Origin of the sequence: Halorubrum sp. T3 (assembly GCF_000296615.1) — an archaeon.
In the GTDB taxonomy this organism is placed as follows: Archaea; Halobacteriota; Halobacteria; order Halobacteriales; family Haloferacaceae; genus Halorubrum; species Halorubrum ruber.
This window is the reverse complement of record NZ_JH815330.1, coordinates 305106-360160: the sequence shown is the minus strand read 5'-3', so window position 1 is coordinate 360160 and position 55055 is coordinate 305106. Positions and strand designations below refer to the sequence as shown.

General features: G+C 69.6%; 56 protein-coding genes, 1 tRNA gene and 1 other RNA gene. 17 read left to right on the top strand and 41 right to left on the bottom strand.

The window, feature by feature from the left end; all coding sequences use genetic code 11:
* Positions 1-127: 127 nt before the first annotated feature.
* On the bottom strand, positions 128-1411 hold the full coding sequence (locus B378_RS0110795; protein ID WP_017343805.1) for a PQQ-dependent sugar dehydrogenase: 1284 nt from the start codon (positions 1409-1411) through the stop codon (positions 128-130).
* A 107-nt stretch (positions 1412-1518) separates the two neighbouring features.
* On the opposite strand from B378_RS0110795, the gene B378_RS0110790 reads away from it, so the two are divergent.
* Positions 1519-1589: transfer RNA gene (locus tag B378_RS0110790), tRNA-Gly, on the top strand.
* 520 nt (positions 1590-2109) lie between these two features.
* The gene (locus B378_RS0110785; protein ID WP_017343804.1) at positions 2110-2952 is read left to right on the top strand and encodes an aldo/keto reductase; all 843 of its coding nucleotides are present in this window, start codon (positions 2110-2112) and stop codon (positions 2950-2952) included.
* A gap of 36 nt (positions 2953-2988) precedes the next feature.
* Here the strand turns inward: B378_RS0110785 and gfo6 are convergent, their stop codons facing one another.
* The gene (gene gfo6 / locus B378_RS0110780) at positions 2989-4083 is read right to left on the bottom strand and encodes a D-xylose 1-dehydrogenase Gfo6 (RefSeq protein WP_017343803.1); all 1095 of its coding nucleotides are present in this window, start codon (positions 4081-4083) and stop codon (positions 2989-2991) included.
* A gap of 88 nt (positions 4084-4171) precedes the next feature.
* Positions 4172-4705 (bottom strand): redoxin domain-containing protein, encoded by a 534-nt coding sequence (locus B378_RS0110775; RefSeq protein WP_017343802.1) that lies wholly within the window; start codon positions 4703-4705, stop codon positions 4172-4174.
* A gap of 161 nt (positions 4706-4866) precedes the next feature.
* Here B378_RS0110775 and B378_RS0110770 point away from each other — a divergent pair, with 161 nt between their 5' ends.
* Positions 4867-5415 carry a DedA family protein gene (locus tag B378_RS0110770; RefSeq protein ID WP_017343801.1) on the top strand — a complete coding sequence of 183 codons (549 nt, stop codon included), beginning with the start codon at positions 4867-4869 and terminating at the stop codon, positions 5413-5415.
* Between the two features lie 7 nt (positions 5416-5422).
* Here B378_RS0110770 and B378_RS0110765 read toward each other — a convergent pair whose 3' ends face one another.
* Positions 5423-7249, bottom strand: a complete 1827-nt coding sequence (locus B378_RS0110765) for an acyl-CoA carboxylase subunit beta (RefSeq protein WP_017343800.1) — start codon at positions 7247-7249, stop codon at positions 5423-5425.
* An 80-nt stretch (positions 7250-7329) separates the two neighbouring features.
* Here B378_RS0110765 and B378_RS16815 point away from each other — a divergent pair, with 80 nt between their 5' ends.
* The gene (locus tag B378_RS16815; RefSeq protein WP_155118212.1) at positions 7330-7758 is read left to right on the top strand and encodes a hypothetical protein; all 429 of its coding nucleotides are present in this window, start codon (positions 7330-7332) and stop codon (positions 7756-7758) included.
* 275 nt (positions 7759-8033) lie between these two features.
* Here the strand turns inward: B378_RS16815 and B378_RS0110760 are convergent, their stop codons facing one another.
* On the bottom strand, positions 8034-8954 hold the full coding sequence (locus B378_RS0110760; protein ID WP_017343799.1) for a class 1 fructose-bisphosphatase: 921 nt from the start codon (positions 8952-8954) through the stop codon (positions 8034-8036).
* A complete protein-coding gene (locus B378_RS0110755) occupies positions 8954-9757 on the bottom strand; it encodes a class I fructose-bisphosphate aldolase (protein WP_017343798.1) in 804 nt (267 codons plus the stop codon). The genes B378_RS0110760 and B378_RS0110755 overlap by 1 nt, the downstream gene beginning before the upstream one ends.
* 213 nt (positions 9758-9970) lie before the next feature.
* Here B378_RS0110755 and B378_RS0110750 point away from each other — a divergent pair, with 213 nt between their 5' ends.
* The gene (locus B378_RS0110750) at positions 9971-10828 is read left to right on the top strand and encodes a 3-hydroxyacyl-CoA dehydrogenase family protein (RefSeq protein WP_017343797.1); all 858 of its coding nucleotides are present in this window, start codon (positions 9971-9973) and stop codon (positions 10826-10828) included.
* A gap of 22 nt (positions 10829-10850) precedes the next feature.
* On the opposite strand, the gene B378_RS0110745 is transcribed toward B378_RS0110750, so the two are convergent.
* The 4 genes from B378_RS0110745 to B378_RS0110730 form a co-directional block, all read right to left on the bottom strand.
* Complete coding sequence (locus B378_RS0110745; protein WP_017343796.1) at positions 10851-11537, bottom strand: hypothetical protein; 687 nt, start codon at positions 11535-11537, stop codon at positions 10851-10853.
* Between the two features lie 78 nt (positions 11538-11615).
* Complete coding sequence (locus B378_RS0110740) at positions 11616-11894, bottom strand: hypothetical protein (protein WP_017343795.1); 279 nt, start codon at positions 11892-11894, stop codon at positions 11616-11618.
* Between the two features lie 882 nt (positions 11895-12776).
* The gene (locus B378_RS0110735) at positions 12777-14093 is read right to left on the bottom strand and encodes an MFS transporter (RefSeq protein ID WP_017343794.1); all 1317 of its coding nucleotides are present in this window, start codon (positions 14091-14093) and stop codon (positions 12777-12779) included.
* 123 nt (positions 14094-14216) lie between these two features.
* Entirely contained in the window at positions 14217-16007 is a 1791-nt protein-coding gene (locus B378_RS0110730; protein ID WP_017343793.1) for a PAS domain S-box protein, read from the bottom strand.
* A gap of 144 nt (positions 16008-16151) precedes the next feature.
* On the opposite strand from B378_RS0110730, the gene B378_RS0110725 reads away from it, so the two are divergent.
* The 5 genes from B378_RS0110725 to B378_RS0110705 all read left to right on the top strand — a co-directional run bounded on the left by B378_RS0110725 (position 16152) and on the right by B378_RS0110705 (position 20026).
* Complete coding sequence (locus B378_RS0110725; RefSeq protein WP_017343792.1) at positions 16152-17594, top strand: DNA polymerase IV; 1443 nt, start codon at positions 16152-16154, stop codon at positions 17592-17594.
* Between the two features lie 49 nt (positions 17595-17643).
* A complete protein-coding gene (locus tag B378_RS0110720; protein ID WP_017343791.1) occupies positions 17644-18099 on the top strand; it encodes a hypothetical protein in 456 nt (151 codons plus the stop codon).
* Between the two features lie 79 nt (positions 18100-18178).
* Entirely contained in the window at positions 18179-18757 is a 579-nt protein-coding gene (locus B378_RS0110715; RefSeq protein WP_017343790.1) for an NUDIX hydrolase, read from the top strand.
* 85 nt (positions 18758-18842) lie between these two features.
* Complete coding sequence (locus B378_RS0110710) at positions 18843-19709, top strand: CPBP family intramembrane glutamic endopeptidase (protein ID WP_017343789.1); 867 nt, start codon at positions 18843-18845, stop codon at positions 19707-19709.
* Between the two features lie 89 nt (positions 19710-19798).
* A complete protein-coding gene (locus B378_RS0110705; RefSeq protein WP_007996091.1) occupies positions 19799-20026 on the top strand; it encodes a hypothetical protein in 228 nt (75 codons plus the stop codon).
* Positions 20027-20135: 109 nt separating this feature from the next.
* Here the strand turns inward: B378_RS0110705 and panB are convergent, their stop codons facing one another.
* A complete protein-coding gene (gene panB, locus B378_RS0110700; RefSeq protein ID WP_017343788.1) occupies positions 20136-20942 on the bottom strand; it encodes a 3-methyl-2-oxobutanoate hydroxymethyltransferase in 807 nt (268 codons plus the stop codon).
* A 150-nt stretch (positions 20943-21092) separates the two neighbouring features.
* Between panB and B378_RS0110690 the strand changes: the two genes are divergently transcribed.
* Positions 21093-21461, top strand: a complete 369-nt coding sequence (locus B378_RS0110690) for a DUF5822 domain-containing protein (RefSeq protein WP_017343786.1) — start codon at positions 21093-21095, stop codon at positions 21459-21461.
* Between the two features lie 26 nt (positions 21462-21487).
* Here the strand turns inward: B378_RS0110690 and B378_RS0110685 are convergent, their stop codons facing one another.
* From B378_RS0110685 to B378_RS0110610, 16 genes are all read right to left on the bottom strand, one after another.
* Entirely contained in the window at positions 21488-22090 is a 603-nt protein-coding gene (locus B378_RS0110685; RefSeq protein WP_017343785.1) for an HAD family hydrolase, read from the bottom strand.
* Positions 22087-23271: an acyl-CoA dehydrogenase family protein gene (locus tag B378_RS0110680; RefSeq protein ID WP_017343784.1), complete on the bottom strand. Its 1185-nt coding sequence runs from the start codon at positions 23269-23271 to the stop codon at positions 22087-22089. The genes B378_RS0110685 and B378_RS0110680 overlap by 4 nt, the downstream gene beginning before the upstream one ends.
* 55 nt (positions 23272-23326) lie before the next feature.
* Positions 23327-24352 carry an AIR synthase family protein gene (locus B378_RS0110675; protein ID WP_026046258.1) on the bottom strand — a complete coding sequence of 342 codons (1026 nt, stop codon included), beginning with the start codon at positions 24350-24352 and terminating at the stop codon, positions 23327-23329.
* Positions 24349-25593 (bottom strand): alanine--tRNA ligase-related protein, encoded by a 1245-nt coding sequence (locus tag B378_RS0110670; protein ID WP_017343782.1) that lies wholly within the window; start codon positions 25591-25593, stop codon positions 24349-24351. Before B378_RS0110670 ends, B378_RS0110675 begins: the two co-directional genes overlap by 4 nt.
* 421 nt (positions 25594-26014) lie before the next feature.
* Positions 26015-26215, bottom strand: coding sequence for a dodecin (locus tag B378_RS0110665; RefSeq protein ID WP_004597524.1), 201 nt, complete (start codon positions 26213-26215; stop codon positions 26015-26017).
* Positions 26216-26396: 181 nt separating this feature from the next.
* Positions 26397-26831 (bottom strand): pyridoxamine 5'-phosphate oxidase family protein, encoded by a 435-nt coding sequence (locus tag B378_RS0110660; RefSeq protein ID WP_017343781.1) that lies wholly within the window; start codon positions 26829-26831, stop codon positions 26397-26399.
* A gap of 136 nt (positions 26832-26967) precedes the next feature.
* The gene (locus B378_RS0110655) at positions 26968-27306 is read right to left on the bottom strand and encodes a hypothetical protein (protein ID WP_004597526.1); all 339 of its coding nucleotides are present in this window, start codon (positions 27304-27306) and stop codon (positions 26968-26970) included.
* A 102-nt stretch (positions 27307-27408) separates the two neighbouring features.
* Positions 27409-27654: a DUF5816 domain-containing protein gene (locus tag B378_RS0110650; protein WP_017343780.1), complete on the bottom strand. Its 246-nt coding sequence runs from the start codon at positions 27652-27654 to the stop codon at positions 27409-27411.
* 88 nt (positions 27655-27742) lie between these two features.
* Complete coding sequence (locus B378_RS0110645) at positions 27743-28117, bottom strand: iron-sulfur cluster assembly accessory protein (protein ID WP_017343779.1); 375 nt, start codon at positions 28115-28117, stop codon at positions 27743-27745.
* Positions 28118-28242: 125 nt separating this feature from the next.
* Positions 28243-29421 carry a mechanosensitive ion channel family protein gene (locus B378_RS0110640; protein ID WP_017343778.1) on the bottom strand — a complete coding sequence of 393 codons (1179 nt, stop codon included), beginning with the start codon at positions 29419-29421 and terminating at the stop codon, positions 28243-28245.
* A gap of 84 nt (positions 29422-29505) precedes the next feature.
* Positions 29506-30783, bottom strand: coding sequence for a histidinol dehydrogenase (hisD, locus tag B378_RS0110635; RefSeq protein WP_017343777.1), 1278 nt, complete (start codon positions 30781-30783; stop codon positions 29506-29508).
* 73 nt (positions 30784-30856) lie between these two features.
* The gene (locus B378_RS0110630) at positions 30857-31066 is read right to left on the bottom strand and encodes a hypothetical protein (RefSeq protein WP_017343776.1); all 210 of its coding nucleotides are present in this window, start codon (positions 31064-31066) and stop codon (positions 30857-30859) included.
* Positions 31067-31074: 8 nt separating this feature from the next.
* On the bottom strand, positions 31075-32040 hold the full coding sequence (locus tag B378_RS0110625; protein WP_017343775.1) for a phytoene/squalene synthase family protein: 966 nt from the start codon (positions 32038-32040) through the stop codon (positions 31075-31077).
* A gap of 160 nt (positions 32041-32200) precedes the next feature.
* Positions 32201-32332, bottom strand: coding sequence for an HVO_2523 family zinc finger protein (locus B378_RS17425; protein ID WP_017343774.1), 132 nt, complete (start codon positions 32330-32332; stop codon positions 32201-32203).
* Positions 32333-32458: 126 nt separating this feature from the next.
* Positions 32459-33010, bottom strand: a complete 552-nt coding sequence (locus B378_RS0110615) for a hypothetical protein (RefSeq protein WP_017343773.1) — start codon at positions 33008-33010, stop codon at positions 32459-32461.
* A gap of 129 nt (positions 33011-33139) precedes the next feature.
* Entirely contained in the window at positions 33140-33712 is a 573-nt protein-coding gene (locus B378_RS0110610; RefSeq protein WP_017343772.1) for a cysteine hydrolase family protein, read from the bottom strand.
* A gap of 158 nt (positions 33713-33870) precedes the next feature.
* Here B378_RS0110610 and B378_RS0110605 point away from each other — a divergent pair, with 158 nt between their 5' ends.
* Together B378_RS0110605 and B378_RS0110600 are read left to right on the top strand one after the other, a co-directional pair.
* On the top strand, positions 33871-35649 hold the full coding sequence (locus B378_RS0110605) for an Hvo_1808 family surface protein (protein ID WP_017343771.1): 1779 nt from the start codon (positions 33871-33873) through the stop codon (positions 35647-35649).
* Between the two features lie 95 nt (positions 35650-35744).
* On the top strand, positions 35745-36905 hold the full coding sequence (locus B378_RS0110600; protein ID WP_017343770.1) for a nicotinate phosphoribosyltransferase: 1161 nt from the start codon (positions 35745-35747) through the stop codon (positions 36903-36905).
* A 21-nt stretch (positions 36906-36926) separates the two neighbouring features.
* Here the strand turns inward: B378_RS0110600 and B378_RS0110595 are convergent, their stop codons facing one another.
* Positions 36927-37529, bottom strand: coding sequence for a TIGR00296 family protein (locus B378_RS0110595; RefSeq protein ID WP_004597545.1), 603 nt, complete (start codon positions 37527-37529; stop codon positions 36927-36929).
* A gap of 176 nt (positions 37530-37705) precedes the next feature.
* On the opposite strand from B378_RS0110595, the gene rnpB reads away from it, so the two are divergent.
* Positions 37706-38018, top strand: an RNA gene (gene rnpB / locus B378_RS16020) — RNase P RNA component.
* A 310-nt stretch (positions 38019-38328) separates the two neighbouring features.
* Positions 38329-39108, top strand: a complete 780-nt coding sequence (locus tag B378_RS17100) for a hypothetical protein (RefSeq protein ID WP_192812440.1) — start codon at positions 38329-38331, stop codon at positions 39106-39108.
* Positions 39109-39137: 29 nt separating this feature from the next.
* On the opposite strand, the gene htpX is transcribed toward B378_RS17100, so the two are convergent.
* Positions 39138-40010 carry a zinc metalloprotease HtpX gene (gene htpX, locus B378_RS0110585; RefSeq protein ID WP_017343768.1) on the bottom strand — a complete coding sequence of 291 codons (873 nt, stop codon included), beginning with the start codon at positions 40008-40010 and terminating at the stop codon, positions 39138-39140.
* A gap of 140 nt (positions 40011-40150) precedes the next feature.
* Between htpX and B378_RS0110580 the strand changes: the two genes are divergently transcribed.
* Complete coding sequence (locus B378_RS0110580; protein ID WP_017343767.1) at positions 40151-41089, top strand: NAD(P)-dependent oxidoreductase; 939 nt, start codon at positions 40151-40153, stop codon at positions 41087-41089.
* 66 nt (positions 41090-41155) lie between these two features.
* Here the strand turns inward: B378_RS0110580 and B378_RS0110575 are convergent, their stop codons facing one another.
* The 11 genes from B378_RS0110575 to B378_RS0110525 all read right to left on the bottom strand — a co-directional run bounded on the left by B378_RS0110575 (position 41156) and on the right by B378_RS0110525 (position 53542).
* Positions 41156-41533 carry a helix-turn-helix domain-containing protein gene (locus B378_RS0110575; RefSeq protein ID WP_007345478.1) on the bottom strand — a complete coding sequence of 126 codons (378 nt, stop codon included), beginning with the start codon at positions 41531-41533 and terminating at the stop codon, positions 41156-41158.
* A gap of 114 nt (positions 41534-41647) precedes the next feature.
* A complete protein-coding gene (gene flaJ / locus B378_RS0110570) occupies positions 41648-43384 on the bottom strand; it encodes an archaellar assembly protein FlaJ (protein WP_017343766.1) in 1737 nt (578 codons plus the stop codon).
* 23 nt (positions 43385-43407) lie between these two features.
* On the bottom strand, positions 43408-45081 hold the full coding sequence (locus B378_RS0110565) for a type II/IV secretion system ATPase subunit (protein ID WP_017343765.1): 1674 nt from the start codon (positions 45079-45081) through the stop codon (positions 43408-43410).
* 92 nt (positions 45082-45173) lie between these two features.
* Positions 45174-45923, bottom strand: coding sequence for an ATPase domain-containing protein (locus tag B378_RS0110560; RefSeq protein WP_017343764.1), 750 nt, complete (start codon positions 45921-45923; stop codon positions 45174-45176).
* A gap of 1 nt (position 45924) precedes the next feature.
* Positions 45925-46422 carry a flagellar protein G gene (locus tag B378_RS0110555; protein WP_026046257.1) on the bottom strand — a complete coding sequence of 166 codons (498 nt, stop codon included), beginning with the start codon at positions 46420-46422 and terminating at the stop codon, positions 45925-45927.
* Positions 46423-46896 (bottom strand): hypothetical protein, encoded by a 474-nt coding sequence (locus B378_RS0110550; RefSeq protein WP_017343762.1) that lies wholly within the window; start codon positions 46894-46896, stop codon positions 46423-46425.
* The gene (locus B378_RS0110545) at positions 46886-48799 is read right to left on the bottom strand and encodes a FlaD/FlaE family flagellar protein (RefSeq protein WP_017343761.1); all 1914 of its coding nucleotides are present in this window, start codon (positions 48797-48799) and stop codon (positions 46886-46888) included. Before B378_RS0110545 ends, B378_RS0110550 begins: the two co-directional genes overlap by 11 nt.
* A gap of 169 nt (positions 48800-48968) precedes the next feature.
* Positions 48969-49556: a chemotaxis protein CheD gene (locus tag B378_RS0110540; RefSeq protein WP_017343760.1), complete on the bottom strand. Its 588-nt coding sequence runs from the start codon at positions 49554-49556 to the stop codon at positions 48969-48971.
* Entirely contained in the window at positions 49553-50743 is a 1191-nt protein-coding gene (locus B378_RS0110535) for a chemotaxis protein CheC (RefSeq protein WP_017343759.1), read from the bottom strand. The genes B378_RS0110540 and B378_RS0110535 overlap by 4 nt, the downstream gene beginning before the upstream one ends.
* On the bottom strand, positions 50743-51099 hold the full coding sequence (gene cheY / locus B378_RS0110530; RefSeq protein WP_004597560.1) for a chemotaxis protein CheY: 357 nt from the start codon (positions 51097-51099) through the stop codon (positions 50743-50745). The genes B378_RS0110535 and cheY overlap by 1 nt, the downstream gene beginning before the upstream one ends.
* Positions 51100-51196: 97 nt before the next feature.
* Positions 51197-53542 (bottom strand): BGTF surface domain-containing protein, encoded by a 2346-nt coding sequence (locus tag B378_RS0110525; RefSeq protein ID WP_017343758.1) that lies wholly within the window; start codon positions 53540-53542, stop codon positions 51197-51199.
* A gap of 226 nt (positions 53543-53768) precedes the next feature.
* On the opposite strand from B378_RS0110525, the gene B378_RS0110520 reads away from it, so the two are divergent.
* Entirely contained in the window at positions 53769-54200 is a 432-nt protein-coding gene (locus tag B378_RS0110520) for a zinc ribbon domain-containing protein (RefSeq protein ID WP_017343757.1), read from the top strand.
* A 17-nt stretch (positions 54201-54217) separates the two neighbouring features.
* Here the strand turns inward: B378_RS0110520 and B378_RS0110515 are convergent, their stop codons facing one another.
* The gene (locus tag B378_RS0110515) at positions 54218-55039 is read right to left on the bottom strand and encodes a hypothetical protein (protein WP_017343756.1); all 822 of its coding nucleotides are present in this window, start codon (positions 55037-55039) and stop codon (positions 54218-54220) included.
* Positions 55040-55055: the final 16 nt, after the last annotated feature.

The following is a 55055-nucleotide window of genomic DNA, read 5'->3' as shown; positions in this document are numbered from 1 at the left end:
AGCGGTCCCGATTTCGGGCTGTGGCGCGTTCACACGGGGTCTGGCGGCCGAATCGCCCCGCCGATCCGAGCGAACCGTTCTCACGGGTCGCGATCCGAAAGCCGTCCCCGCGAAGCGGGATCCGAGCTCACGCCGGAACGATCCGCGCCACGGGCGCGTCGCCCGCGTCGACCGCGACGTAGAGGTGACCGGTGGTCGGCTCGACCGCGACCGCGCGCATGCGCCACTCCCGGTCGTCGAGCAGCGGGTCGCGCTCGGTCACCGTCGCGTCGAGCCCGTCGCCGTCCACCGTGAACCGCCCGAGGTACCGCGCCGCGAGCGTGCCCGCAAACAGGTCGCCGCGCCACTCCGGGAACGCGTCGCCGTCGTAGAAGACTGCCCCGCTCGGCGGGAAGCCCCCGGAGCCGCAGGGCCAGTAGTGGACCGGCGCGACCACGCCGTCGCGCTCGTCGTGGCCCGGCGCGACGGGGTCGTCCGTCCCGTAGCGACACGCCTCGCTGGCGATCGGCCAGCCGTAGTTGCCGCCGCGCTCGACGACGTTGATCTCGTCGCCGTCGCGCTCGCCGTGTTCGCACTGCCAGATCCGACCCGTCTCCGGGCGCACGGCCATCGCCTGCGGATTGCGGTGGCCGTAGCTGTAGACCGCGTCGGCCGCGTCCGAGTCGTCGACGAACGGGTTGTCCGGGTGGGCGTCGCCGTCCGGGGTCAGGCGGAGGGTCGCGCCCAGCTCGTTCGACCGGTCCTGCGAGACGTGGTCCGGGCCGAAGTCGGTGTCGCGCCGGTCGCCGACCGTGACGAACAGCGCGCCGTCCGGCCCGAACGTCGCCCGCGACCCGAAGTGGAGGTCCGTGTCGCGGAACGGCTCGGCGACGAAGATCGGCTCGAAGCCGTCGAGCGCGGGCGCATCGCCGCCGTCGAGCGACAGCCGGCCGACGCCGACGTGGGTCGTCGCGCCGTCCGCACCGTCGCCGGCCGGGCTGTCCGCGGCGCTCGCGGAGTACGTCAGGTACACGCGCGGGTCGTCCGGGTAGTCGGGGTGGACCGCGACGTCGAGCAGCCCGCCCTGTCCCTCGGCGAACACTTCGGGTGCGCCCGCGACGTCCTCGACGCTCCCGTCCGCGGGGTCGACAAGCGAGAGTCGGCCGGCCCGTTCGGTGACCAGCAGGCGGCCGTCGTCGGGCAGGAACGCGAGCCCCCAGGGATTCTCGAACCCCTCGGCGACGGTCTCGACGTCGTACGCGACGTCGGCGCCGTCGTCGGGCGGGGGGTTCTCGTCGGATCCGTCGGGGTCACCCTCGTCTCCGCTACCGCCGAGGCAGCCGGAAAGCGCGGGAAGGGCGGTCAGTCCGGCGAGGCCGCCGGCCGCGCGGAGGGCGGTGCGTCTGTCGATGCGCTCGGGGAGATCGGTCATCGTTCGGGTACGGATCCGTGTGGGGACGCGGCACCGATGACCCTTCCGCCGACCGTCGTTCGGAACCCTTATATCTCCGACCCGGGCTACGATCGAATGCGAAGCACGCACCGGTAGTGTAGTGGTATCACGCAACCTTGCCATGGTTGCAACCCGAGTTCAAATCTCGGCCGGTGCATTTTGCGAACGAAGTGAGCAAAATCACCGAGAGAGATTTGAACGCTATCGGTGATTTATAAATGGACGGCAGATCGGCGGCGAACACTTCTAAGGCCCCAGCCGCTCGCTTATAAGTTGTTGATACTGACCCGGCGACAAACACCTCCAAAGCCCCAGCCGGGAGGACTCGCGCGACTCGCTGCGGTCCTCACTCGGTCGCTACCGCTCCCTCGTTCCGGTCCTTGCGTCGTCGTGCTTCGTCCTCCCGGCTGCCCCTTTGAGTCCCGCCCCGCACCGCGCCGCACAGCACCTCACACCTCCCCAGCCTCGTCGGCCTCCCTACGGTCGGCCGACTCCCTCGCGCGTGCTGGCTCGCGGCCTGTCGGCCGCTCGCAGGCACGCGCCACCGCCTGTCATTTATAAGCTGTCGAGCAACTCGGCTTGCGGCTTAAATGCCGCTACGCGGCTGCCGAGAACCGCGACCGTGGCGGGTTCCCCGACCGGTAGTTTCAATCGGTGATCCCCCGAACGCGTGTCGTGTGACCGTACCAACGAAGACGCTCCCGAGCGGCGCGGAGCTGCCGGCGCTCGGACTGGGCACGTACGACCTCAACGACGGCGAGACGGCCGACAGCGTGCGCGCGGCGCTCGACGCCGGCTACGCGCACATCGACACGGCGGAGGGGTATAAAAACGAACGAGCGATCGGCGACGCGCTCGCGGCGAGCGACGTCGACCGCGACGACGTGTTCCTCACCTCGAAGGTGCTCGCGAAGAACCTCAACTACGAGTCCGTGATCGACTCGTGCGAGGCGTCGCTCGACCGGCTCGGCACTGACTACCTCGACCTGTATCTGATCCACTGGCCGAATCCCGCCATCTCGCTGCGCGAGACGCTCCGCGCGATGGCGGAGCTTCGCGAGCGCGGGCTCGTCCGCGACGTCGGCGTCTCGAACTTCAGCGCGTACCAGCTTAGCTGCGCGCATCACATTTCGGACGTGCCGATCGCCGTCAACCAGATCGAGTTCCATCCGTGGCTCCAGCGTCCCGACCTCGTCGACTACTGCCGCGAGACCGACACCGTGGTCGAGGCCGCGGCGCCGCTCGCGCGGACGGACGTGTTCGGCGACGAGGTCGTCGCCGAGCTGGCGGAGAAGTACGACAAGCACCCGGCGCAGGTCGTGATCCGGTGGGCGGTCGACCGCGGCGTGGTCCCGCTCCCGCGCTCGTCGACCCCCGACCACGTCCGGGCCAACGCCGAAATGGACTGGGAGCTCGACGACGCCGACCGGCGCCGGCTCGACGAGCGCGACCGCGACGCGCCGGTGTACGACACCCCCGCGCGCGACTGGACGAGCGATGTGTACGGGATCGAGCAGTAGCGGGCTCGCGGCCGCGGGCGCGGCGCAGGCCGTGTCTCAGTCGCCGCCGAGGTCGACCGGCGCCCCGGTCTCGGCGGACTCGTAGACGCCGGCGAGCGCCTCCATGTCCGTCAGGGCGTGCTCGCCGTCGGCGTAGAACGGCTCGCCCGCGAGCAGCTGGTGGCCGAAGTACGCGAACTCCTCTTCGATCTGGTGGACCTGGTCGAACTCGACGTCGACCCGCGTGCCGTCGCGGACGGCGGCGAACCCGCGGTCCTCGCGCTCGTAGAACGCCGGGTCCAGGATTAGCCGCGCGTCCGTGCCGGTGACCTCCAGCCGGCTCGCGTGCTGTGCGTTCTGGCTCACCGTACAGAAGGCGTCGACGTCGCCGGGGAACTCCAGCCGGAACGAGGCGTGTTCGTCGACGTCGGCGAACGCCTCGTGCTCCGAGCGCGTCCGCCCGGAGACGCGGACCGGGTCCTCACCGAGCGCGAACCGCGTCGTGTTGAGCGGGTAGACGCCGAGGTCCATGACCGCGCAGCCGCCGGAGAGCTCGGGGTCGAGCCGCCACTGGTCCGTGTCGCCGCCGAGCTCGCCCAGCATCGTCTGCGACATCGTCGCGTGGACGTGGGTCACCTCGCCCGCGACGCCCGCGTCGAGAAGGTCGCGGAGCCGCCGGACGGCGGGATCCGTCTGCATCCGGTAGCCGACCATCAGCGGGACGTTGGCGTCGCGGCACGCGCTCACGAGCCGACGAGCGCGGTCCGGCGTCACCTCCAGCGGCTTCTCGCAGAGAACCGCCTTCCCCTGCGCCGCAGCGGCCTCGACGTACTCCAGGTGGGTCGCGTTCGGCGTGGCGATATAGACCGCGTCGTACTCGTCGGCGACGGCGCCCGACCGGAACTCCTCGGGGGTAACGCCGGTCAGATCGCGCCCGGCCGCGACCGACTCGACCGCGGCGGCGTCGACGTCGGTGACCACGGTCGCATCGGTGTACGCCGACCGCTCGATGCCGGGCAGCGCCCACTCGCGCGCGAACCAGCCGAGGCCGACGACCGCGACCCGGACGGGGTCGGCGACGGCGTCCGGTTCGAGGGTCTCCCAGTCCCGGCGCGTGAACTCGTCGAGGTACTCCGCGAAGGCGGCATCCATATCGGCCCCTCTGTCCGGGGGCGTCAAATAACCCCGCAGGTGCCCGCGGCCGGGCGGCGGCCCGAACGGACCGGCGGCCGCGACGAACTCACCGCTCCCAATCCGCGTCGTAGTCGACCCGCGGCCGCTCGACGTCGACGCCGACCTCGCGGAGCGCCTCGGTCGCGCGCTCGACGGGGGCCGACTCGGCGCGGTCGAGCGCGTCGTGAGTCGCCGCGGCGAACCGGACCGTCCAGTCGCCGTCGACGACGACGGTCGCGCGGCGCGGAATGTCCGAGTGCCCCTCCCACGACTCGGCGAGCAGGTCGTACGACTCCGCGACGCCGCCGTGGAAGTCGGCGACGACGGGGAAGGAGAGGTCAAACCGGTCGGCGTACGCGAACGCCGCGTACAGCGAGTCGCCCGTGAGCGCGGCGACGGCGAGGTCGTCGCGCTCGCTCCAGCCGGCGTCGCGGACCGCGGCGAGCTCAGCCGTACACGCGGGCACGAACGTCGCGGGCGCGAAACAGCAGACGACAGCGTCGTGCCCGCGAACGAGCCGGAACAGCTCCAGTTCGATCGCGGTCCCGCCGCTGACCGCGGGCGCGATGAAGTCCGGGGCCGTGTCGCCGACGCCGATCATGTGGTTCGGTGCGCGCGTACGAGGTAAATAGCCACTCCCGAGCCGAGACGGAGCGGAACGAGCCGAAAGTGTCGCCCCCGCGACGCACGGGAATCGGCGCGTTGACGGGTGCTACCGCCTCTCTCGGTGGGCGTTTTACGCGTCGCCGCCGAAGACGAGCCGTGTATGGACCCCACGTGGAGACGCTGCTCGCCCTCGTCGGTACCTACGGGGCCGTCGCGGTCTTCGCCGTCTTCGCCCTCGAAGGGGCCCTCGTAGGGAAGGTGTTGCCGGCGCGGACGCTGTTCGTCGCGGCGGTGGTCGCCGCGGGCGTCGAGGCGCTCGCGGTGCTCCCGGTGTTCGCCGCGGCGGTGACCGGCGCGACGGTCGGCCAGTCCCTCCTCTTCGTCGGCGTCCGCCGGTTCGACGCGGACCCGACGTCGCTCCCCATCGTCCCGGTTGGCGAGGCGCGGCTCGACGGCGCGGGCCGCTGGTTCGACCGGTGGGGGCTCCCCGCGGTGGCGGCCTCGAACGCGGTCCCGGGGACGCGCGGCTGGCTCGCCGTGCCGACCGCGAACGCCTCGACCGTCTCCGCGCCGCGGTTCGCCGCCGCGTCACTGGTCGGGTCCGCCGCCTACGCCGGCGCGCTGCTCGCGGTCGGGCTGGCCGTCGGCTTCGGGCTGGACGGCGCCGTCGGGGCGTACGGCAGCGAGCTGGTCGCGGCGCTGTAGCCGGGAACTAGAGGACCGTCCCGTGTTTCTTGTCGGGCAGATCCTTCTGAACGTCCTCGTAGAAGTCGAACCGCGCGGCCAGCTCCGCGCGGAGGTCGGATGGCGGGACGATCTCGTCGATGACGACCTCGCTGGCCATCCGGTGGACGTCGATCCCCTCGCGGTACTCCTCGCGCAGGCGCTCCTCCTCGGCCGCGCGCTCCTCCGGGTCGTCGATCTCGGCGAGCTTGCGGGCGTAGACCGCGTTGATCGCGGCCTCCGGGCCCATAATCCCGATCTCGCCCGAGGGGAGCCCGATGACGCTCTCGGGGTCGTAGGCGGGCCCGCCCATCGCGTAGATGCCCGCGCCGTACGCCTTCCGCACGACGACGGTCTGCTTCGGGACCGTCGCCGAGGAGGTGGCGTAGATCATCTTCTTCCCCTTCTCGAGGATGGCGTCCTTCTCCACCTGCGAGCCGGCCATGAAGCCGGGCGTGTCACAGAGGTACAACAGGGGGATCTCGTAGGCGTCGCAGGTCCAGATGAACTCCGCGGCCTTCTCCGCCGCATCCGGGAAAATGGCGCCGGAGCGCTCCGTTGGCTGGTTGGCGACGACGCCGACGGGCCGCCCGTCGATCCGGCAGAACGCCGTGACGATCTCCGGGCCGTACCCCTCCTTCAGCTCGAAGACGGACTCGGCGTCTGCGATCCGGTCGATGAGGTCGTGAACGTCGTACGGGCGGTTCGGCGCCTCCGGGATCAGCTCGTCGATCCCGTCGGGCGAGAACTTCGGCGGCTTCGTCTCGCGTTTCGGGGGCTTCTCGCCGGCCCGATCCGGGAGGTAGCCGATCAGGTCCGCGACCAGCTCGCGGGCGTGCTCCTCGTCGCGCGCGATCAGGTCGGCGGAGCCGGACTCCTCGGCGTGGACGCGCGGGCCGCCCAGTTCCTCTAAGTCGATCTCCTCGCCGGTGACCATCTCCACCATCCGGGGCGAGGCGATCGCCATCGCGGACATGTCCTCGACCATCACGGTGAAGTCGGCGAAGACGGGCGTGTAGGCGGCACCGGCGATACAGGGACCGTAGAGGACGCAGATCTGCGGCACGGCGCCCGACAGCATCGAGTGGTTGTAGTAGTACTTCCCGATCCCCTCGCGGTTGGCGAAGAAGCCGGTCTGCTGGTCGATCCGGCCGCCCGAGGAGTCCATCAGGTAGAGGACCGGGTTCCCCGTCTTCAGCGCGCGCTGTTGCATTCGGAGGAACTTCTCGACGCCCTTCGACGCCATCGACCCCGCCTTCACGGTGAAGTCGTTGGCCATGAAGTGGACGTCGCGCCCCTCGAACTCGGCGGCGCCGGTAAGGAGGCCGTCGCCCGGGAGGCGGTCGCCGTCGCCCGCATCGTCCTCCCCGTCCTCGTCCGCGTCATCGCCGCGTCCGGGCGCGTCGGGGTGCCAGTCGTCGAACGCGGCGAACTTCCCGTCCTCGAACTTCACGCCCGCGGGGTCGCCGTCGGCCGCGCTCGCGTCGCCCGCACCCCTCGTCCCGCCCTCGCCGCCGAACCAGAGGTCGAGGCGGTCGCGGACGAACAGCTTCCCCTGCTCGGAGAGCCGGTCGCGGTACTTCTCCGGGCCGCCCTCGCGGATGTCGGCGATCTCGGCGCGGAGGTCGCGCTCGCGCTCCGTGGGCCCGAGGTCGTCGTCGAGCGGGTAGCTCGGTTCGGACGGCTCGGCGCTCGCGAGCGGCGTCTCCTCGCCCTCGATGTGGACGTCGACGTCGACGCCGAGGTGTTCCGCGAGCGACTTCGCGATCGCCTCGGCCTCCTCGGGGGTCGCCGCCGCGCCGACGTGGACTTTCATGGACGCAAGATTTGCGGAGAGTCCTAAACAGTTTTCCATGTAATTTTATCAGACTACTGTTAGAGGAATTTGATAGGAATATGGATGATGAGATATTAATTGGGTATCAGTTAGAAAGATATCATCACATTCAGAACCAAGCAGCGAAGATACTAGGTCTCATATTAACTTCACTTAGCACACTCATCGCACTAATTGGCGCAGTTGTTTTGGAAGTTATTGAGATACCTACCTCGTTCTCAAACCTTTTATCAAATATTCTAGGAGAAGAACTAATAAACGTTACATTGGGCCTGAATTCACTTATGATGTTTTTTATATCATCAGCGATGTTTTTTCAAACATTTGTGCTATACGCTCTAATTGTATCTGACTCTGGTATATCACCAGATATTCGCAGTGCGAGTGAAATTAAACCGGGCGACAAATCCGTTCACGCCACTATAGTAAATAATAAAATAAGTATTAATAACTGGAAAGATTGTGGAAAAAGTCATCATTCCACATGACTGTTGCAATTGCTGCTCTGTTTTTCGGCTTCATTTTACTCACGTACGGAACTGTTCCTGAGCGATTAGCAGCGCTTGCCATACATTCAGCCATCGTTTTGATACCAATCATAATCTTAGTAGGATTGTATTTTACACGAAATGCGAGAGAATATCTGTTTGACCTTATATTATATCCGAAAGGCGCAGCTGTGTATATTGTCGTTATATTTTCATATGGTATTTCGTGGGTGATTAGTTTGACATCTATCTTTTCAATAATGTAGATGTGATTTTTAGTCCAGCGCCGCCTGTAGCCGTTCAACCAGCGCCTCGTTGCCGACGTACAGCGGGACGCGCTGGTGGACCGCCTCGGGCTCGACGTCAAGGATCGAGCCGGTCCCGTCCGAGGAGGCGCCGCCGGCGCGCTCGATGATATAGGCGATGGGGTTCGCCTCGAACTGGAGGCGGAGCTTCCCCTCGGGTGCGCTCCGGAGCGCGGGGTACGCGAACACCCCGCCGTAGGTGAGCACCTGGTTCACGTCGCCGACCATCGCGCCGCCGTAGCGGAGCTTCAGCTCGTCCTCGATCGAGCGGGCGTACGCCCGGAAGTCGGCGGGCCAGTCGGGGACGCGGCCGCCGAAGCCGTAGACGGTCGGGGTCTCCGGGAGCCGCAGGTCAGCCTCGACGACCGAGCGCTCGACCCCGCCGCCGTCGGGCGCGCGCTCGACGACCTCCTCGCGGACGCCGGCGTCGTCGGCGACAACCATCGTCGTGATCGGGCCGTAGAGGACGTACCCGGCGGCGACGAGGTCGCGGCCGCTCGCGGGCAGCGGCGCGTCGTAGATCCCGACGACGGTCCCCATCGCGTTGTTCGACCGGAGGTTCGAGGAGCCGTCGAGGGGGTCGATCGCCACCGCGTAGGCGTCGTCGGGTCCGCTCCCCACGGCGCCGCCGGCGTCGACCGCGTCCTCGCGCTCCTCGCTGACGAACGAGCCGACCCCGTCGACCGCCGTGATCGCCTCGCCGAGCAGTTCGTCGGCGTAGAGGTCGCCGGCCAGCACCGACTCGCCGGAGGCGTTCTCCGTCCCGCTCTCGACGCGGCGGCCGGGGAGCGCGGCGCGGATCTCGGGGGCGGTCGCCGCGACCGCGTCGAAGACGGCCGCGACGGTCGAGTCGGCGGGGCCGCCGTCGGCGCGGGGGTCGGAGTCGGTCATCAGTCGTCGCTCTCGGCGATGGCCAGCGCCTCGGCCGGGTCGACCTCCTGGAAGATCACGGCCTCCAGCGCGTCGAGGATGCGCTCGGGGTCGTCGCGCTGGAAGACGTTCCGGCCGACGGCGATCCCGGTCGCGCCGGCGTCGATGGCGTTCGAGACGTTCCGGAGGAACGCCTTGTCGTCGCGCATCGTTCCGCCGGACATGACGACGTCGGCGGGCCCGGCCATCTCGACGGCGTGGCCCATCGCCTCGGCGGAGCCGGGGTACTTCACCTTCACCACGTCGGCGCCGAGCTCCAAGCCGAGCCGCGCGCCGTACGAGATCACGTCCGGACTCCCGTCGTTACGGAGCCCCTGCCCGCGCGGGTACGACCACATGACGACCGCCATGTCGTGTTCGCGGGCGCCCTCCTGCGCCTCGCGGAACTCCTCGGCCATCTCGACCTCGTGGTTCGACCCGCCGTAGACGGTGAACCCGACCGCGTCGGCGCCCAGTTCGGCCGCGTACTCGGCCGTGCAGTTAACCGCGCTGTCGGGCTCTCCTCTCCAGAGGTTCGAGGTCCCGTTGAGCTTCAACAGGAGGTTTACTTCGTCCTCGTAGTCGGGGTAGTACGCCTCCGCGAGCCCCTTCTGAACGGCCAGCGAGGTGACCGCCTCGTGGGTGGCGAGCTCGAAGATCCGTTCCGGGTCCGCCGTGTCCGGGTTCGGTTCGAAGTCGACCGGGCCGTGTTCGAGCCCGTGGTCGTACGCGAGGATCAGGGATTTACCGTCGCGCTCGATGTCGTCGGCGGCGTGAGGAAGCATCAATTCGTAGTTCCGTTACACACGTAAAAAGGGCTATGGTGGTTTCACCGAACGTAAAGAATCGGAACGGCCGTTTACGTGGCGTCTCCGGGCGAGTGCCGGGCGATCAAGTAAATCAATTCATTACTACTCAAATTGTTAATTTCTTTGCGAGAAACGGCGTCGCCTCGGGCTTCCGCAATACTTACCACCTGCGGCGCGGCAGCGGTCCGCATGCGAGAACTCTCCGAGGTGGACATCGTCGGCGTCGTTGGCGCCGGGACGATGGGCAACGGCATCGCGCAGGTCGCGGCGACCGCGGGCTACGACGTGGTGATGCGAGACGTGGAGGCCGAGTACGTCGAGCGCGGCCTCGACAGCGTCGAGGACAGCCTCGACCGCTTGGCCGGGAAGGACGCGCTTGACGAGGAACCAGAGGTGATTCGCGACCGGATCACTGGGACGACCGACCTCGACGACCTCGCCGACGTCGATCTCGCGGTCGAGGCCGTGGTCGAGGACCTCAACGTGAAACGCGACGTGTTCGCCGACCTCGATCGCGTCACCGACGACGGCGTCGTCCTCGCGACGAACACCTCCACGCTGTCGATCACGAGCGTCGCGAGCGCGACCGACCGCGCGAGCGGCGTCGTCGGCCTCCACTTCATGAACCCCGTCCCGATCATGGACGGCGTCGAGGTCGTGGTGGGCGAGCGCACCGACTCCGCGGTCGTCGATTTCGCGCACGCCTTCGCCGAGGATCTCGGCAAGGAGACGTGGGAGGCCGACGACAAGCCCGGCTTCGTCACCAACCGCATCCTGATGCCGTGGATCAACGAGGGGATCCGGGCGTACGACGAGGGCGTCGCCGAGAAGGCCGACATCGACCGCGGGATGAAGCTCGGCACGAACGTCCCGATGGGCCCGCTCGAACTCGCCGACCACATCGGGCTCGACGTGGCGCTCGACGCCAGCGAGACGCTCCACGAGGAGCTCGGCGACCGCTACAAGCCCGCCTACCTCCTCAAGCGCAAGGTGGAGGCCGGCGACCTCGGCAAGAAGACGGGGAGGGGGTTCTACGAGTACGATTGAACAAGAGTCGACTCCGCGAGGGTCACGCCCCCTTCGCGTCCGCGTCGCCGTCACGGTCGTCGTCCGCCGTCCACCGGCGCGCGCCCGGCAGCAAGCCGACGAGCTTCGTCACGTAGCCGAACCTGAACAGGCCGAGCTGCGAGAGCGCCCCGAGGACGAACACCGCGAGGAACGCGGGCGCGGAGAGGTCGAAGAGGAGCGGCTGGACCGTGGTCTCCGCGGCGGCCGCCTCGAAGTCTGCGGGCGTCAGCGACCGCGACGCGAACGCCGCGCCGATGAGCGCGGTCGAGACCACGAGCGTCGTCCGCGTGAGGACGAACCCGAACAGCGCGCCGACAGCGACGCCCGCCAGCGTCGCGCCGACGAGCAGCGCCGTCCCCTCGATCCCCGCCGCGTCCGCCGCGTAGAAGGGGCCGACCGCGAACCGCCCGGCGAAGCCGCCGACGACCGCGCCGATCCCGAGGACCGCGAAGGAGAGACCGGCGTACGCGAGGAAGCCGCCGAGGAGGCCGCCGACCCCGACCACGCCGGCGGTGAGGACCGCGCCGTCGACCGCGATCAGGCCGACGACGTTCGGCGCGAACAGGTAGCCGGCGCCGGCGCCGACGAGCAGCCCCGTCAGCGTCACCGCGTAGACGGAGACCGCCGCGCCGACGAACGCGAGCGCCAGCCCCGCGAGGACCAAGCCGCCCGTGAGTGGGGAAAGCATGTGCGTATCGTGGCGCGCGCTGGTACTTAAATTGTCGCGACAGAAGCGACGGGAAGGGCGATCGGGGACTGCGACGGCTCAGCGCGCCCGGCTCGCCGCCTGCCGGTCGATGTACCGCGTGTAGCCGCCGATGGCCAGCCCGAAGCCGACGACGAGCAGGAGGAACCCGAGAAGACGGCTCGTCCCAACGGTCATCACCGTCAGGACGACGCCGAACAGCAGCGCGAACACGCCCGCGACGACGACACCGACGTCGAGCAGCGGAGAGGGCTGGATGGTCCGGCAGTGCGGGCAGATCCGCGCGTCCGCGGGGATCGGCTCGCGGCAGTCGACGCAGCGGAGGCGGTCGTTCGGCACGGGCGGCGGTTCGGTTGTGATCGGTATGGCTCTGTTGACTGCGTAGGGGCCGGTCGGAACGACTGCCGAATACGGGGCACGTATCTCTCACAGACCCGTCTCCTAGTTCGATCAGGCCGTATCGCTCAGTACAGCGGTAGCGGCGAGCGATAGCGGGAGAATGTATCACAGATCGGTAGCAACGATTCTGTATTTAAATAGTCGCCAGCGGCGCCGACCGTCGTTTATAAACAGCCGGTGCGGTGGCGCGCCTGCGAGCGGCCGGAGCGAAGCGGAGGCCGCGAGCCAGCCCGCGAGGGACGCCGCGAGCGAAGCGAGCGGCGAGGCTGGGGAGGCGTGAGGTGCGGTCTCTGTGCGGGGCGGGACTCAAAGGGGCAGTCGCCGGCGGCTTCGCCGCCGGCTGCCCGTGGCGCGTCGCGCCACGCTGCCGGGAGGACGAAGACGCGCGACGCAAGGACCGCAGGGAGGGAGCGATAGCGACCGACCGAGGACCGCAGCGAGCGCATCGAGTCCTCCCGGCTGGGGCTTTGAAGCCGTTCGTGGTCGATCCACAGTTGACCATTTATAAGCAAGCGACTGGGCTTTGAAGCCGTTCACCGCGGCAGCACCGATCACGTATAAACAACCGACAGCAACACAGCTAAATTCCTTATAAATGGCCTCACTCATGACGCACTACACGCACTCCCGCACAAAATCAAGAAGCAGGCGTGTTCTATCAGCTAATTCGGGGTTCATTTTGGGAAAATAGCGTAGTACCCGTGCTGCCTACATTCTTTGAATTCAGCACGACCGCTGAAACTTATCGTCGACTGAAGATTTCGACGAGGCCACCGATATAAAAACGCGTGCCGGCGTGCGCGCTTTCGGCGCCGCCCTCGCTCAGTCCGCGCCCGGCGCCGCTGCCGGTTCCTCTCCGACGTCCAGCGTCTCCTCGACCTGCGTGAAGACGGCGATCAGCGCGAGCGCGGCGGCCGCGGCCCCGACCGCGAAGGGGACGAGGAAGCCGAAGCCGTAGAGCCAGCCGGAGGCGAGGGGGCCCAAGGCGACGCCGAAGCCGAACCCCATCGTGAGCACGGAGAGGGTGGTCCCGGACTCGCCCTCCCGCGCGAGGTCGCCGGCGAGCGCGAGCGACGGGGCGAACACGCACGCCACCGCGATCCCCTGCCCGAGCCGGACGAGCATCATCAGCGCGGACTCCGTCACGATCCCTTGGAGGAGCGTGGTCGGGACGAGCAGGACGAACCCGGCGAGCAGGAACGGCCGGCGGCCGATTCGGTCGCTGGCGCGCCCTACCGGGACCTGGAAGATCACGTTGGCGATCGTCACGGCCGCGAACTGGGCGCCGAACCAGACCGGCGGCTGGTCTAAGCGGACGTTCACCTGATTCTGGAGCGTCGCGAACAGCGCGATGCACGCGCCCATCGCGACGGTCGCGAGCCCCAGCGTGAACACGGGGTCGAGCAGGCGGTCCTCGCCGCGGACCCGAATCGAGACGTCGTCGCCCGCCTCGCCCTCGACGTCGGCGTCGCGGACGAGGAGGAACACCAGCGTGAAGCTGAGGTACGCCCCCGCGCAGGCCGCGACGAACGCGGCGTCGAAGCCGTCGAGGACCGGAAGGCCGATCGGCGAGAGGTCGTACGGGCCGGCCTCGACGACGGCGCCCGCGAGGACCGGGCCGAAGCCGAAGCCGATGAGCCGGAACGTGTTGTACACCCCGAAGTTCCCGCCGCGGTCGGTGTCGCTCGCGGCGTACTCGTTCACGAGGGCGACCGTCGCGGGGATGATGAGCGCCGCGCCGAGCCCCTGAATCGCGCGCAGCGCGACCAGCGCCGGGTAGCTCGTCGCAATCGTGTATAGCCCGCTGGCGGTCCCGAGGAGTAAGATACCGGCGAGGACGAAGGGCCGCCTCCGGCCGACGCGGTCGGACAGTCTTCCCGTAAAGGGCTGCGAGAGGCTGTTGAGGAAGCCGAAAAGCGAGAGGACGACCCCGATGAGGAGCGGCTCGGTCAGCGTGACCGCGGCCGCGCCGACCCCGACCTCCGTGCCGAGCAACCCCTCGATGTCGACCACGTCGCTGGTGATGTACAGCGGGAGGACGACGATGAGGAAGGAGTTCCCGGCCGCGCCGACCATCCGCGCGAGCGCCAAGACGATCACGCGCCGGTCAGTCTCGGCGATGTCGGAGAGCGAGCCCATTCGCCCGGAGCTTCGAAACGGAGCATAAAGGCCCTTTTGAACGGGGGGAGTCGATCCGCTTTCGAGAGAACCGGAGCGGTCACCGAGGTCGAGCGGCTCAGTGGGCCGCCGGCGTCGAGCGGCTCAGTGGGCCGCCGGCGTCCGCTTGTCGATCCCGCGGATCTCGAACCGCGCGCCGCCGTCCTCGCCGGTCGTCGCCTCGACCGTCCAGCCGTGCGCGGTGGCAATCTCCTGAACGATCGCGAGCCCGAACCCGGTGTTGCCCGCGGTGCCGCTCTCGCCGGGCTCGAACAGGGAGTCCGCGACCGCGGGGTCGATTCCCGGACCGTCGTCTTCGACGAAGAAGCCGTCCGGGAGGTCGCCGACGCGGATCGCGACGTCGGAGCCGACGTGATCGACCGCGTTGCGCATCAGATTCTCGAAGAGGTTCCGGAGGCGGTCCGGGTCGGCGAGCACCTCGCGGTCCGTTTCGACGGAGAGGGAGGCGTCGGCGGTGTCGACGGTCGACCAGCTGTCGGTGACGACCGCCGCGAGATCGACGGGTTCGGGGTCGCCGACCGTCTCGCCCTCCCGCGCCAGCGTGAGCGTGCGCTCGACGATCGACTCCATCCGCTCCAGCGCGTCGAGCGCGGCGGACAGGTTCTCGTCGCCCCCGTCGTTCGCCGCGTCGTGGGCGAGCTGGACGCGCCCTTGCGCGACGTTGAGGGGGTTCCGCAGGTCGTGCGAGACGATGCTCGCGAAGGAGTCGAGCCGGTCGTTCTGCCGTTCGAGGGCCGCCTCGCGCTCCTTGAACGCCGTGATGTCCTCCTGGAAGCCGACCCAGTGGGTGACGGCGCCGTCGGCGTCGCAGATCGGGGCGATGCTCACTCGGTTCCAGAACTCCGTCCCGTCCTTCCGGTAGTTCAACAGCTCGACGCTCGTCGACTCCTCGGCGTCGATCGCCTCGCGGAGCGCCTGAACCGATTCTTCCTCTGTGTCCGGCCCTTGGAGGAACCGGCAGTTGACGCCGATCGACTCCTCGCGGTCGTAGCCGGTCATCTCGACGAACCGGTCGTTGACGTACACCATCGGGTTGTCCTCCTGTGCGGGGTCCGTGATGGTGATCCCGACGGGCGCCTCGTCAAGCGCGCGGGTCTTCGTCTCTAACTCCTCGCGGCGCTCGCGCTCGTCGGAGACGTCGCGGAGGATACCGACGCTCCCGTCGAAGGAGTCGCCCTCGTACGGCAGCGCGGCCATGTGGTCGCGACAGGGGATCGGCTCGCCATCCTTCGGGACGATATCGACCGCGAAGTGCTGGACGTCGGGGCCGTCGTCCGAGAGGATAGTGCCGAGCCGGTTTTCGGCCTCCGCGACCGCGGCGTCGTCCTTGATAAACGCGGGCGTCCGGCCGACGATCTCCTCGCGGTCGTAGCCGATGAGCTCGGCGAACGGCTCGTTGACGAACCGGAACTCCCCGGTCTCGTCGACGACGTAGACGGGGTAGCCGAGCGCCTCGATAACCGTCGAGTAGCGCTCGGCGATCTCCTTGGTCCGGTGCTCCTCGACGGCCTGGTCGACGCGGTTCGCGAGCCGGCGGAGCTGCTCGGGGCCGCCCTTCTGGAAGTAGCCGGTGACGCCGGCGTTGAGCGCCTGACTCGCGATCTCCTCGGACCCCTTGCCGGTGTACAATACGAAGGGTATCTTCCGGTGGCGCTCGCGCAGCGCCTCGAAGAACTCCAGCCCGTCCATCGCGGGCATGTCGTAGTCGCTGACGACGCAGTCGAACGCGGCCTCGTCAAGCCGGTCTAACGCGGTTTCCGGGTCAGCCACGCTCGTCACCGCCACCGCGTCGAGCTCCCGCTCGAAGTACGCCTCCGTGAGGTCGAGGACCGAGGGGTCGTCGTCGACGTGTAGCACGTCGATCGCTCCGGGCATACCGGCGTAGTACGGACGCACGGAATAAACGACTACCGCCTCGGGTATCGGATCTGGATCCGGGTCCGACGCCGACCGCGCTCCGCGTCCACTTCCGGCCCGCGTGGCTGGTTCTTAAGGCCGCGGAGCGCGGACCCGAACGCGATGACCGGGGGGACGCCCGCCGCCGGGGAGACGCTCCCGGGCGCCGGCGACGAGGGCGACGACGCCGTTGACCGCGTCGTCTGCCACGTCGACATGGACTGCTTTTACGCCTCCTGCGAGCGGTTGCGTCACGACGACCTCGCGGGCGAGCCCGTCGTTGTCGGGATGGGGTACGAGCCGGGCGACTCGATCGGCGCGGTCGCGACCGCGAGCTACGAGGCCCGCGAGTTCGGCGTCGACAGCGCGATGCCGATCTCGAAGGCGCTGGAGCTGCTCCCCCGCCGCGAGGACGCCGACCCCGACGACCCGGACGCGCCGGACCCGGCGGAGACCGGGCGGTACCTCCCCGTCGACCTCGACTTCTACGAGGACGTGGCGGGCGAGGTGAAGGAAGTCTTACGCGACTGCGCCGACACCCGCCGCGAGGTGAGCATCGACGAGGCGTACCTCGACGTCACCGACCGGACCTCGTGGGCGGTGGCGGGGGGCGGGGGCAACGGAGAGGCAACTGATCCCCCGCCGAGCGGCGCCGCCGGGCCCGCCGAGGCGCGGACGCTCGCCGAGGGGTACGCCCGGCACGTGAAAGACCGGATCGGGCGGGAGGCGGGCGTGCCGGCGAGCGTCGGCGTCGCGCCGAACATGTCGGCCGCGAAGGTCGCCAGCGACGCCGACAAGCCGGACGGGCTCGTCGTCGTCCCGCCGGGGTCGGTCGCCGAGTTCCTCGCGCCGCTGCCGACCGCCGACGTCCACGGGGTCGGGCCGGTGACCGAGGAGACCCTCGCGGAGCTGGGGATCGAGACCGCGGGCGACTTGGCCGTCGCCGACCGCGACCGCCTCGCAGACGCGCTGGGCGAGCGCGGCCCGGAGCTCTCCCGGCGCGCCGCGGGCGACGACGACCGCGAGGTGACGCCGACCGGCCTCCCGAAGAGCCTCTCGCGGGAGTCGGCGCTGCCGACGACCGCCGACGAGGCGACGAAGCGGGAGACCGTCTCCGCGCTCGCCGCGGACGTGGCCCGCCGCGCCCGCGAACGGGGTTGCCTCTACCGGACCATCGGGATCAAGGCCGTCGAGCCGCCGTTCGACGTCAACACCCGCGCGCGGAGCCTCCCCGGCCCTGTCGACGACCCGGAGCTCGTCGAGGAGGTGGCGCTGGACCTGCTCGGCGAGTTCGACAACGCGCGCGTCCGCAAGCTCGGCGTGCGCGTCTCCAAGCTCGACTTCGCCGAGACCGACCAGGCGACGCTCGGCGGGTTCGAGGCGAGCGGCGGCGATCCGACGCGTCGCGGCGACCGAACCGAGCGAGACGATGGGGGCGACGGCGGCAAGCTCACCGACTGGGTCGACGGACCGCCGGACCGCGACGGCGACGAGTCCGGCTCGATCGCGGACCGCGAGCGACGAAGCACCGACGAGGGACAGGCCTCCCTCGGCGACTGGTCGTGAATCTCGCCTGACACGCAGAGTTATCACGCAGTCGAAACGATCCGCGGGCATGTCCCTCGCTCGCCGCGTCCTCCTCGGCTCGAACCCGAACGGCTCGCCGCGTCGGTACCGACTCCTCGCCCCGCCGCTGCTCTTTCTGATCTCCTTCGCCGCCTACGCGCTGGGCGTCTTTTCCGTCTCCGGCGGGGTCGTGTTCCTCGCGTTCGACGCCGCGGCCCTCGGGATCCTCGTGACCGCGGGCCTCGCCTACCGAGGGGCCGGGATGGCGCTCGCGTGGGCCACCGTCTACGGGGCGCTGCTCGGGAGCAACGCCGACCACTACCTGCTCGGACTCCCGGGTCGTCCCCTCGGCGAGCGTGTCGCCGCGCTCGTCGAGGTCGACGGGCTCGTCTTCGTCGGCGTCGAGGCCCTCGCGTTGGGAACGATCGCGTGGATCGCCGGCGCGGTCGCGAGGCGAGCAGTCGACGAGCTCCGGGACCGGCGACGGGACGCTTCCGCGGAGTAGCGCCCCCGACGGGCGACGCGCCCGCCGAGTGACGCCGCGGAGTGCGGGGATTTAGGTCCCCGACCGCCGACCCGAACGCATGGACGACCTCTCGTGGGAGACGCTCGGCACCGACATCGACTACGCCTGCCCCGGCTTCGACGTGCGCCGCGACGAGGTGCGGTTCCCGGACGGCGAGACCGACGGGTTCCACTACGTCGACGAGCCGCCCGCAGTCGTCGTACTCCCGCTGACGCCGGACGGCGACGCCGTCGTCATCGACGAGTGGCGGCAGGCGGTCGGGCGGGTGAACCGCGGGATTCCGGCGGGGACGATGGAGCCCGAGGATGGGGGCGAGGGGAGCGCAGCCGGCGATCCGACCGACGACGCGATCGAGCGCGCCGCGGCCCGCGAGCTCGCCGAGGAGACGGGGTACGAGGCCGACGCCTTCGAGCGGCTGACGACCGTCGAGCCGACGAACGGGATGGCGGACTCGGTCCACCACCACGTGCTGGCGACCGGCTGCGAGCCGACGGCGGACCGCGACCTGGACCACAACGAGTCGATCTCGGTCGAGACGGTGCCGTACGACGATCTGCTCGCCGCGGTCGTCGACGACGAGCTTCGCGACGGGCGGGCCGTCACCGCGGTGCTGTGGTACGAGCTGCTCCACCGGTGACCGCGACTCACGCGCCCGAGAGATAGCTGTCCGCGCGGCTTCCGACACGGACAACCATTTTGCCGAGCGCCGCCTATTCCGGGCAATGACAGATCCCTCCAGCGGCGATCCGGCCCCGGACGGCGGGGTGTCCGAGGAGTTCGACGAGATCGACCCGGACCCCGTCGACGACGCCGACGGCCCCGAACGGGCCGGCGGGTCGCCCGGTATCGCGGTCGCGACCGCGCTGCTCCTCGGCGTCCTCGGGCCGGTCATCGCGCTCGCGAGCGGCGTGGCCATCTTCGCGATCGACGCGGCGGTCGGGGGGCTCTCGCTGACCGCGAGCGTCGTTCTCACGCTGATATTCGGCCAGTACGTCGCGTTCGGCGGGCTCGCAGTCGGCTACCTCGCGTGGCGCGGGTTCGACCGCGAGGGGATCGTCTCGTACCTCGGCGTCCGAGTTCCGAGCCTCAAGGAGGTCGGGATCGTCCTCGGCAGCTGGGTCGTGATCCTCGTTTTGATCCTCGTGATCTCGACGATCGTCCAGCTGCTCGGGACGGAGACGGCGGCGAATCAGAGCGCGGAGTTAGCGATGGGGAACCCGGCGATCATCCCGCTGTTCATCGCGGCCTCGTTCCTCGTCATCGGCCCCTGCGAGGAGATCCTCTACCGCGGCGTCGTTCAGGGGCGGCTCCGCGAGTCGCTGCCGGCGGCCCCGTCGATCCTGCTCTCGGCCGCCATCTTCGCGACCATCCACGTGATGGCGCTGACCGGCGGCCTCTCCGCGCGGCTGACGACCGTCTCCATCCTCTTCGTCCCGAGCTTGGTGTTCGGCGCGGTGTACGAGTACACCGAGAACCTCGTCGTCCCCGCGCTGCTCCACGGCCTCCACAACGCCGTGATCTTCACCGTCCTCTACGTTACCGTCACGCAGGTCGGCCCGGACGCGATGCCGGCGGTCCTCGCCGTTTGAAGACGACGGGAACGGTCCCGGCCACGGGACACGTTTCGCGAATGTGAAAATAGACTTATGTGTATCGACTAACAGTGTGAGATCGAACCATGGGACTGTTTAGCAGCCCGAAGTGTGACGCGTGCGGGAACAAGCTCTCGGACGCGAAGCACTTCCACTGTTCGAACTGCGGCATCGAACTCCACCTCCAGTGTGCGAAGAGCAAAGGCTGGATGCGGGAGGGCGCGACCGACAGCGGCGGCCTGCTCAGTTCGGGCGGAACGCAGTTCCACTGGGACTGTCCGAACTGTCCGCACACAGCCACAAAGAAGGTGTGAACCCCACGGAGAGGGCTTCACCCTGCCGAGTGTACTTCACCGCGCCGAGGGGCGGGCGAACAGAGCTTTTTTCGAGACCGTCAGACGCGCTGCGGGAGGATTTCCTGACTCAGTACAAGTCGTCCAGATCCTCCTCGACGTGCGAGTGCTCCTCGGCCGGGAACTCGCCGCTCGTCACGGCCTCCCGGTACGCCTCGACGGCGTCGACCATCTCCCCGCGCACGTCGCCGAACTGCCGCGCGAACGGTGGCGACCACTCGCCGAGGCCGACGGCGTCGTTGATCACCAGCACCTGCCCGTCGCAGTCGGAGCCAGCTCCGATGCCGATCGTGGGGATCTCCAGCGCCTCGGTCACCGCGCCCGCGAGGTTCGCCGGGACGTGTTCCAACACGAGCGCGAACGCCCCGGCGTCGGCGTGGTCCCCCGCCAGCTCGATGATCTCCTCGGCGGCCTCCTGCTCGGTCCCCTGTCGGGTGTAGCCGCCCAGCCGGTTCACGTGCTGCGGGGTCAAACCGAGGTGCGCCATCACCGGGATCCCGACCTCGGTCATGCGGCGCGTGGTCGAGACGGTGTGCGGGCCGCTCTCGATCTTCACCGCATCCGCGTTCGCCTCCTTCAGCAGGCGGCCGGCGTTCCGCACGGACTCGGCCTCGTCGACGCCGAAGGAGAGGAACGGCATATCGGCGACGACCAGCGCGTCCTCGGTCGCGCGCGAGACGGCCGCGGTCCGGCTCGCGACCTCGTCGAACGTCACGGGGAGCGTGGAGTCGTAGCCTAAGGCGGCGTTGCCCATACTGTCGCCGACGAGGACGACATCGATCCCGACCTCGTCGACGACCGCCGCCGTCGGGGCGTCGTAGGCGGTGAGCATCGTGATCGGATCCTCGGCGTCCCGGAGTCCCCGCGTCGTGGTCATGCCTCGGAGTCACCCGCGCGCCGCCCTAAATTCGTCGGGAACCGGAAACCGAGCGCGGCGGCGCGGTCGCCGGCGCGTCCGCCGCCGCTCGGACCGCCGCTCTCGCCGCCGACCGCCACCGATTTGCCGCTCCGCCGCGGAGTCCGCGGTGTGCAACCAGTCGAGCGGGCCGAGTACGAGGGAGTTGACTACGCGTGGGTGATGCAGACGACGTTCGTCGTCACCATCCTCGTCGGCGCCCCCGCCGCGGCCCTGCTGTCGACGCTCGTGACGCTGGAGTCGTGGGGCGCGCGCGCCGCGTTCGCGGTCCGGGTGGGCGCCCCCATCTGGTTCGTCACCGCGGTCGCCGTCGCGCTGTACGCGAGGCGGGCCGAGGCCGGCGACGGCGGCGCGGGGACGAACGACGACGCGGTTCCGGACGAGGAAGCCGGCTCGGCCGACGACGCGGCTACGGACGACGACGGAAGGCGGACCGAGGACGGCGATCCGACGACGAACGAAGCAGGAAAGCGGGACTGAACGCGCGCGACGCTGTTTTGAACGCCCTACTCCGCGAGCAGGTCCGAGACCCACGCGAAGTCGACGCCGCCGCGCTCGGCGGTGACCGCGTCGCTCCGCGAGTCGCCGACGAACAGCGCGTCCTCGGGGGCCGCGCCGAGCCGGTCGACAGCCGCGAGCAGCGATTCCGGGGCCGGCTTGAAGCTCCCGACCGTGTCGCGGCCGACGATCGCGTCCGAGACGAGCGCGTCGCCGAGCCCGTGCGTCTCGACCGCGATCCGACACGCCTCCTCGCAGTTGAGCGAGCAGACGCCCGCGGGGGGATGCGGACCGCCGCCGTCCGCGGTTTCGGTCAGTCGGTCCCCGAGCGGGAGCCGCGTCGACTCGCGGGCGCCGGGGCGCTCGTGGATCGCGATCGCCTCCTCGACCTCGTCCCGGACCCCGTAGTCGTCGGCCGCGCCGAGCAGGTCCCACAGCTCCTCGGTCGGGGGGATGAGCGCGCGCTCGGCGTAGACGTCGAGGACCGCGTCCGCCACCGCGTCCCAGTCGACCGCGAGCTCGACGAGGGTGCCGTCGAGGTCGTAGACGACCGCGTCGTAGCCAGCAAGGCGGGAGCCGGTCTGCGCCGGCTCCGGATCCCCGTCGCTCACTCGCCGAACACCCCCCGGGCGATGATCGTCTTCTGGATCTCGGTCGTTCCCTCGTAGATCTCCGTGATCTTCGCGTCGCGGTAGAGCCGCTCGACGTCGAACTCGGTCGTGTAGCCGTAGCCGCCGTGGATCTGGACCGCCTCGTTCGTCACTGACATCGCGGCCTCGCTGGCGCGGTACTTCGCCTTCGAGGCCGCGACGCGGTAGTCCTCGCCCGCCTCCGCCTGCCGGCACGCCTCGCGGACGAGGAGGCGGGCGGCCGACACGTCCGTCTCCATCTCCGCGATCTTGTGGCGGATCGTCTGGATGTCGCCGATCGGGCGGTCGAACTGTTCGCGCTCCTGCGCGTACGACGTCGCCTCGTCGAGCGCGGCCTGCGCGACGCCGACCGCCTGCGCCGCGATGCCGATCCGGCCCTCGGTGAGCGTCCGGAAGGCCGCGGAGAGTCCCTTCCCCTCCTCGGTGAGCCGGTTCTCTGCGGGGACGCGACAGTCGTCGAACGTGATCCCGGTCGTGTCCGACGCGCGGAGCCCGAGCTTCTCCTCCTTCTTGCCGACCTCGAACCCGTCGGTGTCCGCGGGGACGAGGAACTGGGTGATCGCGTCGTCGGACTCGTCGGAGCCTCCGTCGCCGTCCTCCCCCGCGGCCTTCGCGAAGACGATAGCCACGCCGCCGCGCTCCCCGTTCGTGATCCACTGCTTCTCGCCGTTGAGGACGTACTCGTCGGTCTCGGGGTCGTACGTCGCGGTCGTCGACATCTGGGCCGGGTTCGACCCCGCCTGCGGCTCGGAGAGGCAGAACATGCCGACCGGACGGCCGGTCTCGGCCATCTCCGGGAGCCATGCCTCGCGCTGCGCCTCCGTCCCGAACTCGGCGATACAGGAGGTGGCGAGGCAGTGGACGGAGAGGGCGGTCGCGACCGCGAGCGACCCGTGCGCCAGCGCCTCGTTGACGACCGCGTAGGTCGTCTCGTCGGCACCGAACCCGCCGTGTGCTTCGGGAACCGTCAGCCCCGTCAGGCCGAGCTCCGCGAGCCCGTCCCACACCTCCTCCGGGAACGTCTCCGTCTCGTCGGCCGCGGCCGCGGTCGGCCGGACCTCCTCGGCCGCGAACTCCTCGACGAGGTCGCGGACGGCCGCCTGCTCGTCGGTGAGCGCCGACCCGACGCGTGCTCCGGTCATGTCACCGCCTTCGGTCCCTCACCGAAAAAGGTGCGCGATCGGCGGGGGAGGGGAGCTATTCCCGGGCTTCCCAGAGCGGGTACAGCTCGTCCCGCGGCGGCTCCGCGAGCGGCTCCCCGTCGATCCAGACGGCCCCCGGCTCGGCGGCGCCCTCGGCGGCCTCGACGACGCCGTCACCCTCGGCGCCGGTCTCGACGACGCCGATCTCCGCCCCCGCGATCCCGGCCACGTCGAGCGCGTCGAGCGCGTCGTCGACCCGGTCGGGCGGGACGGCCGCCAGCAGCGCGCCGGAGCCGAACGTCGCGAGCGGGTCGACGCCGAGCGCGTCACAGCAGGCCCGCGTCTCGGGACGGACCGGGACCGCGTCGCGCTCAACGGCGAAGGCGGCCCCGCTCGCGGCCGCCATCTCGACGAGCGCGGTCGCGACGCCGCCCTCGGTGGGGTCGTGGAGCGCGGTCGCGGCGTCGCGGACCGCGGCCGCGTCGGGGACGACGGTCACCTCGTCAAGGAACTCGGCGGCCGAATCGAGCGTCGCGGCCGGGACGCCCGCCTCGCGGCACTCTTCGCGGAAGTCGGTCGCGAGGATCGCGGTCGCCTCGATCGCCGCCCCCTTCGTGAGCAGGAGGCGATCGCCGGGCTCGGCGCCGCCGCTCGACACGAAGCGGTCCGTCGTCCCCATCGCTGTCATCGAGCAGAGCGGGCGGTCGAGCGCGTCGAGCACCTCGGTGTGGCCCCCGACGACCGCGCAGCCGAGGTCGCGCGCTGTCGCGTCGACCTGGTCGACGACGGTCCGGAGGCGGTCGGGGTCGTCGTCCGGGAGGAACAGGGTGTGCGTGAGCCACCGCGGGTCGGCGCCGCTGGCGGCGACGTCGTTACAGGCGACGTGGACGGCCAAGGTGCCGACCGACTCCGCGGCCAGCGACAGGGGGTCGGCCGCGACGACGAGCGTCTCCCCGGCGCCGGCCAAGTCGATCGCGGCCGCGTCCTCGCCGTACGCCGGCCCCTGCGTCACCGCGTCGTCGGCCGCGCCGGTCGCCGCGAGCGCCGTCGCGAGCGCGTCGGGACCCAGCTTCCCGGTCATCGCTCGCGGAGCCACGCCGCGACGGCCTCGGGGTCTGCGTCGAGGCCGCCGCCCTGCGCGAACGTCGGGCCGCCGCCCCCGCCGCCGCCGAACTCGTCGGTGACCGCGCCGACGACGTCGCCCGCGTCGATTTCGGCTGCGGCTCCGTCACCGTCCGCTGCGTCGCCGACCGCGACCACGACGAACGGTGCGTCGCCGGTTCCGACCGCGGCGAGGGCGTCGAGGTCCTCGTCGCCGCCGACCGCCTCGGTCGCCGGCTCGCGGAGTTCGTTCGGGTCGGCGTCGGCGACGGTCCCGATCGCCCACCGCGCGCCGTCGACCTCGGCGGTCGGGAGATCGCGAAGGCGGGCGGCGAGCAGCTCCTCGCGGGCATCCCGGAGGTCCGCCTCCAGTCGGTCGGCCTCGTCGCGGAGGCGCGCGACCGCGTCCGGGAGGTCGCCGACGCGCGCGTCGAGCGTCGTCGCGGCGTCGAGCGCGGCGGCGTGGACCGCGCCGAGCTCGTCGATGGCCGTCGGGCCGACCGCGAACTCGACGCGGGTGACGCCCTCGCCGGGGTTCGACCGCTCTAAGACCGCGATCGGCCCGATCTCCGCGGTGTTCTCGACGTGCGTCCCCCCGCACGCGGCGACGTCCCACGGATCTTCTCTCTCGCCGACCGTCACGACCCGGACCGCGTCGCCGCCGCTCATCGCGCCCTCCTCGGTCTTCGTGTTGAACGCGATCCCATCGATCTCGCGGGCCTCGTCGGCCGAGTGGGTCGCCCACGAGACGGGCAGCGAGTCCCAGACCGCGCGGTTGGCGAGCCGCTCTAACTCGATCAGGTCGCCGTCGCCCAGCGGCTCGGCGGTCGTCAGGTCGACGCGGACCTTCGTCTCGGAGATGTCGAAGCCGGCGTAGCCGAGGTCGTCGGCGATCCGGCGCGCGGCCCCGTACAGCACGTGCGAGGCGGTGTGCGCCCGGGCGCAGTAGGTACGAAAGGCGTCGTCGATGAGGCCTGTGACCTCGTCGCCGGGCGCGAGATCGATGTCCGCGTCGGGGTCGAGCGCGTGGACGACCTCGTCGTCGCGTTCCACCACGTCGTCGACGAGATGGCCGTCGAGCGTTCCCCTATCGGCCGGTTGACCGCCCGATTCGGGGTAGAAGTACGTCTCGTCGAGGACGACCTCGCTGCCGTCGACGGACTCGACCGTCGCTTCGAACTCCCGGACCGTCGGCTCGGCCGGCGCGCGTGAAGCGGTCATTGCCGGGTCGTGGTAGCGGTTGGATAAATAGGTGACCGCCGCGCGAGCATTTATAAATGAACGGCGGTGGCGCGTGCCTCCGAGCGGCCGCCCTCGGCGGCCGCGAGGAGCACGCGCGAGGGACGCCGCGAGCGACGAGGGCGACCGAAGGGAGCCCCGAGCGAGCGGCGAGGCTGGGGAGGCGTGAGGTGCGGGGCGGTGCCGTGCGGGGCGGGACTCGAAGGGGCAGCCGGGAGGGCGGCGCAGGCGACGCAAGCACCGCAGGAACGAGCGTAGCGAGTGACGAGGAGCACAGCGAGCGTGCGCCGCCCTCCCGGCTGGGGCTTCGGGAGTGTTCGTCGACGATCCGCGAACAGGTCCTTATAAACAGACGCCGGCACGGCTCACGACTACTGATAAAAGATCAAAAACCGCGTCTCGCTCAGCCTTCGAGTTCGAACGCGACCTCGACTTCGGCCTGGTACTCGCGCTCGGCGTCCCCCTGAAGCTCGACCCCGAACTCCTCTACTTCCGCCCAGTAGACGTTCTCGAGGGTGTCTTCTGCGCGGTCGATGGCCTCGTCGGCCGCCGCGTCGAAGCTCTCGTCGCTCGTCCCGATCAGCGTGATTTTCTTGAACACCATGTCACGTGCTGGTAGGACGCACGGGGGGATAAAAATACGCGTCCGCGGAGGGCGCGGGCGGGAGCGGGACCTCGCGGAGCGGGACCTCGCGGAGCGGGACCTCGCGGAGCGGGATCACTGGGACTGGAGCTCGATCACCCCGAACGCGCCGCACCCCCGGCCCCGTTCCCCGGCCCACGGGCTACCTGTCCACGGTTGTGCGACCGATGACGGTCTCCATGCGCAGCTCGTAGAGGGCGAACGCGACGTCCTCGACCGCTTCGTCGAAGAGGCGGAACGGCTGAAACCACTCGTTGAGCGTCGCCTCGTCGACGCTCCGCTCCCACCGCCGGATCGGTCCGCGAACGTGGACGCTCCACGACTCGTCCGTCGACGCCTCGTAGCACACGAACGTGGCGGTGTCGGTCGTCTCGAGGAACCGCATCTTCTCGCCGTCGCCGTCGTGTTCGCTCACGCGAAGCAGGAGGCGGTCGCCGTCGTAGTGGTAGCTCAGCGGGACGGCGTACGCGTCGTCGCCGTTCGCGAGCCCCAAGACACCGTGTTCGCCGCCCCGGAGGCGGCTATCGACCTCGGATTCGGACATGCCGCTGGTGTAGACGTACTCGACGTGCTCCATGGGGACCGTACGCGGCGGGGCCGCAAATAGACACTCGGGGAGAGAGCCGACCGAGAACGCTACCGGCCGCCGGCCCACCGGTAGTCGAGGCAGGCGCAGGGAACCGCAACCGCGGGGGAAGTGAGGGTGGAGGGGGTCAGGGGCTGCCTGGCGCGCCTTCCATCACCGCGAAGTCCTCGCCGTCGCGGTCGATACCGATGACCGCCCAGTCGTAGGGCGGTTTCGCGTCGACCAGCCGCTCTTGGAGATCGTTCGCGCGGTCGCGCCACGTGACGAAACACCGGAGCCGCGCCGGGTCGCCCCCGTCTGCGAGATACGGGTCGAGCTCGTCGTCGTCCATACACAGCACCGTCACGAACACGCGCCGCCACTTGCGTTCCGCGACGAACTCGCGTCCGTCCTCGGAGACGGTGTATCCCAGTTCGCGGAAGACGTCTCTGGCCTCGGTCGTCGGGGGGATGCTCGCAGTGGCCATCTACCTCGAAGTTCGGCACCATCCGTGATAAACTTTCTCACGATTTCGATCGCGGAGAATCGCGGCGCCGTCGGGAACCGTCCGGAGCGCAGCGAACGCGGCTCACTCGTGGGCCGCGTCCCACTCGTCCGGCTTCCGGAGGTTGCCGCACTCGGTACACTGGATCCGCCCCATCGTGTCCATCGCGGTGTCAAAGGAGCCGCAGTTGCCGCAGCGGAACCCCCAGCGGGAGTCGCCCGCCTCGTCCTCGAACACGAGGTAGAAGGGCCCGTCCGCGCCGCGCTCGGTGCGCGACCGGTCGGTGTACACCCGCTCGCCGCTCGGCGTCGTCGACGCTTCTAAGCTCATGGCGTCCCGTACCCGCCCGAGCGACTTAAGCGGCGGACTCGCGCGTCGGAGGGAACCGAAGGAAATCCGAGAATCGGACCGCGACCCGCTACGTCCGGAACGACTCGCCGCAGCCGCACTCCGAGACGACGTTCGGGTTCTCGACCTCGAAGCCGGCGGCCTGGAGGCCGTGCTCGTAGTCGAGCGTACTCCCGCCGATGTAGTTCTTGCTCGCGGGGTCGACGAACACCCGGAGCCCGTGATGCTCGACGACGAGGTCGTCGTCCTCCGGTTCGGTGTCGAAACGCATCCCGTACGACAGCCCCGCGCAGCCGCCCTGCTGGACGAACAGCCGTAATCCGGCGATGTCGGTATCGAGCCCCTCGCCGTCGAGGAGCGAGAGCGCCTCCTCCGCGGCGTCCGGAGTCACCTCGATCGCCGGGTCGTTCCCCTCGGTCCCGGTGTCGGCCGGTTCGGTACTCATGCGAACGCGTTCGGCACGGACACTCAAAACCCTGCCGGCGGGCGCGGACCGGTCGGTCGGTCGTCTCGGGCGTCGAGGGTCTCGCGCTCACGGCGTCTCCGCACGCTCACGGCGTCTCCGCACGCTCACGGCGTCTCTGCGCGGGAATCGGGACCCGCCACGTCGGCGTCCGGATCGACGCCGGGCTCCGCGTCGGCCCCCGGATCGTGGGGAGAGTCGGGATCGGGGGCGCGGGGCGCCGGGGAGGGCGCGGCGGCGGTGCCGACGGTCACGTCGCGTTTCGGGTACGGGATCTCGATCCCGGCGTCGCCGAGCGCCACGTACAGCGCGCGGTTGAGCTCGTGTTGCGCGCGGCGGCGCCGGGTCGGACCGTTGACCCAGCAGAGGAGCTCGTACTGGAGCGCGGAGTCGCCGAACGACCGGAAGCGGGCGCGGGGTTTCGGCGAGTCGAGGACCAGCGGCTCCGCGGCCAGGACCTCCATGGCGAGCGCCTCGAAGGCGTCGACGTCGGTGCCGTAGGCGACGCCGATTGGAACCCGGATGCGCCGGCGGCGCTGGGGGGCGGACTCGTTGGTCACCTTCGCGGCGTTGAGCGCCGCGTTCGGCACCGTCACCAGCACCTCGTCGCGGGTGAGGAGCGTCGTCGAGCGCACGCCCACCTTGATCACCGTTCCCGCGGTGCCGTCGTCCAAGACGATGTAGTCGCCGATCTTGTACGTGTCGTCGAAGTACAGCGCGATCCCGCCGAAGAAGTTCGCCACCGTGTCCTTCGCGGCGAAGCCGACCGCGATACCCGCGACCCCCGCCGCGCCGAGCAGCGGCGTGATCTCGATGCCCCACAGCCACAGCAGGGTGCCAGCGCTCCCGACCAGCACCGCGAGCGTCCAGACGTTCGAGAAGACGGGCGCGAAGTCGAACCGGCCGCCCTCCGCGTTGACCGCGGCGACGACCCGGTTCACGACGGCGTTAGCGGCGTACGCCCAGACGAGGACGATCACCGACAGCGACGGCCGCCCGAACGCCGCGTCGAGCAGGCGCGGCTCCACGACGACCGACGCCCGCACCGCGGGGACCTGCGTGAGGACGAACACGCCGGCGAGCCCGGCGGTGACGACGAGCGGCGCTCGCAGCGAGGAGATGACAATGTCGTCGTACCCGGTGTCCGTGTGCGAGACGTAGCGGCGGGCGAACCGGAGGACGACGAACTCCATCCCCACCGCGGCGGCGACCGAGACTGCGAGGACCGCGACCGTCGCCTCGACCGCGGAGAACCCCTCGAACAGCGCCGCGAGCGACGGAATCATGTCACTCGGAACGCGACAGTGCGAGATAACCGTTTCTGCGGCGCCTCCGGTATCGATCGGCGTCGAGACCGGCCGGTCCGGTCGCTACTCGAACCGCTTCCGCACGCTCTCGGCGTGGGCCTCTAACCCCTCCGCCTCGGCGAGCGTCGTGATCGTCTCCGAGAGGTCGTCGAGCGCGTCGCGGTCGAGCCGCTGGACCGTCGACGACCGGAGGAACGTGTCGACGGAGAGCCCGCCGTACCGCTTCGCGCCGCCGTTGGTCGGCAGCACGTGGTTCGTGCCGGCCGCGTAGTCGCCCGCGGCGACCGGCGAGTACGGCCCGAGGAACACCGAGCCGGCGTTGGTGATCCGGTCTAAGAGCGCCTCGTCGTCCTCGGCGACGATCGAGAGGTGCTCGGCCGCGTACTCCTCGGCGAAGAGGACCGCCTCGGGCATCGACCGCGCGTGAAGGACGCCGGAGGCCTCGTTGTCGAGCGCGGCCCGGATCGTCTCCTCGCGCTCGCGCTCGGCCGCCTGCGCGTCGACCGCCTCGGCGACCGCGTCCGCGAGGTCAGCGTCGTCGGTGACGGCGACGACGGAGGCGTTCGGGTCGTGTTCGGCCTGCGCGACGAGGTCGGCCGCGACGAGGTCCGGGTCCGCGGTCCCGTCCGCGAGGACGAGCACCTCGCTCGGGCCGGCGAGGAAGTCGATCTCGACGTCGCCCTGGACGACCGACTTGGCGGCGGTGACCCACTTGTTGCCCGGCCCGACCACCTTCTGGACCCGCGTCACGGTCTCCGTCCCGTACGCGAGCGCGCCGATGGCCTGCGCGCCGCCGACCTGGTACACCGCGTCGGCGCCCGCCTCGTGGATCGCCGCGAGGGTCACGGGGTTGAGCTCCTCGGCCGGGGGCGTCGCGACCGCGACGTGGTCGACGCCGGCGACGACCGCGGGAATGATCCCCATCAGCGCGCTGGAGGGGTACGCCGCCGCGCCGCCGGGCACGTACACCCCCACCCGGTCGATCGGGCGGAAGCGGCGGCCCAGCTCCCGGCCGCCGAAGTCATCGCGCCAGTCGTCGGGGCGCTGTCGCTCGTGGAACTCGCGGACGTTCGCGGCCGCCTCCCGAACCGCGTCGAGGACCGGGTCGTCGGCGTCTGCCAGCTCCTCGTGCGCCCGTTCCGCGTCGTCCGTCACGTCGACGTTGCCGACGGCGACGCCGTCGAACTCCTCCGCGAACTCGCGGACCGCGACGTCGCCCTCCTCGCGGACCCGCTCGACGATCTCCCGCACGTCTTCGCGGACCCCCTCGACCCCGGCGTCGCGCTCGAAGAACGCGCGCCGCTCGGCGGGCGAGAGGTCCGCGACGGTTCGTACGTCCATACGCGCCGTCGGGGACGGCGGGGCAAGGGCGTTCCGACTCGGTCGAACGGCGCGGACGCGACCGCCCGTCGACTCAGGTCAGCCGGCGGATCCCGGTCGCGTCGAGGACGGCGAGGACGACGAGGACGGCCATGAGCGCGGCCGCCGCGAAGAGGACGGGGGACGACACGGCGACGGCGACCTCGTAGGGGGCCACCAGCCGCGTCGTGCCGCGGAGGAGGAAGGAGACGAACACGAGGCCGAACGCGCCGACCGCGAGCGAGACGAACCGGGAGCGGTCCATGCGGCCGCTCAGTCCGTCTGCGGGACGCCCGCGCCGTGCGGGCCGTGCCCGTGGCGGTCGCGGCGGGGCTCGAAGTCGGTTAACATGTCGTAGAACACCGCCTCGGGGTCCTTGTTCCACTGCCACTTCCAGCGCGTGCGGACGAGCAGCGACAGCTTCCGGGTGAGCGACAGCTCCGGGGTGGCCGAGACAGTGTCGTAGCCGCGGTTCCGGATGAGGCGGTGGTGGTCGACGTACAGCACGGCCGCGAGCAGCACCGCGAGCTGGCAGTCCTCGGGGAGGTACTTGATCCCCGCGACGCCCTCCTCGTAGAGCCGCTCGGTGCGGGCCATCTCCTCGCGGATCGCGGCCGCGACGTCCTCGTCGAACTCCAGATCGAGGATCTGCTGCTCGCTCACGCCGTGGCGCCGGAGCGTCTCCAAGGGGAGGTAGATCCGGTCGCGCTCGACGACGTCCTCGCGGACGTCGCGGAGGAAGTTCGTCATCTGGAATGCCTCGCCGAGCTTCGTGGCGTGCGGGAGCGCCTCGGCCTCTTCCTCCGGATCGAGGTCCATGATCGCCGTCATCATCCGCCCGACGGCGGCCGCGGAGCCGTCCATGTACGCCTCGAGGTCCGCGTACGTCTCGTAGCGGTCGGTGTCGATGTCGCTCGCCATCGCGTCCACGAACGAGTGGACGTCCTCGTCGGGGATGTCGTTGCGCTCGACCACCTCGGCGAACGCCTCCAAGACGGGATCGTCGGTCGGCTCCTCGCCGAGCGCGGCCGCCCGGAGCCGGTCGAGTTCGGCCCGCTGCTCGGCGGGCGTTCCGGTGTCCTCGGCATCGACGACCTCGTCGGCGATACGGAAGAATCCGTACAGCACGTACGTCGGATGGCGGATCCGCTGGGGCAGCAGCCGGGTGGCGACGTGGAACGTCTTCCCGGTGCGGCGCTGGATCCGCTTGCTCCGGGCAACCTGTTTTTGCTCTACCATGCTGACCTCGGAGGGTCGGCGTGGAGGATCACGTACGGGTCGCCCATCATGGAAGAAAAGTCGGCCTCCAAGAACATAACAGTTCGCACGACCCAGTCTGGTTCTCTGTCACCCCTGTTAACTCCGGCGACCAGACGCGGCGCGCGAGGCGACCGGCAGCTCAGTAGAACGTGTCGCTACAGTCGTAGACGACGCCGTGAGCCGGACAGACGTACTTACAGTGCCGGTGGTACATCGGCGTCTCGCAGACCGGACACGGGCGGCCGCCGTCGTTCTCCGGTTCGTCGCTCACGGCGGGGCTATGCGCCCGATAGTCAAAACACTGTCCGACGGGCGAACCACCGCGACACCTGACCAGTCAGTCGTCCGGGGTCGGTCGACCGCGAACCGACTGGCTGTCGGCCGGCTCCGAGTCCGATCAGCTGTCGGCCAGCCGGTCGTAGACGGACCGAGCCACCCGCTCCTCGCCGAACGGGAGCGTCAACACGCCCTCCCAGTCGGACCCGGTGAGCGCGTCGACCGTCTCCCCGTCGAGCTCGACGCGCCGCACCTCGGTCCCGTCGAGCGTCATCGACACCACGAACGCCGCCGGGTCGTCGGTCGCGCCGGCCTCGTCGAGCCGAGTCCGGAACGCCTCGACGCCCGCGTCGGGGAGCACGACCTGAACGAGGTACTCGCCCTCCTCGGCGAAGACGCCCTTGACGCGGTCGAGGTCGCTCGCGTCGAACAGCAGCGCGTCGGTCCCGTCGTCGCCGGTCAGCCGCGCCTCGAACGGCGCGTCCGGGTCGACCGCGGCCGATTCGGGACCGTCGTCGCCTTCCTCCGAGCTCCCGCCGGCCGGGCCCGATCCGCCGCCGAGCCCGCCGACCGCCTCGCCGTCCGTCACCGTCGCCGCGCCCGCGAAACCGACGGCGCCGACCGCGCAGGCCGCGCCGAGGCCGCCGAGCACGCCCCGCCGAGAGATGTCCATACCTCGCGGTTCCGGCGAGCGGTAAAAAGGGTTACACGCCGATTTCCGCGCGCGATAATTACGGAAATCCGGAACGTTCGCCGTCGGTGGGAGTCCGCGACCGTGCGGACGGTGGCGGGTCAACCGCGGCTACGCGAACGCGACCTCGTCGCGCGTCGTCGTCTCGCCGAACAGCCAGTCGGCGTGGTCGACGGCGTACTCGCGGTGCTCCTCGGTGATGTAGCCGAGCGCGTCCTCGACGACGACCGGGCGGTAGTCCCGGAGTCCCGCGCTGCCGGCGGTGTGGAGGACGCAGACGTTCGCGAGCGTCCCGCAGATCAGTAGATCGTCGACCCCGTGCGCGTCGAGGTGCCCCTCCAGGTCGGTCTGATAGAAGGCGTCGTAGGTGTGCTTCTCGACGACGTGGTCGTCGTCGCGCACGTCGAGGTCGGCGACGAGTTCGGCGTCCCACGACCCCTCGACGACGTGTTCGCCCCACCGGTCGAACTCGTCGTAGTAGTGGGTCTCGTCGAACTGCTCGGGCGGGTGGACGTCGCGGGTGTAGACGACGCTCGCGCCGGCCTCGCGGGCGCGGTCGACGAGCGCCGTCACGGGCTCGACCGCCGCCTCGCTCGGCTCGGCGTAGAGGCTCCCGTCCGGGTGACAGAACCCGTTTTGCATGTCGACGACGACCACCGCGGTTGCTGTCAGATCGAACGCCATGCCGAGGCGTTCGGGCGCGCTCCTCAAAAACCGTCGTGCGGGCGCCGGCCGCGCCGAGCGCGTCGTGGGCGCGGCCGGCGACCCGCGCCGAAAAATCCGCCGGCCGCGGCGCCGAAGGAACCGACAAACTACTTACCGGCGCGTCCGATACGATTCGTATGCGACGGGTTCTCACCCCCTCGACCGCGACCGCGGTCGTCGCCGCGGTCGCCCTCCTGTGTGTCGCCTGCACTGCCGGCGTCGCCGCCGCTCCGGACGCCGGCGCAGCGCCCTCCGCCTCCGGCGGCCCCGCGGCGCCGGACACCGTGCCCTCCGCGTCCGCCGACGAGTGCGACACCGGCGACGGCACCGAACTGGTGGGCTGTTGGAACGGGACCCACTACGAGGAGTCGGTGGACTTCGAGGAGACGGACGGACTCAACGAGTCCCAGCTGTCGGCGCTGACGGACCTGACGATGGCCCGCGTCGAACACGTCCGACAGCGACCGTTCAAGGAAGACGTGCCGGTCGAGACGGTCACCCGGAGCGAGTACGCCAACGACACCGCGAGCGGCAACAGCTCCGAGGCGTTCCGGCGCTGGAACGACGGGGTGTGGGAGGCGCTGTTCGTCGTCGGCGACGAGACGAACGCGAACGACGAGATCGACTCGGTGTTCGGCGGCGCGGTCTCCGGCTTCTACTCGCCCTCGCAGGACCGGATCGTCATCGTCGTCCCCGACGGCGAGTCCCCCGACATCGATCCCTCGACGCTCGCGCACGAGCTGCTCCACGCGATGCAAGACCAGTACCACGACCTCACCGACCCGCGCTACGTCGGCGCGACGCAGGACGCCGACCTCGCGGTCGACGGGATAATAGAGGGGGAGGCGGTCCACGTCGAGGAGCGGTACGCCGCCCGCTGTGCCGACAACTGGACCTGCGCCGAGGCGCCCGAGAGCGACGGGGGCGGCGGCGGCGCCGACTTCAACTTCGGCATCCTCCAGACCGTCCTCCAGCCGTACGGCGACGGGGCGCTGTACGTCCGCGAGCTCCGCGACGAGGGCGGGTGGGCGGCGGTCAACGCGACGATGAACGACCCGCCGGAGTCGACGGCGGAGGTCATCCACCGGAACCCGGACTACGAGGAGGGCAACGTCACGTTCGAAGACACCGCGACCGACGGGTGGGAGACGTACCCGGATCAGGGGGTCGAAGGCGCGGAGACCGCGGGCGAGGCGTCGATGTTCGTGATGTTCTGGTATCAGAGCTTAGAGTACGATCACGCCGTGTTAGAGCCCGACGCGACCGTCCGGCAGAACGTCCAGATCCACCTCGACGCCGAGGCCGAGCTCGAAACGCGGCAGGTCTACAACTACGCGCACCCCGTGACGGCCGGCTGGGCCGGCGACGAGCTGTACCCCTATCGGAACGGCGACCGCGACGGCTACGTCTGGGCGACCGAGTGGCAGACCGAGGACGACGCCGCGGCGTTCCGCGACGCCTACGTGCGGATGCTGACCGCGCACGGCGACGGCGAGTACGCCGACGGCACCGTCTACGAGATCGGTTCGGAGAGCGACTTCCCCGGCGCGTACGGCGTCGAGCGCGACGGGACGAGCGTGACGATAACGCACGCGCCCTCGCCGGAGGGCGTCCTCGAACTCCGTCCGGACGCCGACCTCGCGCTCCCGGACGCCGGCGGGAGCGACGGCGCGAACGGCGACGGCACGGACGACGGAAACACCACGGACGGGAGCGACGGCACGGACGGGAGCGACGGCGGGAGCGGAAGCGACGGCACGGACGGCGACGGCGGGAGCGGAAGCGACGGCACGGACGGAAGCGACGGCGAGAACGGAGGCGGTGACACCGGCGATAGCACGCCCGGATTCGGCGTCGCGACGGCGCTCGTCGCGCTCGCCGCGGCGCTCGGACTGTTCGCGCGACGGTCGACGTAGCGCGGCGCTCGCTCGGCCGGGAGTCCCGGACGCTCGCTCCCCGCGCCCCGCCGCGACACGGGTGGCTTTTCGTCCCCGCGGCCGAACCGACGGGCATGAGCGAGTTCGACATCGTCGACGCGGCCGCGGTCCGGGAGGGGCGCGCGACCGACGCGTACTTCGAGCGGACCGAGGCGGCGCTGGAGGCGGCCGGGCGGAACCCCCGCGTGGTCGCCGAGGTGACCGCGGACCAGTTCCCGGACGGGGAGTTCGAGCTGTTCGCCGGGCTCGGGAACGCCGTCGAGCTGCTGGCCGGCCGCGACGTCGACGTCGATGCGATCCCGGAGGGGCGCCTGTTCGACGGCGGCCCGGTGATGCGGATCGAGGGGCCGTACCTGGAGTTCGCGCGGCTGGAGACGTCGCTGCTCGGGTTCCTCTCGCACGCCTCCGGCATGGCGACGGGGGCGCTCGACTGCCGGACTGCCGCGCCCGACTCGCAGATCCTCTCGTTCGGGGCGCGCCACGTCCACCCCGCGATGACCGCGGCGGTCGAGCGGTCGGCGCTGGTGGGCGGGTTCGACGGGTTCTCGCACGTCGCGGCCGGCGAGCTGATCGGCCGGGAGGCGTCCGGGACGATGCCGCACGCGCTCGCCATCTGCTTCGGGCGCGGCGAACAGGAGGCCGCGTGGCGCGCCTACGACGAGGGCGTGCCGGCGGACGCGCCCCGGATCGCGCTGTGTGACACCTACTCCGACGAGGTCGACGAGGTGCTCCGCGCGGTGGAGACGCTCGGCGACGACCTCGACGGCGTCCGCCTCGACACGACCGGCTCCCGGCGCGGCGACTTTCGGCACATCATCCGCGAGGTCCAGTGGGAACTCGACGCGCGAGGCCACGAGGACGTCGACGTGTACGTCTCCGGCGGACTGGGGCCTGCGGACCTCCGCGACCTGCGCGACGTCGTCGACGGGTTCGGCGTCGGCGGGTACGTCTCGAACGCGGACCCGGTCGACTTCGCGCTCGACCTCGTCGCCGTCGACGGCGAGCCGGCGGCCAAGCGGGGGAAGCTCTCGGGCGCGAAGGACGTCTACCGCACCGCCGACGGCGCACACGCGGTCGGGCTCGCGGAGCGCTCGGGGCCCGAGGGCGCGGAGTCGCTCATGGAACCCGTGATCCGCGACGGCGAGGTGGTCGCCGAGGACGCCTTCGACCTGTCGGCGGCGACGGAGCGGGCGCTCGCGGACGCGGCGGCGGTCGGGTACGGGAACGACGGCTGAAAAGGAAAACGGGGCGGCTGGCTACAGCTCTTCGACTGCGCCGCCGTCGGCGCGCTCTCGGAACACCTGGCCCTCGATGAGCGTCACCATCGTGTCCTCCTCCTGCCACGCGGTCGGCGAGAGCTTCGCCTTGCGGCAGGTGCGCGAGAGGAACTCCGCGGCCGACCAGCCGTTCTCGACGGGGACCGTCGGGTAGAGCCAGCCGTGGGCGTTGCCGCTGTCGACGGCGACGCCGTGGGTGCCGACCTCGAGGTCCTCGGCGGGGTCGTTCGTGAGGACGGTGTTGGAGACGACGAACACGGAGACGGTGATGTTGTCCAGTTCCTTCGGCTCGACCTCGGAGCCGCAGGAGTCGCCCGAGGCCGCCTTGATGGCGGCCTCGACGATCGCGTGGCCGAGCTGATCTGAGGTGTCCCAGGCGCCGGCGCAGCCGCGGAGACGGCCGCGGCCCCTGGTGGACTCCAATCGAACGAACGCCCCGGTGCGGGCGTAGAACGCCTCTCGCATGCTGCCGGGCTGTTCGCGTTGCCCGTGTCGAACGAACGACTCGACCGCCTCCCGCGCGAGTTCGACCGCTCGTGCACCGTCGTCGTACGACAGCTGAACGGTCTGAGCCTCGGACATGAGAGTCCATTACAGTCCTGACGACTTGAACGCTTCCCTTACACGCCGCGCTCGCGGCGTCTCGCCCGAAAGCCGTCGCTACCCGGCCCGAAGACCCGCTCGACGACCCGCCGAACCCCGCCCAAAGACGCGGCCGACCGAACCGCTTATTCGCCGGCGGGCGAAAGGACGGACCGGACAGAGGGAGCCCGACTCCCGTGCCCTTGGCATGAGGAAAGTCCCCCCACCGGCCGGACGGGCGACCGGGCACACGCCCGGAGTCGGAGACGGCTGGCTCTGGAACAGCAACGACACCCCCCGCCTCGACCGATGAGTCGAGCGAACCGACCCGCAAGGGGAGGGAGTTAACCCGACGAGGGCCGACGGGCGGGAACGGATGGAACGGCGAATCCTCGCCGGTGCAAGTCCGCGCCACAAGGTAGTCCGGCCACGGCGCGGACGCTCAGCCGAATGTCGGGACGAACCGAAGGGGGCTTACTCCCCTCAGTCCGCTCAGACCGACCAGCGGCGCGGCTGTCCCGAAGTTGCTTATAAATAAACGGCGGTGGCGCGTGCCTGCGAGCGGCCGCCGAAGGCGGTCGCGAGCCAGCACGCGCGAGGGAGTCAGTCGCCGGAGCGAAGCGACGGCGACTGACGAGGCTGGGGAGGCGTGAGGTGCTGTGCGGAGCGGTGCGGGGCGGGACTCGAAGGGGCAGCCGGGAGGGCGGCGCAGGCGACGCAAGCACCGCAACGAGTGAGCGGAGCGAACGAGTGAGGAGCGCAGCGAGCGTGCGCCGCCCTCCCGGCTGGGGCTTCGGCGGTGTTCGTCACCGACCTGCCCGCAACGATTTATAAACGAGCGACTGTGGCTTCGGCGGTGTTCGTCACCGACCTGCCCGCAACGATTTATAAACGAGCGACTGTGGCTTCGGCGGTGTTCGTCACCGACCTGCCCGCAACGATTTATAAACGAGCGACTGTGGCTTCGGCGGTGTTCGTCACCGACCTGCCCGCAACGATTTATAAACGAGCGACTGTGGCTTCGGCGGTGTTCGTCACCGACCTGCCCGCAACGATTTATAAACGAGCGACTGTGGCTTCGGCGGTGTTCGTCACCGACCTGCCCGCAACGATTTATAAACGAGCGACTGTGGCTTCGGCGGTGTTCGTCACCGACCTGCCCGCAACGATTTATAAACGAGCGACTGTGGCTTCGGCGGTGTTCGTCACCGACCTGCCCGCAACGATTTATAAACGAGCGACTGTGGCTTCGGCGGTGTTCGTCACCGACCTGCCCGCAACGATTTATAAACGAGCGACTGTGGCTTCGGCGGTGTTCGTCACCGACCTGCCCGCAACGATTTATAAACGAGCGACTGTGGCTTCGGCGGTGTTCGTCACCGACCTGCCCGCAACGATTTATAAACGAGCGACTGTGGCTTCGGCGGTGTTCGTCACCGACCTGCCCGCAACGATTTATAAACGAGCGACTGTGGCTTCGGCGGTGTTCGTCACCGACCTGCCCGCAACGATTTATAAACGAGCGGCTGGGACTTCGGCGATATTCGTCGCCAAACTGCGCTCAACGACTTATAAATAACCAATCGAAAATTCCGATTCAGATCCGTCTCAAGCCGTCTCCATCTCCTTTTCCAGCTCGCGGAGCTTCTCGATGCGGTTCTCCGTCGAGGGGTGCGTCGAGGCGATCTTCCCGACGAAGCCGGCCTTGATCGGGATGATGAAGAACGCGTTCATCTCCGCCTCCTCGCGGAGGTCCTCCTTGGGCACCTTGTCCATCCGGCCGTCGATCGTCATCAGCGCGGAGGCGAGCGCACCGGGCTTCCCGGTGATCAGCGCCGCGCCGCGGTCCGCGGAGTACTCGCGGTACCGCGAGAGCGCGCGGATGAGCAGGAAGGAGATCACCCACACCAGAAGCGACGCGACGATCGCGACGATGACGGGCGCGCCCTGGCGGTTATCGCCGCCCAGCAGCCAGCCCCACCGCACGATGAAGAAGGCGATAGTGGAGAGGAACGACGCGATGGTCATCACCATCACGTCGCGGTTCTTGACGTGGGCGAGCTCGTGGGCGAGCACGCCGTCGAGCTCGTCCTCGTCGAGCGCCTGGAGCAGCCCGGTGGTCACCGCGACGGTGGCGTTCTTCTTGTTCCGGCCGGTCGCGAACGCGTTCGGCACCTGCGTGTCCGCGACCGCGACCGTCGGCTTCGGGAGGTCGGCCTGCTGGCTCAGCCGCTCGATCCGGCGGTGGAGGTCCGGGTACTCGTCGGCGCTCACTTCCCGGGCGCCCATGCTCCGCAGCGCCAGCTTGTCGCTGAAGAAGTACTGCGCGAGCGAGAACGCGCCGAACATCGCGAGCGTGAAGATGATCCCGACGTTGAACACCTCGATCAGGACACCGATGAACACGACGTAGAGGGCGAAGAGGAGGAACATCGTGAACCCCATCCGTCCACGGAGTCCCCAGTCTGTCTTCCAGTCCATACCCGGAAGTTACCGCTCGGCGCGTTAAAGGTTGCCGGAGCGGGAGGCCGTGGTCGCCGATCGACGCCCGTATCGACGAGCGGCGACCGCGGCGAACCGACGAACAACGCCCTTTTTCGGGCGCTCCCCGAGGGACGGACATGGAGACAGTCCTCGTCACGGGCGGCCGCGGCGCCTCCGGGCGCTGGGTCGTCGACCGGCTCGCCGGCGACTACGAGGTCGTCGTCGTCGACTACGACCACCCCGGACTCGGCGTCGACCCGGCCCCGAACGTCTCGTTCCGCGCGGCCGACCTGGCCGAGCGCGACCAGGCGCTCGACGTCGTCGCCGCCGTCGACCCCGACGCGGTCGTCCACTGGGCCGCGATCCCCGTCGCCGGCACGCACCCCGAGGGGCGGGTGTTCGAGACGAACGCGCTCGCCGCGAAACACGTCCTCGACGCGGCCGGCCGGGCGGACGCCCCGGTCGTCCAGGCCTCCAGCGACGGCGCCTACGGCTTCTTCTTCGCCGATCCCACTCCCTTCCCGGACGAGCTGCCGGTCACCGAGGCCCACCCGCTCCGCCCCGAGGACCCGTACGGGCTCTCGAAGGTGACCGCGGAGGCGGCCGCGGGCGCGGTCGCGCGGCGCCACGACGTGCCCGCGGTCTCGCTCCGCCCGTCGTGGATCCAGTACCCCGGCGACTACGCCTGCCGCGCGGAGGAGTACGTGAGCGACCTCGACGCGGGCGCCGGTAACTTCTGGTCGTACGTCGACGCCCGCGACGTCGCCGACCTCGCCGCGGCCGCGCTCGCGGACCTCCTCGGCGACGACCCCGCCGTCGCCCCCGGCACCCACGAGGCAGTCAACTGCGTCGCGGCCGACAACGCGCTCGGCCGACCCCTACTCGACCTCCTGCGTGAGTCGTATGGCGAGATTCCCGACGACTGCGCGGTCGACGAGCGCGAACTCACCGAGGGCGACGACCGCGGCGCCTACGCGATCGAGAAGGCGGCGCAGCTGTTCGGGTGGGCGCCGTCGTGCTCGTGGCGCGACGCGGCCGACGAGGCGGTCGAGGAGCCGACGCTGTTCGAGGAGTAGGTCCGGGGTTCCCCTCTGCGTCGCCGAACGGGTCCGACGCGACGACGACGGTTCCGCGTCGATACATCAGCCGTCGGTCGATTCGTCTCCCGACTCGTCCGCGTCGAGATCCGGAAGGTCGGCGTCCCAGTCGTCGGTCCGGTCGTAGCCGTCGCCCGCGAACGCGTCCGCGACCGCGCGAAGACCGATCTGGGCCGCGGTGTGGGCGTCGTACGCCTCGGCGTTGATGGCCCAGTACTCGCCTTTGTGCCGCACGAGCCCCCGCTGTTCGAGTCGCCTGAGGGTCGTGCCGACGCTCCCGCGGGGGATGTCGAGCTCCTCCGCGAGCTCGCTCGGCCGGAATCCCAGCTCCGGGTTCCGAGCGAGGAACTCGAGGATCCGACGCCCGTTGGTGTCTTCGTCCGGAAGGTCGCTCGGACGGTAGCTCTCGAAGTCGACCGGCATTGTAAACGTGCGTAACTGTACGACAGTACATGTAATAATACTGTGGACGGTCGTGGCTACCGCGTTCGCCGCGCATCATGAAACCGACGGCGGCGTCGGCGCCGACTTCACGCTTCAGATCGACAGGATCGCGTTGACGAGCGTCCGCGTCGCGATGGCGGTGCCCGCGCCGAGCCACGTCAGGAGGACGAAGTGGATGTAGCCGTTCGCGGGGTTGCCGCCGTCGATCCGGCGGATCATCTGCGAGGAGAGCGCCGCGTTGAACAGCACGACCGTCAGGAGGAGGTACTCGATGAGCGGAATGTCGTAGGCGCCGGGGTAGACGATCTGGCCGATATCCATCTGGTCGAGCCCGAAGTCGGAGGTCAGGTCGGCCAAGATCGCGACGATCTCCAGCCCGATGAAGAAGGCGAACGTCGCGGCCGCGGTGATCCCGTACAGCAGCCCGATGAACGTCATCGCCGCCTGGCGGCGCTGCTCGCGCAGCTGGTTGACGGCGTTCATGTTCTTCGAGATCAGCTCGCCGAGCATCTTCGGGTCCCCGCCCATCCGCCGGCCGACGAGGTACATCTCGGAGAACTTCTGGATGAGGTACGAGCGCGTGTCACGCGTGAACGCCCGCCACGCACCCTCGGTGCTGATCCGCATGTTGAGACGGCGGTAGAGCCGCTCTATCGCCTCGGAGAGCTCGCCGAAGTTCTTGTCGCGCAGCGTCGTCAGCACGTCCGTGGTCGTCGACTGCTTCGCGCTCTCGGTCGCGCCCAGCGCGCGCACGAACGACGGGAACTCGCCGTCGCGGGCGGTGATCGCCTGCTCCTCCTGCCGGAGGACTACCCCGGTGATGATGAGCGGCGAGATGGGGACCGCGAGGTACAGCGGGAGCCGGACGTCGTCGAGGAAGAAGAGGAGGCCGGGGAGCCCGGGACCGTAGCCGAACATCCCGGCGGCCGTGATCCCGATGAGGACGAAGGTGAGCCCGCCGCCGCCGATCAGCGACCCCCACAGCTTCACGTCGCCGGGCGCGCGCTCGTCCGGGTGGTACCAGATCGGGTCGTACGGCGACGTCGCGCGGATCATCGCGTAGAAGCCGAGCTGGACGAACACGAAGAGGACGATGACGGCCGCCACCGTCGCAGTCGGGTCGTTGCCGGTGAGGATCGGGAGGACGACGGCGAACACGAGGGCAAACGTCATCGAGAGGATCATCGACATGTACAGGTCCTTCATCACCTCCAAGTTCGAGAGCGCGGACTCGTAGCGCGTCTCGTACTGCGCGAGCATGACGTCCTGCTCGGAGACGAGGAACTCCTCGAGCGACTGGCCCGCGCCCATCGTGTAGCCGAGGCGGTCGAAGAAGTCGGCCATCGCGTCGGAGGGAACCTCCTGCGCGCGGCGGCGACACGCGTCGTCGAGGCTCTGGTTCCACGTGTCGACGAGGTGGACGACGCGGCCGATCTCCTCGGCGGCGACGCCGTACTCCTCCTCTTGGGCCAGCGTCCGGAACACCTCCATCCGGTCGATGTTCGTCGTCGACAGCACCGTCATGTGGGTCATCACGAGGTGCAGCTGGTTGTCGATCTTCGTCTCAAGGCTTGAGAGGTAGATCTTCGGGTAGATGACGGCCGCGAACAGGACGAGCCCGCCGAACATCGGGATCGGGACCCGGGCGGCGAAGGGGAGCGGGAGCGCGACCAGCCCGACGACGCTGCCGAGGAACACGAACACGGCCGGCAGCAGCACGAGGCCGACGTACTTCCCCTTGGAGATGTCGAGCTGCTCGTACGACTCCATCACCTCGGAGGTGAGCTGCGCGGCCGTCGCGAGCCCGTCGCCGAACTGTTTCACCGCCATCGCTTAGATCGCCCCCATCGTCGCTACCTCGTGTTCCGGTGCATGTCGAAGGGGAGCCCCTCGACGCCGTCGCGCTGGAACGAGTTGATCGCGTCGTTCACCTCGTGGTAGCCGAGGATTCCCTCCTGAATCATCCGCTCGATCAGCTCCGCGCGGAAGTCGAGGTCGTCGTAGATGTCGCGGGTGTCCGCGTACCCGAGCAGCGTCGCGATCTGCTCTTCGAGCACGTAGGAGTTGTTCATCCCCTGAAAGACGATCTCGTCTTCGACGGGGTCCCAGCTGAACACCTCGCGGGTGACGACCCCCTCCATCTCCTTGGAGTACCCCTCGATCTCCTGGACGCTCGTCACGCGGCGCAGGACCTGATCGCCCTGTTTCACGCGGTTCTGGAACAGCGCCACGTCGGCGTTGTCCATGAACGTCTCGGGGACGTTGATCGGCTCGGAGGTGAACCGCTGGATCATCGAGACGATGTCGGACGCGTGGAACGTCAGCATGACCGGGTGGCCGGTCTGGGCCGCCTGGAACGCCATGCGTCCCTCGGCGCCCCGCACCTCACCCACGATGATGTAGTCGGGGCGCGACCGCAGCGCGGCGGCGACTAAGTCGAACATGTCGACATCGGAGGAGCCCTCGCCGCCGCCCTCGCGGGTCAACAGCTGCTGCCAGGTGCTGTGGGGCGGGATGACCTCGGCGGTGTCCTCCGCGGTGTAGATCTTCGAGTCGTCCGGGATGTACGAGAGGATGGCGTTCAGCGTCGTCGTCTTCCCGGACGCCGTCTCCCCGACCACGAACACCGTCTGCTCGTTTTCGAGGCAGAGCCAGAGGTACGCCGCGAGTTCGGGCGAGAGCGTCCCCCAGTTGGTGATCTGGTTGATCGACAGCGGCACCTCCTCGCCCTGCCGGATCGTGAGCGAGGAGCCCTTCAGCGAGACGTCGTCGGAGTAGATGATGTTGATACGCGACCCATCGGGCAGCGTGGAGTCGACGATGGGGTCGGAGTCGGAGAGCGGGTCGCCGATCCGCTCGCCCATGTTGCGCAGCCAGTTGTCGAACTCCTTCGGGGTGCCGAAGTCGACGGTCGTCTCCAGCATGCCGTAGGTGCCGTGATCGACGTGACACTCCTTGGGGCCGATGACATGAATGTCCTCGTTTGCCGGGTCACGCATCACCGGTTCGAGCGGGCCGAGCCCGACGATGTCGCGGTTGAGCCGGTAGCGGATGTTCTCGTACGTCTCCTCGGTGACCGACAGCTTCCCGAAGTTCTTCAGCTTCGAGAGCCCGCGACGCCAGCCGGTTGAACTGTCGTCGACGTGGGTCACCTCCTCTAACAGCTCCTCGATGAGGTCGTCGTACTCCGCCTCGTTCTCCGGCGCGGTGTGCTGGCCGCTCACGGTGAGCAGCCGGTTTTTCACCTCGTTGAGGATCTCCGCCTGCGGGCCGGACACCTCCGGCTCGATGGCGTAGTACTTCGTGTCCTGCCCGAGGTCGCCGTAGATGTGGCTGTAGATGGGGCCGCCGACCGGGTAGATGACGTTCGGCCGGTCGGACTCGTACTCGTCTTTCGGCTCCTCGATGAACTGCGGGAACTCCCCCGTGATCTGTTTGAACTCGCGGAGGTGCTCCCGGAGGTGCGGCCGCCGCATGGCCGCCTTGCGGAGCTCCTCGGACGGTTTGGCGGTGCCGTGTTCGGTCATGTCCTACACCCGGTCGTCGTGGCGGGCCTACACCCGGTCGTCGTGGTCGCGGTCCGCACGCGCGGACCGGCTGTGCGTCGGCGGGTCATGTGTCAGGCGACGCTGCGGCTCTCGATGACGATTCCGGTTCCGGACCGGACCGAGAACCCGATCGTGTCGCCGACCTGTTCGCCCATGCCCGCGAAGCGCTTCACGTTGATCTGCCGGCGGATGTCGTTGCCGACCTCGATCATCTCAAGCTGGAGGAACACGTCCGCGATCGACCGGAACGGGCCGATGGCGTCGTCGTCGACCGCCGAGGGGTCGACGGTGAGCACGACCACCTTCCCCTGCGAGATGATCTCGCGGAAGAAGGAGATGATCTCTAAGGCGGCCTGCCGCTCCTCGTTCTTCCGCACCAAGGCCTCGAAGGTGGGATCGTTCCGGAAGATGGCGTCGAACGTGTCGAGGAAGACGACGTCGGAGTTCCACATCGCCTCGGCCTCCATCAGTCGCTTCAGCAGCTCCTTGCGCTCGCCGTCGCCGTCGGAGAACGCGCCGCCGGAGTCGAAGTCGGCGTGGAGGAAAAGCAGCTCCTCCTGTAAGAGGGGCTTCACCATGTCGTACTCCAGCGAGTGCATCTGGTCGATGAACCCGCGGACGGTGAGCTCCGTCGACATCATCGTCACCGACGCCCCCTCTTGGACGAGTCCGTAGGCGAACCGCTGGGAGATGGCGCTTTTGCCCGCGCCGTAGTCGCCCTCCATGAGGACGATGCTGCCGCGGGGGATACCGCCACCGAGCTCCTTGTTGAGCCGGTCGCGGTCGCCGAGACCGAGAGAGAGGAGGTTGTCGTGGGGCATCTCAGTTACCCCCCTCCACGCGGAACTGGAACAGCTCCTCGTCGCCGTTCACGGTGAGGTAGACGCGGTGGTCGCCGTCGACGAGCCCCCCGTCCTGCCCCTCGAGCTCGCTCACGTCGATCGTGAGCCGCAACACGTCGCCGCGGCTCCACGCGTTCGCGCCGTCCGCAGAGACCAGCTCCCCGGAGAGCGCGTCCGGCCGGACGTACGCGCCGTCGAAGACGACGTCGAGGTCGGAGCCGTCGGGCGCCAACCGATACGTGCCGGTGTTCTTTATCAACAGCGTAACGTTCTGGTCGCCGCTCGCGTTGTACACCCCCGCGCTGGGGTCCGAGATGATCGTCACGTCGGTCCGGAGCTGCTCGGTCGCGTCGAGGCCGGCGTCGTCGACGGCCGCGCTCACGCGGTCGACGCCGGTCGTGATCGTGCCGACGACACCCGCGGCGATCACGAGGCTCGCGATAAACAGGATGAGATGTGAGACGGGAACGCTGGCCATCTACGCGCTCACCTCCGTCACGGTCGCGGCGTCGCGGACGCCAGACTCGACGACGAGGACGACCCGCGTGCCCTCCTCGATCGTCGTCTCCGTCTCGCCCTGTGTGACCCTCACCGACAGCGTCTCGTCGCCGAGCCAGAGCGCGGTGTCGCCGTCGCCGTCGACGGTCGTGTCCGCGTTCGCCCCGCCCACGTCGACGTACTCGTTGCCGACGACGAGCGTCGCGTCGCCAGCGACGAGGCCGACCGCCCCCTCGTTGGTGGCGTTGACGGTGAGGGTCTCGGTGTCGGCGTCGTAGGTCGCGTTCGTCACCGCGAAGTCGGTGTTCTGCCGCTCCAGCGCGCGCTCGTTAATGCCCTCTTGGGCGTTCGAGACGCGGTCGAGCCCGTTGGCCGCCACGGGGTAGAACGTCGTGAACGCGAAGAACAGCCCCGCGACGATGATGGCCGTGGACGCGGAGACGCTAACGCCCATCTCCCCACCCTCCGTCGGCCGGATCGGCGCGGTCGGAACGGGGATTCGGATCGTTCATCGGTCGCGTGGAACCGTTCCGGTCGCGCCGGTCGTCGCGGTGGCCGTCGCGGCGGTCCGCGTCCGCCTCGCGTCCCGCGCCGTCGCGCTTCGCCTCGTCGCGGTCTGCGCCGTTCGTGCGTCGCTCGCGCTCGTCTGGCGCGTCCCGCCCGCCGGCGTCGTGGCCGTTCCGCTCGGCCGGCGGCCGGTCGCTCCGCGCGTCGCGGCCGTTCCTGCCGTCGCGCCCGTCTCGCCCGTCACGTCCGCCGCGACCGGAATCGACGCGTCCGCCGCGGCGGCCGCCGCCGCGGCGCCCGTTGACGGGCCCGCCACCGACCATCGAGCCGCCGGCGAGGTCGTCCCAGCGGTCTAAGAGGACCGTGTGGCTGTTGGTGCCGTTGAGCTGGGTCACGTACCGGAGGCTGCGGGTGTGGTGCTCGCGGACGAGCCGATCGGTTCCCGGCCGGTCGACGAGGTTGCGGTCGATCGTCCCGAACCCGGAGAGGAAGTCCCGGAGCCGCGCCGCGGCGTCGGGCCCGATCCACTCGATCCGCTCGTAGTAGTTGATCGCGCGCACCGCGTCGGTGACGTCGCTCTCGGAGACGAGGAACTCCAGCCACTCCATCACGAGGAGGTCGCCGACGTAGTCGCCGGGCAGCTCGGTGAGGTACGGCTTGCCGCGGCCGTTCCCGCTCGAGAGGTCGTCTTTCCCGACGTACTCGAAGCCCCCGGAGGCTTCCGCGGGATCACCGCCGGGTCGGCGGTCGGGCGCCGGCTCCGGATCGGCGCCGCCCGCCGGATCCGGGTCGGCCGCGCCGCCCGCCGGCCCGGGGTCCACCGGTTCGTCGAAGTCGACGCCGTCGTCCTCGGCGTCGCCGAGGTCGTCGCCTCCGAGACCGTCGTCGTCGTCGAACGAGTCGGTTTCGTCGCCGGGGTCGGCGAACGAGTCGTCCCCGTCCTCGAACGGGTCCTCGTCCGCGGCGTCGTCGCCCTCCTCGGCCCAGTCGGCCTCCCCGGAGTCGTACTCTTCTTTCAGTTCGCTGAAACTCTTTCCATCGTCGTTCATGTCGTCTCCGTCGTCCGCCGTTTCGGTCTCGGACGCGGCGTCGTCCGTGCTGTCGTCGTCCAGTTCGTCGAACTCGTCGTCGAGATCGTCGTCGAGGTCGTCGAACTCGTCGTCGCCGTCCGCGTCGCCGTCCAGGTCGTCGAACTCGTCTCCCTCCTCCTCTTCGTCGAGGAGGTCGTCGTCGAAGAACCCGTCCGCGTCGGCGTTCGCGACGTCCTCGTCGAGGTCCTCCTCCTCGCCGCCGTCCTCGTCGTCGAAGATGCCGAACGAGCCCTCGCCGCCGCCGGCGACGCTGTCGAAGCCGCCGGAGTCGTCGACGAACGGGTTGATGCCGCGGGTGACCATCTCGTAGATGTCGAGCAGGTTGCGGACGTCCTCCTCGATGTCGTCGACGGCGTTCGAGATCTCCTCGTTCTCCGAGCGGACCGTCGAGACGGTCGAGGAGAGCGACGCGACCTCGTTTTCGAGCTCGTCGAGCCGGTTCTCCAGCTCGTCGGTGGCCGCGCCGCCGCCACCGCCGCCGCCGTCGTCGAACTCGTCGTCCCACTCGTCCATGCCGTCGAAGTCGTCGAAGCCGTCGCCGCCTCCGCCGCCACCGCCGCCGCCCATGCCGCCACCCATCCCTCCGCCGCCCATGTCGCCGCCGAAGGGATCGTCGTCGCCGTCCATACCTCCGGAACCGTCGTCGTCGGATCCGTCGTCGTCGAGGAACCTGTCGAGGACGCTCGCACCGACGAGCCCCAGCGTGGCGACTGCCCAGGCGGCGGTTGGAGCTCCCCACACCGGTAGTTCGAGGCCCATTACCGTGTACCACCCGCAGAACCCACTTCAATTCACCCCTCAAAATATCAGCCATGAGAAAGCACGGCGCAGCGTGTACATCGCTGGTTGAGGGGCACGGGCACGGAGAGATCGGAGCGCGATCGAACGCGGAAACGGGCCGTAGCCGGGACGGAACGGCCCAGTCCGGTCAGATCGCTCGTTCGAAGCCGTCCGCGGCCCGGACGACGAGCCGGCCGTCCGGCCCGAACCGGACGGTCCGGCCCACCGCGTCGCCGACGTCGCTGGCGACGACGGGGACGCCCGCGGCGTCGAGCACTTCGCCGACGCGCTCGACGTTCCGCGGGCCGACCGCGTCGGTGAGGTCCAGCATCTCGGCGCCGCCGGCGACTCGGGCTTCCAGGCGGCGGGGGTCGGCGCCGGCGTCGTCGAGCGCCCCGATCAGCGAGTCGATCCCGGTATCGACGTACTTCGCTGGCCGGGAGATCGCCTTCGTTCGTCCCTCCCCGGCGGGCAACATGGCGTGGAGGAGGCCGCGGACGCCCGCCCGCTGGTCGACGAGCGCGACCGCGACGCACGAGCCGAGCCCGCTGGTCGTCAGGACCGCGTCGTCGCTCGTGACCGCCAGTTCCCCCACGCCGACCTTGATCCGGCCGGGGTCGTCGCCAGCCGCGCCGCCGGTGACGGTCGCCGGCTCGGCGTCGGCGACCGCGTCCCCGCCGCTCTCCGTTCGGTCCGCCGGCTCGTCCGGCCGATCGTCGGAGAGCGAGCGGGTCACGGCTCCGAGAGCCGGTCGAGCGCCCGGGCCAGTTCGCGCTCGTCGGGGAGCGCGTACACGTCGCAGCGCGCCTGGATCCCCTCCGTCTGGATCGCGGTGTCGATCACGAACCCGTAGTCCTGCCGCTCGCTCAGCTTCGCGACGAGCGGGCTGATCGTCGACGCGCCGATGTCGTGGACGAACTCCGGCGGCGAGTGGGTGATCGACGTGCCGAGGACGTTCGCCCACCCGTCGATGAACCCGCTCGTCATCACGTTGCCGAGCTCGCAGAGCGCGTTCTGTGCCATGTCGCCGAGGGGTTCGTCGGGGTCCATCGGGAGCATCGCGTCCGCGACCGCCGCCGCCGAGGACTCCTCGAAGAGGATGGCGAGGTAACCGCTCGGCTCGCCCTGTAGCTCGAACACCGTGCCCGCGTGCGGCTCGGTGCCGACCTCCGCGGGCACGTCGGCGAGCGGGACGAACCGGAGCCGGCTCACGTCGACGCTGGTCTCTAACCCGGTCATCATCGCGATGTTGTCGGCGGCGTTCGCCGACCCCTTCTTCGCCAGCGACGAGAACGTCGACAGCGACTCGTACGGCACCGCCGTGCTCGAAGTGCCGCCGTCCGCCTCGCCGCCGGCCGTCGCCGCGGGCGCCGTCTTCCCGACGATGAGGTCGCGGAACGGCCCCGAGTCGGGCAGCATGTAGATCGAGAAGTCGAGGTCCGTCGTCGTCGCGTCCAGACGGCTCTCGAAGAGGAACACGCCGTCGCCGGCGAGCGCGCCGTCGGGCAGCACCGCCGCGCCGTCCGCCTCGAAGTAGCGCGGCGGCGACATGTCGATCGCCTTGCCGAGGTAGTTCGCCCACCCGTCGAGGAACCCGCCGAGCGCGATGTTGCCGACCTCCGTCACCGCGCTCCGCTCCATCGACTGCCCCCCGGGGAGCAGCGAGAGCAGGGCGTCGACGTTGGCGGCGTCGAACGCGAGGACCGCCTCGCCGTCTAACCCGCCGCGAAGGCCGACGCTCACGCCGATCGACTCCCGGCCGGCGAACGACTCCGCGAGGTCCTCGCCGCTCGCGACGCTCGCGCCCGTCACCTCCACCGCGAGGTCGGTCCCGGTGAGGTCCGAGAGCGCGCCGGCGGCCTGTTTCGCCCCCTGCTCCGCGAGGCGGTTACAGGCGCCGAGCGCGCGGACGTCGACGCGCATTATACCGCCGAGCCGATGGCGTCGAGCACGTTCGGCTTCTGGAACGGCTTCGTGATGTACCCCTCCGCGCCGGCCTTGATCGCCGCCTTCATCTTCTCCTCCTGCCCGACGCTGGTACACATGATCACCGTCGCGTCCGGGTTCTCTTCTAAGATCTCCGTGGTCGCCTCGATCCCGTCGCGGATCGGCATCACGATGTCCATCATCACGAGGTCCGGGCCGTGTTCCTCGTACATGTTCACCGCCTCCACGCCGTTCTCCGCCTCCCCGACGATCTCGAACTCGCCTTCGAGGATCTCCCGGAGGAGGTTCCGCATGAACTCCGAGTCGTCGGCGATGAGTACCCGCGTAGCCATTGTTGTCTGAAACGGGGGAAAGCGAACACTTAATCGCTCCCCCGCGGTTCTCAGCGCTGAGAACGGTACGGGACGCGGCCGGCTCCGGCCGCCGGAGTCACACCCAGTGGCCGAGGAGGTGGACGGCGCCGACGAGTAGAGTGCCGAGGAGCGTCTCTCGGGTGCCGATCCCGAACGGGAGGAAGGTTGCCGGCTCGTCTCCATCGTCCCGACCGCCGGAGCCACGGGCCGGGTCTGACGAGTTCTCGTCGAGATCCGACGAGTTTCCGTCGGGAGTCGTGGCGCCTGTGGAGTCGTTCTCAGACGAGTTTTCACCGGCGTCCGTGGTATTCCCGTCCGCGTCTGTGGTGTTCTCGTCGGTGTTTGAAGAATTCGCCGAGCCGTCGGTGTCGCTTCCATCGCCCTCGCTGTCATTCTCGTCGATCGTCGTCCTCGCCGGATTCTCCGCGACGATCAGCGTTCCGTTCCGACGGTCCTCGTCAAGCGTGACCGTGAAAGGGTACTCACCGGGATCGAGACGGATGGTCGCAGACGGGAAGCCGACGGTGCGCGACTCGTTCGACGACAGCGTCAGCTCGCGAGCGGTCGTCAGGTTCCCGTCGTCGACGTCGAGCGCGAGCGTTCTCTCCCCCTCCAGTCCGCCGGCGTTCCGAACGTCGATCCCGAGCGCGGAGAGGTTCCCGCCCTCGGCGACGGTGGCGTTCTCGGGAACGCTGTCGATCGCGAGCCGGTCCGGGTCGTCGGTGTCGTCGACGACGATCACCGTGCGGCTGTCGCGCAGCGTCGTCCCGTCGTACAGCTCGTAGTTCAGGCGAGTGCCGGGGTCGGCGCCCCCGAGGTCGGCGTTGATGGAGAAGTTCCCGTCTGAGAGCTCCACCTGCGACTCCGACCGGAACGGCTCATCGCGCTTGTCGTCGACGAAGGTGGCGGACATCTCGATCGGCGGGAGTATCGTCGTCGTCCCGGTCACCGCCCCGCCGGAGTCCTCGACGAGGAGTTCGCCGTCGTCGGTGACGTGGTCGTACTCGAAGTACCGCTCCTGGACCGAGAACGACGCCTCCGCGCTCACGGTCCCGTCGGTGGTTTCCCAGTACGGGAACTGCTCCGGGGCGGGTAACCGCTGTTCAAACGGTGCCGGCGGTTCCCCGCTGTCCTCAGCGAACGCGTACCGGTGTCCCTCGGCGCCCTTTAGGGCGAACTCGACGGTGAACTCGTCGCCGGGCTCCGGGTCCTCGGTGAACGGACCGCCGTCGCTCGTGTCCAAGACGAGGTAGAATCGGCCCGGCGTCGAGTCGCCGGTCTCCAGCTCCTCCGCGTCGGCGAGGAGGAGGGTGACATCTTCGGGGTCGGCGTTGGCGAGGTCGAGCTCCGAGCGCGGCTCGTTCATGCCCGGATTCGTCTGTCGCACCTCGAGCGAGACGCCGTCTTCGGTCCTGAGGAACTCCGACAGAACGGAGTGGTTGACCGCTTGACCGGCCTGAAGCGAGCCCTCGCCTTGCTCGGCCGCAAAGTGCGATAGCGCCCCCCAGATGCCGGTCGATTCGAAGCCGAGGACGACGCGGTCGCCCTCCGTCACCGCGGTCCGATCGAGCCCGTTCTGTTCGAGGGCGCTGAGCGATTCGCCGCCACCACTTCCTTCGACGTTCTCCGGGTCCGCGGTAGTGAACACCTCGATCTCGTCGTGGAACGTCGGCTTCGTCAACAGGAGGTCGGACGAGGCGGCCGCGCCGACCGGCGTCACGACGCCCGGCTCCTCCACGACGAAGGTGCCGTTGGTGATCGCGAGCCGATATCGCTGCGGGACGAGCGGCCGGGCGAGCCCGCCGGCACCGGTCGCGCCGGAGAGTTCGGAGAGACTGTCGGCGACCTCCTTGCCGTTCTCGTTTACGAACTCGAGATCGCAGTCGGTCGCGCGGCAGCTGGCGGCGGTCCCCTCCTCGGTTCCGAGGAGTCGCGTGTTGATCGTCCCGTCGAACTCACCGCCCAGCTTCACGACGTCGGTGTACCCGATGGATTTCCCCGAGTCGGTGAGGCGGTTCCCGCCGATCAGCAGGTACGCGCTCCCGTTGGTGTTGCTGGCCGTGTATCTGATATCGACGAGATCGCCGGCGATCGCGGTGTACGTCGGACGCGAAAACGAGCCGCTGAGCTCATGTCGATCCGCCGAACCACCCGGTTCAGACGGCTGCGCGGTAACCGCGTTGGTCGCCGGAGAGTCGGCCACCGACGCGGAGTCCGCCACCGAAACGCCCGCCGCCGGTGCGGAGACCACGGCGGCCGACGCGACGACGAGAACGAGGGCCGCGACCGCGGCCGTACGGACCGTCGGGAGCCGCCGGAGGCGAGGCCGGATGCGTCCACCCCCGTCATCGGCGTCGGTATCCGGCGCCGTCGCTTTCGGGTCACCGTCGCGGTCAGCGCCGTCGTCTTGTCTGCGTGTCATCGTGGCGGAGAGCGTCCCGTCAACCTCACGCGGATCGCGGAACGTCGACTGTCACCAATCGCTCGGATGTTCACCGACTAAAACGTACGTACCCGATTATCACATCTGTGAACAGAGAGGGCGGAGGAAGCGGTAGCCCAATCGCGAATCACCCGACTGCGGCGGGAAGAGCCGTTCAAGCGTTCCCCGAAGAATTAAGCCCGACCGGCGTGCGAATTCGACTACGATGCCATCGTGTCCCCGCTGTGAGGCGTCGGTACCCGAAGAGGCCCGGTTCTGCGCGCAGTGCGGCGCCCCGCAGACGGAGGACGCGGCCGAGGAACTCGACGAGTACGTCCAGCGACAGGCGGAGCAGGTCGCCGGGGGCGGCGGAGATTCGGGCGGACCGGACGGCTTCGCCGAGATGGCCGACCTCAGCGACCGCGAGCAGCTCTGGCGGCGCGGCTGTTACGTCGTCGGATACGGGACCGTCGTCGTCGCGCTCACCCTCGTCCCGGCGGTCGGCGCCTTCCCGCTGATCCTCGCCGGAATCGCGATCCTCCCGCCGATCCGGCGGCTCACGGCCGAGCCGCTCGGGAGCCCCCTGAAACGCGAGGTGATGGCGGGGCTGTACGCGGTACTCGCGGTGATCGGCGCCGCGCTACTGTTCCTGCTGTAGGGCGTCCCGTTCCGGACTCAGTCGATCCGGAACCCGCCCTCCTTCTCGGCGGCACGAACGAGATCGCCGATGCTGTCGCTGGCCGAGAGTCCCTGACTCGCCGCGAACCGCTTTATCATCACCGGCGGCAGGTCGACGGTGGTCTCGGAGGCCGCGAGCAGCAGGCCGATCGCCTCCGGCGTCGGCGAGTTCGGACCCGCATTGGAGGCGAACCACGAGATCAGCGTGTCGAACGTCGCCGTCACGTCGTTCGACACCATCCGCTGGCGAGTGGTGTCGCCGTTCGCGTGGAGCGTCGCGTCGATCCCGTAGTCGAAGCCGTCGCCGTCGAAGGAGTTCGCCAACCACCGGCTCACCGCCTGCCGGTCGACCGCGTCCGCGCCGGACGGGGACTGCCGACCGCCTGAACGCGACTCGGCGCGACCCTGACCGCCGGCGCCGCTTCCGCCGCTCGCGCGGTCCTGCCTTCCGGACTGTCCTCGCTCGCCGCCACGCTGCCGTCCCCCTGAACGACCGCGCTCATCGGCCCGTCGCTGGTCGGGGTCGCCGACGCCGGGACCGGCAGCGCTCGCGCGCGGGTCGTCGCCGGCAGGTCGGCGATCATCGGGGCTCGCGGGCTCCGCGGCGGTGAACCCCCCCGAGTCGGCGGGAGGGGCCGCGTCGTCCGGCGGCGGCCGGCGGTCGCCTCGCGAGCGCCCGACGTTGGGACGGCCGTTCGTCCCGACGACGTACCGGCCCTGCCCGATCTCGACGACGTTCTCGTCGTCGGTGAAGTCGAGCTCGTCGGGGTCGGCGGGCGGCGCGTCCGGGTCGGCCGCCGGCGCGTCGTGGTCACTCATGGGTCGTGGTAGCGCG

Excerpts from the sequence above, each read along its gene's own strand:
- gfo6 (WP_017343803.1), bottom strand. The coding sequence starts at position 4,083 with ATGGATGCCGCCTTCGCGGAGTACCTCGACGAGTTCACGCGCCGGGAC.
- B378_RS0110760 (WP_017343799.1), bottom strand. The coding sequence starts at position 8,954 with ATGACCGACTCCGACCCCCGCGCCGACGGCGGCCCCGCCGACTCGACC.
- cheY (WP_004597560.1), bottom strand. The coding sequence starts at position 51,099 with ATGGCTACGCGGGTACTCATCGCCGACGACTCGGAGTTCATGCGGAAC.
- B378_RS0110565 (WP_017343765.1), bottom strand. The coding sequence starts at position 45,081 with ATGACCGAACACGGCACCGCCAAACCGTCCGAGGAGCTCCGCAAGGCG.
- B378_RS0110555 (WP_026046257.1), bottom strand. The coding sequence starts at position 46,422 with ATGGCCAGCGTTCCCGTCTCACATCTCATCCTGTTTATCGCGAGCCTC.
- B378_RS0110795 (WP_017343805.1), bottom strand. The coding sequence starts at position 1,411 with ATGACCGATCTCCCCGAGCGCATCGACAGACGCACCGCCCTCCGCGCG.
- B378_RS0110680 (WP_017343784.1), bottom strand. The coding sequence starts at position 23,271 with ATGACCGGAGCACGCGTCGGGTCGGCGCTCACCGACGAGCAGGCGGCC.
- B378_RS0110550 (WP_017343762.1), bottom strand. The coding sequence starts at position 46,896 with ATGGGCGTTAGCGTCTCCGCGTCCACGGCCATCATCGTCGCGGGGCTG.
- B378_RS0110535 (WP_017343759.1), bottom strand. The coding sequence starts at position 50,743 with ATGCGCGTCGACGTCCGCGCGCTCGGCGCCTGTAACCGCCTCGCGGAG.
- B378_RS0110755 (WP_017343798.1), bottom strand. The coding sequence starts at position 9,757 with ATGCTTCCTCACGCCGCCGACGACATCGAGCGCGACGGTAAATCCCTG.
- B378_RS0110715 (WP_017343790.1), top strand. The coding sequence starts at position 18,179 with ATGGACGACCTCTCGTGGGAGACGCTCGGCACCGACATCGACTACGCC.
- B378_RS0110710 (WP_017343789.1), top strand. The coding sequence starts at position 18,843 with ATGACAGATCCCTCCAGCGGCGATCCGGCCCCGGACGGCGGGGTGTCC.
- B378_RS0110720 (WP_017343791.1), top strand. The coding sequence starts at position 17,644 with ATGTCCCTCGCTCGCCGCGTCCTCCTCGGCTCGAACCCGAACGGCTCG.
- B378_RS0110765 (WP_017343800.1), bottom strand. The coding sequence starts at position 7,249 with ATGAAAGTCCACGTCGGCGCGGCGGCGACCCCCGAGGAGGCCGAGGCG.
- B378_RS0110610 (WP_017343772.1), bottom strand. The coding sequence starts at position 33,712 with ATGGCGTTCGATCTGACAGCAACCGCGGTGGTCGTCGTCGACATGCAA.
- B378_RS0110595 (WP_004597545.1), bottom strand. The coding sequence starts at position 37,529 with ATGTCCGAGGCTCAGACCGTTCAGCTGTCGTACGACGACGGTGCACGA.
- B378_RS0110665 (WP_004597524.1), bottom strand. The coding sequence starts at position 26,215 with ATGGTGTTCAAGAAAATCACGCTGATCGGGACGAGCGACGAGAGCTTC.
- B378_RS0110655 (WP_004597526.1), bottom strand. The coding sequence starts at position 27,306 with ATGGCCACTGCGAGCATCCCCCCGACGACCGAGGCCAGAGACGTCTTC.
- B378_RS0110675 (WP_026046258.1), bottom strand. The coding sequence starts at position 24,352 with ATGACCGGGAAGCTGGGTCCCGACGCGCTCGCGACGGCGCTCGCGGCG.
- B378_RS0110575 (WP_007345478.1), bottom strand. The coding sequence starts at position 41,533 with ATGCCGGTCGACTTCGAGAGCTACCGTCCGAGCGACCTTCCGGACGAA.
- B378_RS0110745 (WP_017343796.1), bottom strand. The coding sequence starts at position 11,537 with ATGCTTTCCCCACTCACGGGCGGCTTGGTCCTCGCGGGGCTGGCGCTC.
- flaJ (WP_017343766.1), bottom strand. The coding sequence starts at position 43,384 with ATGGCGGTGAAACAGTTCGGCGACGGGCTCGCGACGGCCGCGCAGCTC.
- B378_RS0110615 (WP_017343773.1), bottom strand. The coding sequence starts at position 33,010 with ATGGACATCTCTCGGCGGGGCGTGCTCGGCGGCCTCGGCGCGGCCTGC.
- B378_RS0110520 (WP_017343757.1), top strand. The coding sequence starts at position 53,769 with ATGCCATCGTGTCCCCGCTGTGAGGCGTCGGTACCCGAAGAGGCCCGG.
- B378_RS0110730 (WP_017343793.1), bottom strand. The coding sequence starts at position 16,007 with ATGCCCGGAGCGATCGACGTGCTACACGTCGACGACGACCCCTCGGTC.
- B378_RS0110515 (WP_017343756.1), bottom strand. The coding sequence starts at position 55,039 with ATGAGTGACCACGACGCGCCGGCGGCCGACCCGGACGCGCCGCCCGCC.
- B378_RS0110670 (WP_017343782.1), bottom strand. The coding sequence starts at position 25,593 with ATGACCGCTTCACGCGCGCCGGCCGAGCCGACGGTCCGGGAGTTCGAA.
- B378_RS0110605 (WP_017343771.1), top strand. The coding sequence starts at position 33,871 with ATGCGACGGGTTCTCACCCCCTCGACCGCGACCGCGGTCGTCGCCGCG.
- panB (WP_017343788.1), bottom strand. The coding sequence starts at position 20,942 with ATGACCACGACGCGGGGACTCCGGGACGCCGAGGATCCGATCACGATG.
- B378_RS16815 (WP_155118212.1), top strand. The coding sequence starts at position 7,330 with ATGGATGATGAGATATTAATTGGGTATCAGTTAGAAAGATATCATCAC.
- B378_RS0110560 (WP_017343764.1), bottom strand. The coding sequence starts at position 45,923 with ATGCCCCACGACAACCTCCTCTCTCTCGGTCTCGGCGACCGCGACCGG.
- B378_RS0110625 (WP_017343775.1), bottom strand. The coding sequence starts at position 32,040 with ATGGTAGAGCAAAAACAGGTTGCCCGGAGCAAGCGGATCCAGCGCCGC.
- B378_RS0110600 (WP_017343770.1), top strand. The coding sequence starts at position 35,745 with ATGAGCGAGTTCGACATCGTCGACGCGGCCGCGGTCCGGGAGGGGCGC.
- B378_RS0110775 (WP_017343802.1), bottom strand. The coding sequence starts at position 4,705 with ATGATCGGCGTCGGCGACACGGCCCCGGACTTCATCGCGCCCGCGGTC.
- B378_RS0110750 (WP_017343797.1), top strand. The coding sequence starts at position 9,971 with ATGCGAGAACTCTCCGAGGTGGACATCGTCGGCGTCGTTGGCGCCGGG.
- B378_RS0110705 (WP_007996091.1), top strand. The coding sequence starts at position 19,799 with ATGGGACTGTTTAGCAGCCCGAAGTGTGACGCGTGCGGGAACAAGCTC.
- B378_RS0110580 (WP_017343767.1), top strand. The coding sequence starts at position 40,151 with ATGGAGACAGTCCTCGTCACGGGCGGCCGCGGCGCCTCCGGGCGCTGG.
- B378_RS0110645 (WP_017343779.1), bottom strand. The coding sequence starts at position 28,117 with ATGAGTACCGAACCGGCCGACACCGGGACCGAGGGGAACGACCCGGCG.
- B378_RS0110650 (WP_017343780.1), bottom strand. The coding sequence starts at position 27,654 with ATGAGCTTAGAAGCGTCGACGACGCCGAGCGGCGAGCGGGTGTACACC.
- hisD (WP_017343777.1), bottom strand. The coding sequence starts at position 30,783 with ATGGACGTACGAACCGTCGCGGACCTCTCGCCCGCCGAGCGGCGCGCG.
- B378_RS0110630 (WP_017343776.1), bottom strand. The coding sequence starts at position 31,066 with ATGGACCGCTCCCGGTTCGTCTCGCTCGCGGTCGGCGCGTTCGGCCTC.
- B378_RS0110735 (WP_017343794.1), bottom strand. The coding sequence starts at position 14,093 with ATGGGCTCGCTCTCCGACATCGCCGAGACTGACCGGCGCGTGATCGTC.
- htpX (WP_017343768.1), bottom strand. The coding sequence starts at position 40,010 with ATGGACTGGAAGACAGACTGGGGACTCCGTGGACGGATGGGGTTCACG.
- B378_RS0110725 (WP_017343792.1), top strand. The coding sequence starts at position 16,152 with ATGACCGGGGGGACGCCCGCCGCCGGGGAGACGCTCCCGGGCGCCGGC.
- B378_RS0110525 (WP_017343758.1), bottom strand. The coding sequence starts at position 53,542 with ATGACACGCAGACAAGACGACGGCGCTGACCGCGACGGTGACCCGAAA.
- B378_RS0110660 (WP_017343781.1), bottom strand. The coding sequence starts at position 26,831 with ATGGAGCACGTCGAGTACGTCTACACCAGCGGCATGTCCGAATCCGAG.
- B378_RS0110545 (WP_017343761.1), bottom strand. The coding sequence starts at position 48,799 with ATGGGCCTCGAACTACCGGTGTGGGGAGCTCCAACCGCCGCCTGGGCA.
- B378_RS0110640 (WP_017343778.1), bottom strand. The coding sequence starts at position 29,421 with ATGATTCCGTCGCTCGCGGCGCTGTTCGAGGGGTTCTCCGCGGTCGAG.